Source organism: Gammaproteobacteria bacterium (genome assembly GCA_024235095.1).
In the GTDB taxonomy this organism is placed as follows: Bacteria; Pseudomonadota; Gammaproteobacteria; order Competibacterales; family Competibacteraceae; genus UBA2383.
On the sequence record JACKNC010000001.1, the window covers coordinates 967,501 to 1,023,805 of the forward strand.

Genomic DNA, 56,305 nt, shown 5'->3' on the forward strand with positions numbered 1-56,305 from the left:
GAAACTGGCGGAGTTTGTTGATTAGGACGGTATGGCCTAAATGCAGGTCAGGGGCGGTCGGGTCGAAACCCGCCTTGATCCTGAGCGGTCGGCTGGCTTTCAGCCGTTCGACCAACTCCTCCTCAAGCAATAGATCCACCGCGCCACGTTTGATCAGCGCTAGTGATTCTTCAACCGAATGCATGGGTGATCCTTGGAGAATTTATAAATAATGCCCCTCTCCCACAGAGATGAGGGGTTGGGGCAAAGACGAAACAGGATTAGTGGACGAGGGGAGTAGACATCATTATCAGGCGGAAAAAGACGAACCGCAGCCACAGGTCGTAACGGCATTGGGGTTGCGGATAACAAACTGGGCGCCTTCCAGCCCCTCGGTGTAGTCGATTTCAGCGCCGACCAGATACTGGAAACTCATTGGGTCAATCAACAGTTTAACGCCTTGATTCTCCACGACAGTATCGCCATCGGTGAGAGCCTCGTCGAAGGTGAAGCCGTACTGAAAGCCTGAGCAGCCGCCGCCAGAAATGAAGACGCGCAGCATCAAATTGGGATTGGCCTCTTCCTCAAGCAAATTCTTAACCTTCAACGCCGCGGCATCGGTGAACAGCAGGGAGCTATCAGCAGGGGTAAAGTTTTCAACGGTTGCGCCCATGATGGAATCCTCTTTTGTGAATGTTAGGTGATAGTGTCTGATTGTTGACTGTCAAGGTCAAGATTTAGCTTCAGTGCTTTTATCTTGCCCTCATACCTAGAGGGTGAAAAACGGCGGGACGATAAAGGACGTTATTCCACACCAAACGGTCATGACTCTGTCATCATTCCGTTATCAATTTTTCCCATGCTATTCCGTCAGTTCCTATCTCCACTTTGGCTCAAGTCAGCATGGTCAAGCAACTCGGCGCACAATTTGGCAATCGTGCTCACGATTTCCTGTTCAAAACCATTCATCAACGTTACCTGATCTACAACATGTGCTGGGAAGATCCAAGGATCGACAGACACTTGCTGAATCTGAATCAGGACAGTCAGGTCGTGGTGCTCACCAGCGCCGGCTGCAATGCGCTGGACTATCTGCTGGACGCTCCGGCAGCGATTCACGCAGTTGATATCAATCCCCGGCAAAACGCCTTGCTTCAGCTCAAGCTGGCGCTGATCGAACGTGGCGATTTTGGCGATCTGGAGCAAATGTTTCGACAAGGCGCGCATCCCCGTTTTCAGGCGCTGTACCAGGCGGTGCGATCCCAACTCCCCCCCTATGCCGCAGCATTCTGGGACAAGAAAATCGCCTATTTCGATGCGGCTAACCGTAAGCGATCCTTCTACTATCACGGCACCTGTGGCGCGGTTGCCTGGCTGGTCAGTCGGCAGTTGCTCAAATCCGGACGCAAGCTGCGCGAATATTTATTCGATCTGCTCGATGCCCAGACGCTAGATCAACAGCGCGTTCTTTATGAACAGATCGAACCTGCCCTGTGGGGGCGGTTTAGCACCTGGCTGCTGCGCCAGCCCACGGCCCTGGCCATGCTCGGCGTGCCTCGCCCGCAAATCCGGCTAATTCAACAGCAGTATCCGGGCGGCGTCATCGGCTACATCAGTGACAAGCTGCGTCATGTGTTAACTGAGGTACTAATCCACGATAACTATTTCTGGCGGGCCTACCTGACCGGCGCTTATACCGGACAATGCTGTCCCAACTACCTCCGAGAAGAAAACTTCGCCCAGCTACGCGCCCGCCGCGATCGGGTGCATACGCACAACGCCACGATCAGTGAATTTCTTTGGAAAAATCCGAGCCAGTACAGCCATTTCGTCCTGCTCGATCATCAGGACTGGCTGGCCTGGCATCAGCCCCAGGCGCTTGAGGAAGAATGGCGGCTGATTCTGGCCAACAGCCGTCCGGGAAGCCGCATCCTGCTCCGTTCCGCCAGTCATCATCTTGATTTTCTACCGGATTGGACCCGTCGGGTACTGCGTTTCTTCCCGGAGCAGACCGAAATATTGCATCGTCAGGATCGAGTAGGCACTTATGGCAGCCTGCACTTTGCGGAGGTGTTATGAACACGAACGACGTCGTCCAGGTCAACGTTCCTGCTCATCACAATACCGCGGCTCTGACCCGCTACTACCGCTGGCACGCCCGGTTGTATGACGCCACCCGCTGGAGTTTCCTGTTCGGACGGACGGCTTTGATTCGCTCTATCGCGGAGCTTCCCAGGCCGCCGCGCAATATTCTGGATATCGGCTGTGGGACTGGCGATAACCTGCTCCGTCTGGCTCGTCAATTCCCCGAAGCCACCTTGACCGGACTGGATCTGTCAGCGGATATGTTGACGCGGGCGCGGCACAAGCTGGACCAGTGCCGCATTCCGGCCACCCTGCTGCATCAACGCTATGACTATCCGTTGCGCCTGAAACCGGTATTCGATCTGATCGTGTTTTCCTACTGTTTGTCAATGATCAATCCCGGTTGGCTCCAAGCGCTCGAATCGGCCCTGAGGGATTTGCAGCCAGGCGGTTGGCTGGCAGTCGTGGACTTTCACGGAACCCGGTTCCCCGCCTTTCAGCGCTGGATGGCGATCAATCATGTGCGGATGGATGGACATCTCCTGCCTTGGCTGCACACCCACTGCCAGCCTTTGCTTGAAACGCCGAGCGCCGCCTATGGCGGTCTGTGGCGTTATTTCCAGTTCATCGGTCAGAAACGCGGCGAATAGGTTTGCATCATGGCCTCCCTAAGTTACCGCTCCCTGTGGATTTCTGATGTTCATCTCGGCTTCAAGGAATGCAAGGCTGAATTTCTGATCAATTTTCTGAATCATTGCGAATGCGAATATCTGTACCTGACCGGCGACCTGATCGACTTCTGGAGTCTGCGAAGAGGGGGGTATTGGCCAGCGGCGCATAGCGAAGTCCTTAAGGCAATTCTCGCTAAAGCGCGCGCCGGCGTTCGGGTGTGGTATGTGCCCGGTAATCATGATGAAGTCGTCCGCGATTATCTGGGACTGTCAGTCGGCGGCATCGAAATTGTTCGGGAGATTATCCACCATACGGTGGATGGCCGGCGTTTGCTGGTCATCCATGGCGACGATTGTGATTCGGCAGTGCGCTGCGGCGGGCCGTTGCTGAACGGGCTGGGCGACTGGGCTTATGACCTGCTGTTGTTCGCCAACCGTTGGTACAACCACTGGCGACGGCGCTGGAATCATTCCTATTGGTCTTTGGCCAGCTTTCTCAAACAGCGGATTGGCCGAGCCACTGCCTATATCGCCCGCTTTGAAGCGGCGGCGGCGCACGAAGCAGCGCGGCGGGGTTTGGACGGGGTCATTTGCGGCCATATTCATCACGCGGCGCTGCGCGACATTCACGGCGTACTGTATGGCAATGACGGCGACTGGGTGGAGAGTTGCACAGCGCTAGCAGAGTGCGCGGATGGGTCGCTGGAAATCCTGCGCTGGAATGCGCAACAGGCAGTCATTATCGCCCGCGAGCCGCGTGGACTGCTGGAAACTGCACCTGCCCCCGGCTGGGCAACGGGCTAAATCAGTGTCAACCGCTCCTGCATGGCCTTCTTTCACAATCTTGTAACCCGCTCACCTTACTATCGCCCGCTTAATTACCTCTTACACCCAATCGCTGATGTGTGCTGATGCAATTCTGCAAATTGCCAATGGAGATCGTTTGATGTTCAACAAGCAACCATTGTTGGTTTCCATAACCGCCTTATCGCTTACCCTAGGGGCGCAAGCGGTCTACGCCCAATACGAAAATGACGTTCAAGAAGCTTACATCGCCTACTACGGACGCCCAGCAGACTATACGGGCCTAAGTTACTGGGACGAGCAACTCGCCAGTGCTAATGGCAATCTCTCGATGGTCATTGGCAGCTTCGGCGCTTCCGCCGAGTATGAAGCTCGCTACGGCGCGCTCGACAACAGCCAGTTGATTGACGCCGTCTATCGGCAGTTGTTTAACCGCGATCCTGAGCCAGCGGGTAAGGCATTCTGGGTAGCGGCGCTCGACAGCGGCCTGTTCAACCGGCAAAACGCTACCTTGGCCATCCTTTTGAATGCTCAGGGCGCCGATGGCGAGATCGTTGCCAACAAGGTCGCGGTCGCCAGCGCCTATACGGAGAATCTCTCTACACAGTGCGGCGCTTACGGCGACATTGATGAGGTCGTCGCCAGACTTGCGACAGTGGGCCTGAGCAGCGAGAGCATGGCTTCTGCGCAGGCTCAGCTGATCGCCTATAGCGACTCGGTCACCCCGGCGCTCAGCTTCTGTCCCACGCCGTTCCCTTATTCCGATGCGCAGAAGCGCGCGATTCTAGCTTCCCCTGCGGTGCGGGTTAATGGCGTTGTTTCGCCGATCGGTTATACCACTATCCTGCGCAGCGGCGACACCGCGGGTAGCGGCGTCTTCGGGCAACTGGTTGACATACATGGCCAAGTTATTCGAGAAGAAGACGGTTCTCCGCGCATCTCAAACAGCAACGACTTCTCTTCCTTCATTCCGGTTGGCGATAAGCTGTATATGGTTTCTCAGTTTGAAGACCGGCCAGGGGCAATGTATCTCTCCGAGCTTGATCAGGCGGATACCGGTCATATCAGCGCGCTCAGCACCCACTTCATCGACCAGTCCAGCATCCACGGCGGCTGGGTGCATTGCGCGGGTAGCGTGACGCCCTGGAATACCCATCTGGGTTCCGAAGAGTATGAGCCGGACGCTCGCCTGTTCAATTTCACTACAGGGACCAAGATCACCGGCTCTGGCCAGGAAGACACCTACTTTCATGCAATGGATGCCTATTTCGATGGTAATCGCCTGGCAATGGATCCCTACTTCTGGGGCTATCCGATCGAGGTCGATGTGCTAAATGATAGTGGCGAAACCTCGATTACTAAACACTACGGCATGGGCCGCATGGCGCTTGAGTTGGCTAAAGTCATGCCGGATCAACGCACCGCCTATATGTCCGACGATGGCACGAATGTCGGTATGTTCATGTTTGTTGCTGACACGGCAGGCGATCTGAGCGCTGGTACGCTGTATGGCGCCAAACTGACCCAGACCAGTCCGGACGACGATGCCAATGGCGGCGTTTTTACGATTGAGTGGATCAAGTTGGGGCAATCCTCCGACGCTGAGATTAGCGCTTTGGTAGACGCCAAAACCACATTTGATCAAATCTTCACCACTGCCGACCCGGTCGTGGACGCCGATGGCAAGGATACCGGCGCCTGCCCAACCGGCTTCACCTCAGTCAACCATGGGCATGAAGCGACCGAAGGCAACACTTATCATGAATGCCTGCAGCTCAAGTCCGGTATGGAAAAGGCAGCGACTTTCCTGGAGACGCGCCGTTATGCGGCGATGATGGGCGTCACTACCGAATTATCCAAGGAAGAGGGCATCGCTTTCGATCCAGCAAATAAAAAGCTCTATGTCTCTATCTCGGATATTCGCTATGGCATGGAGAACGACAAGAAGAAGGGTGTGGACAACACTACTTACGATATCGGCGGCCCCAATGACGTGCGGGTAGCCTGGAATCCCTGCGGCGGTGTCTATCAGTATTCGCTGGGTTCCGACACGACGATTGGTTCCGACTACGTTGTCAAGGATATGAGCGCTCTGGTGCTGGGTGATCCCAACAGTGGAACAGACGAAAACAACACCTGCAATATCGATGGCATCGCTAACCCGGACAATATTACTTACATTCCAGGTTATCGCACATTGATCATCGGCGAGGACACCGGATCGGGTCACCAGAACGACTCTATCTGGGCCTATAACCTGGATCATCGCAGCTTGACCCGGATCCAGACCACCCCCTACGGTTCGGAGACGACTTCGCCTTACTTCTACGCCAATGTTGGCGGTCATGGGTACATCATGAGCGTCGTCCAACATCCTTATGGCGAAAGCGACTCAGACAAGCAGGTCACTGCGGACGAAGGCCGTGCCTATACCGGGTATATCGGTCCCCTGCCGCGTCTGGATCAATGATCTGGGTTAACTGAGTCCTGTCAGGAAAAGTTTGGGAACCGTTCAGTTCCCCCTTAATAGTGAAGGGATAGGGGTGATTTTAGCCCCGTCACACTCATGCGAAATCCCACCTCCCTCCTTATTTCAAAAGGGGAGGTGGGTGCTTACAGTCAAATGTAATCAACAGAATAAGGCGTAGTCTCTACAGAAGAGGCTGCGCCTATATCGTTTTAGAAAGGAGCATCCATGAAATTCCGCTATCTAGTCACCTGTTTTGCAGCAAGTTCCGGACTGATCCTGACCAGCTTTGCCGAGGTTAACCTAAAAGATACACGCCTGGTGAACAAGGCGGCCTACATTCCTTCCCAGTGTTATACCGCAACCATTGACTCGCACGGCAGGGTTCATAATCCCTGCTATACCTGCCACACGCAGGCGGTGCGGCCCAACCAGATCAATGACAGCGATTTACAGCTTTCCTATAGTTTCCCAGCGTCTTCGACGCACAATTACTGGCAAAACCTGTTTGTCGACCACACTCTCCGCGTAGCAGCGATCAACGACCAGGATATCCTCAATTATATTCGTCAAGACAACTACTTGGGCGACGATGGCGAACCGATCCTCGCCCACCAGTTGAGCAACCTTCCCGAAGCATGGGACTACAATAGCGATGGCGTTTGGAGCGGCTTTATTCCTGACGCCTACTTCCACTTCGACAGTGAGGGTTTTGATCAAGCCCCGGATGGCCGCTACACTGGATGGCGCGCCTTTGCTTACTACCCTTTTCCCGGCACCTTCTGGCCGACCAATGGCTCGACTGACGATGTACTGATTCGGCTTGCCGAACCTTTTCGCGCCGATATTGCTGGGCAATTCGATCTGACCGTTTATAAGATTAACTTAGCAATCCTTGAAGCCCTGTTCACCGAGCAGGATGTCACCATCGATCCCGTGGATGAAAACCGTTTTGGCGTCGACCTTGACAAGAATGGCCAGTTGGCCACCGCTACCCGGATTACCTACGACTGGGCGCCTCTGGAAGGGCGTAACATGAGCTATGTGGGCCAAGCCGGTGTGTTCCAGCAACAAGGCCAGCTTCATCTTGCGGCGCGCCTTTTCCCTGAAGGGACCGAGTTTCTGCATAGCGTGCGCTATATCGATCTCGATGAGAACGGCAATATACGATTGGCGCCTCGTCTGAAAGAATTGCGCTATGGCCGTAAGGCGTTCTGGTTGACCTATGCCAGTTTGCGGGCGTTGGCTCTGAATGAAGAGAAGGAAAACCATGACTTCCCCGATCGCTTGCGCCAGATCATTGGCGACCCGGAACGGGGCATAGCAAATGGTCAGGGCTGGGTCTACCAGGGCTTCATCGAAGATGCGAGCGGTCAGTTGCGACCCCAGACCCACGAGGAAAATGTCTTCTGTATCGGTTGTCATAGCGGCATCGGTGTGACCAGCGACGGCATCTTCTCCTTTGCGCGAAAACTCGCTGCTGATCAAGCCTATGCTCGCGGCTGGTATCACTGGAGTCAGAAGAGTTTACAGGGACTGCCCGAGCCGAAGGTGAAGCTCGCCGATGGAACCACTCAGTATGAGTATTCCTTTTATTTACAGCAAAACCCCACCGGCAATGAGTTCCTGATCAACAACGAAGTGTTGCAGCGGTTCTTCAATGCGGATGGCTCGATTAAGCCGGATCAGCTCAGCGCGCTGCACGAGGACATCACGCTCTTGATTAACCCATCCCCTGAACGGGCGTTGGAGCTTAACAAGGCTTACAAGACCATCGTCGAAGATCAAAACTTCATCCAGGGTCGGGATCCGAATGTCGCGCCGGCAACGTCCAGCGTCTACGCAGATGTGGAGCAAGACCAATCGACGGGTATTGTATCGCCCATTTCAACCTTGGGCATCAACAACGACCCGGTGGCCATATTGATTACTCATTACTACGTTTCGATTCTCGAACGGGCGCCGGATGCCGCTGGTCTGGCTTACTGGCAGAACCAGATCGTCCAAAATCAGGAGCAGGGAATTGACGTTAAACCTGTTTTCCAGGAAATGGCCATCTCCTTTTTCAACAGCCCGGAATATCTCGGACGCAACACCACGAATGAGCAGTTCATTGCTGACGTGTACCTGACTTTCTTTCAGCGCGATCCCGACGAAGCAGGTTTAACATTCTGGCTGGAAGCGTTGACCCGTGGCGTCACCCGCAATGAAGTGATAATCAGCTTCCTTTTCTCCCCGGAGTTCACTGAGTTCATGCAAGCCTTGGGACTTTGAATTTTCCTTTGAGCTATCCCTCTATAATGGACTCCGAATTTTGGACAGGCAAATAAAGCGGTACTCTGCACAATAGAAGGCGCTGTTTGAACGCAGGCGGGGTCAGCGTAGTCCAGATGACCGTCGGGATCCAGATGACCGTCGGGATCCAGATGACCGTCGGGATCTAGATATGCTGTATAGCCAGATTGGCTGGTTGCAGGCCGAAATGCAGAGCTGTTAAGTTCTACTCGAAATTGATCCGGGATCGCTATACAGGGAAGGCGTAGCCCGGATGAAGCGCAGCGTAATCCAGGCTACCTGTTTTCATAGAATTTAACAGCCCTGGGTATGAGGCAGGGTGCCCCCTTTATTGCTAAAGGGGGCAATTCATCTTACAGACTGTAATACATATCAAATTCAACCGGATGAGTGGTCATCCGCAACCGGGTCACCTCCGCCTGTTTCAATGCGATATAAGCATCAATCAAGTCGCTGGTGAACACGCCGCCCTTGAGCAGAAATTCACGGTCAGCATCGAGTGCGCTCAGCGCCTCATCGAAATAGAAGCAAACCTTGGGAATCTGCTTTTCCTCTTCTGGCGGCAGGTCATAGAGATCCTTGTCCATCGCATCGCCAGGATGAATCTTGTTCTGGATGCCGTCCAGACCAGCCATCATCATCGCGGCAAACGCCAGATAGGGGTTGGCGGTCGAGTCGGGGAAGCGCACTTCGATACGCCGCGCCTTGGGACTCTGGACGTAGGGAATGCGGATGGACGCAGAGCGGTTGCGCGCCGAGTAAGCCAGCATCACCGGCGCCTCAAAACCCGGCACCAGGCGCTTGTAACTATTGGTCGAGGCGTTAGTGAACGCATTCAGCGCTTTGGCGTGTTTGATAATGCCGCCAATGTAGTACAACGCCATTTCAGACAGTCCGGCATACAAATCGCCAGCAAACAGGTTAACTCCATCCTTGGCGATGGACTGGTGGACATGCATACCATTGCCGTTGTCGCCAACCAAGGGTTTGGGCATGAAGGTGGCGGTCTTACCATAGCTGGCGGCCACGTTCTGAATTACGTACTTCAAACGCTGCACTTCATCGCCTTTGCGCACCAGTGTATTGAACTGTACGCCAATCTCGGCTTGACCAGCGGTCGCTACTTCATGGTGATGGACTTCGGGAACCAGGCCCATTTCTTCCATGGCCAAGCACATGGCGGAACGAATGTCCTGTTGCGAATCCACTGGCGGGACCGGGAAATAACCACCCTTGAGGCCGGGCCGATGGCCGAAGTTGCCGCCTTCATACACTCGCTCAGAGTTCCAACCGGCTTCGGAGGAATCAACTTTATAGAAGCAGCCGCTGATATCGGCGCCCCAGCGAATATCGTCGAAGATAAAGAATTCGTTTTCCGGTCCGAAGAACGCGGTATCGCCAATTCCCGTGGATTTGAGATACGCCTCGGCGCGGCGGGCCAGGGAACGCGGATCGCGCTCGTAACCCTGCATGGTGTTGGGTTCGATCACGTCACAGGTCAAAACCAGCGTCGGTTCCTCAAAGAACGGATCGATACAGGCGGTCACCGGATCGGGCATTAGAATCATGTCCGATTCCTGGATGCCTTTCCAACCCGCGATGGACGAGCCGTCGAACATCTTGCCGTCTTCGAAGATATCCTCGTCAAAGGCGCTGGAGGGTACGGTCACATGCTGTTCCTTACCTCGGGTGTCCGTGAACCGGTAGTCCACGAACTTGACGCCTTTTTCTTCCATTAGCTTCATCACATCAGCAGCATTCATTGTGGCAAGTTCCTCGGGGGGTATGTTGGAATCGATAGAATTGTGCATAGTTATGCCCGAAATTCAAATCAGCACGAACCATGCCATAGGATTTCTTTAGTCATAATCGCACAGTGCGTGTATCGGGAAAAGTGAGAACTCTGTGGATTGTGCTATTTTGGCGCGTTCAAATAATAAATCGACCTATTTTAGTGCATCAGAATGACTGGGGAAACGACATAACCATGCGAATTGAACTACGCGACCAACCCTTTGCGCCACTCAACGCGCTGGCGGATTATCAAGCCTGCTTGGATGAACGCCTGAGCGGTCAATACGGCGCAACGGCCATCTTTATCGGCACGATGCGTGATTTCAACGAAGGCGATGCCGTCCAGGAAATGACGCTGGAGCATTATCCCGGCATGACCGAGCGCCAGTTGCACCGCATTATTGAAGCCGCTTTCCAAAACTGGCTGCTGCTGGATGTCCTAGTGATCCACCGCGTTGGCGCATTACAACCCTCTGACCCCATTGTGCTGGTCGCGGTTTGGTCAGTTCACCGAGCGGCGGCATTTACAGCTTGCCGCTTCATTACGGAAGAATTGAAATCGAAAGCCCCGTTCTGGAAGCGCGAAAATACCACGACCGGCTCACACTGGGTCGAACACAATACGCCAGGTTGAGAACAGCGTAGGAGATCAACAGCGGTTCAGATGCGTTTCGGCGGCTAATCCGGTATGCTGCGCAAATGAATGAACCCGCTCCCAATCCACTCATCGCTCGCCGCTTTCGGGGATTTCTCCCGGTTATCATTGATGTCGAAACCGGCGGCATCAACGCGCAAACCGACGCCCTGCTGGAAATCGCTGCAGTGATCGTGCGCATGGACTGGCAAGGTTATCTACGCCCCGCCGGGACGCTCGCCCATCATGTGCAACCCTTCCCCGGCGCTCGCCTTGACCCGGCCTCGATGGCGGTGAACGGCATCGATCCCGACCACCCCTTCCGTTTCGCCGTGCCGGAAAGCGAGGCGCTGACCGCACTCTTCCAGGAAATACGCCGGGAAGTACGGGAAACTGGCTGCAACCGTGCCATTCTGGTCGGGCATAACGCTTTTTTCGATCTGGCTTTTCTGAATGCGGCTGTGGAACGGAATCGACTCAAGCGTAATCCCTTTCACCCCTTTAGCAACCTTGACACGGTCTCGCTGGCCGGCCTGGCCTATGGACAGACCGTGTTGGCGCGAGCGCTCAAGGCGGCGCGCATCCCGTGGAATGAAAGCGAGGCGCATTCCGCCATTTACGACGCCGAGCGCACCGCGGAATTATTTTGCCAGATCGTCAACCGCTGGAAGGACCTGGGCGGTTGGACGTTGGGGGATGATTAATATTAAATTGCCTGCAATGACGCAATGTTCGACTTTTCGAGGGAAGATAGGAGAGATAGGGCAGGCGGATGCGGCATAGCGATGCGAGTTAAGCTGAGAGGAACCAACCACCTCAACCTCACGGAGAGACCGCCATGCCGCTTGAAGACTTTACCATCACGGTGTTTTGCTGGGTAGAGCTTCATCAGCACCTGCTGATTGACCTGGGTGCAGCCACCGATCCCATTCGCCTAGTGGATGGCTACCCCCTACCCGTGTGCGTATTGACCCGTGCTCCCTAATGCCATGGGTTTTCCGAAGTGGCGGACATGGGCGATTGCGCAACAAAAAAGCTTTTCATGAACCGACATATCGGTCACTCAGATTTGCCGTTTGAGAGCCTGATCGCCTGAAAAGTCGAACATCGCGTTAAAATGCTTATCATGTATATCTATGAATGTAACTTGGTATAAGAAGTTGCACAAAAAGACAGCTATTTGTGGATCAAATATTCATCAATTTGATAAAGCCTTGCTAAAATCGAGAAGACGGCCCTGATTCATGTGCTTTAGCAGATCACCGCATATCTGTTGGGGACGATTCCCGAAACTGTCAAACTTTGATAGTCCTCTCGGCAGAGCCGGGGGGTTATCTGCTGTAATCAAATTATCCTACAAAAAAATCGAACATTGCGTTAATATCGTTAGAACGTAAGTTCCGAATAAGACCAGAAGAGGTAACCCCCGGCGCGGAACCTGCTAAGGTTCCGCAGTTACCCGACATCGCAGCATTGTAACGCCGTGGTTAGTGTCCTGGCCGTCTTTTTGGCCTACACCCATCAACCATGCAAGCTTTCGCTGAAACGGAACTCACGCTAAATAGTATTTCTTGTCCATAATCTAATTATAATGTTGGAGATCATAATTATGTCCGCGAAATCTTATGTTCTGACTTGTCTTAGCGTTATTTTTTTCTGCTTGTCGGCCGTAGTCCAAGCGACCGAAGAAACCCCGATGTCTATCCCCGGCGGTGTCTATATTTCGGTCGATCAGGCAAAAAAACAGTTCGATGAAGGGGTGTTGTTTGTTGACGCGCGCGTTGCGGCTGAATACGCCGAAGAGCATATTAAAGGCGCGGTCAATGTGGTTTATAAGGAGACCTATCCACGGGAAGCGAAGACTGATCCCGCAGATACTTTCGATGTTACTAAGCTCCCGCAGGATAAGGATAAAGCTCTGGTTTTCTATTGCAACGGCTCGCCCTGCTGGAAGGGATACAAAGGTGCCGAGGCTGCGATCAAATCAGGATACAAGCAAGTTTATTGGTTCCGCGACGGGTTACCAGCCTGGACAGCCAAAGGCTTCCCCGTCGAATAGCTCTCCCAGTGCGTGGCCGTTCGCCCCTCGCTGCGGCAGGGCCGTTAAGTTCTGCTGATTCTGATGGGTAGGGCGGGTTAGCGTAGCGTAACCCGCCACCGCCGAAGTCCAGCAAAATCGGCAGGTTACGAGCTGACGCTCTAACCCGCCCTACACAGAATTTAACAGACCTGCCCTCGCTGCGGGGCGCGTCCCGCGCTTCCTCCCCAAAGATACAATCCCTCGCTCGATCCCTATTTCCCTTAGCAAATAGCGAGAAACCGAATCGCCGCTTTCTAGTCGCTTATCCCAGGCGGGATGGTTTTCTCATTGGCTAGACCCTTAATTTCCAAGAGAGTCTCGATGCTCACGACTGATTTTTTCCACTGGACTATCAGAAAAAGCCTTTACGCCGCCGCCGCTTTCTTTCTATCGATCATTCTCGCGCTGGCCGGCATGGTGGCTTATCAAACACGCGCGAGCGAGCGCCGCATGACTGATGTTTACGAGAACCGGGTTGTGCCTTTGTCCGTGCTCCAAACCATGGAGGTCGACTTGCGGGAAGTTCGCTTTCGCATTGCAGGTGTCTTGCTGGGTCAAATGCCTATCGTAGGTTCCCAGAGGCACTTGGCCAATGTGAAACAACGCCTTACGGAAAATTGGACCTTATTCAGGGAAAAAACCCAAACCAATCAAGGAAACGATGAGGAAAGGAAACTGATTGCTGGTATCGAACAGAACCTTCCGTTGTTGCAGCAACTCTTCTCTAAGCTAAACGTGGCCTACGACAGCGGAGACAAGAAGACCATTTTGTCTCTATTGGAGAATGAGTGGCCTATTGCCTATGCTAAGTCGATTAAGCCTATGGAAAAACTTGAGGTGATCCAGAATGAAGCAACCCGAAACAGTTACAACGAAAGTATCGCTTCAAGCAAACGCATCACAAAAATGTCGATTTTGGTTTCCATCATCGCAATTATTGTGAGTATCCCGCTGGCATGGTTCTTGGCTCGTTTAATCACCCGCTTGCTGCGAGAAGTGACGGCGGTGTCGGATCGAATTGCTAGCGGCGATCTGACGGCGGACATTCGTGTAATTCCCAAAGACGAAACCGGGAAAATATTGACTTCCATGAGAGGTATGGCGACCCGACTCAGGGATATCGTCAGTAACGTCATCCACTCCACCGATCAGCTCACTGCCGTGGCGGCGGAAATTGCCCAAGGTAGCGCCGACTTGTCGCAACGCACCGAAGAACAAGCCTCTGCACTGGAAGAGACCGCCTCCAGCATGGAAGAGTTGACCAGCACAGTCAAGCACAGTGCCAACAATGCTGGGCAAGCCAATCAATTGGCCGATGCGGCCCGCAGTCAGGCCGAGCAGGGTGAGCGCATCGTCGATCAGGCTGTGGTAGCGATGAGTGCGATTAACGCTAGCAGCCGCAAGATTGCTGACATCATCGGTGTTATCGACGAAATTGCCTTCCAGACCAACCTCCTGGCCCTGAACGCTGCGGTCGAAGCGGCGCGTGCTGGTGAGCACGGCCAAGGGTTTGCGGTGGTGGCTGATGAGGTGCGCAAGCTCGCTCAACGCAGCGCTGACGCTGCTAAGGAAATCAAAACGCTGATTACCGACAGCGTCACTAAGGTCGAGGATGGCAGCCAGTTGGTCGAACGCTCCGGGCAAACGCTCCAGGAAATCGTCACGGCGATCAAGAAAGTCAGCGACATTGTCGCCGAGATTGCCACCGCCAGTCGGGAGCAGGCCAATGGCATCGAGCAGGTTAACAAAGCCGTCTTACAGATGGACCAGTTCACTCAGCAAAATGCTGCTCTTGTCGAACAAACCGCTGCCGCCAGCCAGACTATGGGTGTCCAGACCCGCGAACTGCAACAGTTGATGGGCTTCTTCACGCTGGACGAGTAGAGAATGGTGTCGAAAGCGCTTACCTCCTAGTTTAGTAAAGCAGCCTTTAGACAGTTTGAAATACTATGGACAGAGCGTCAAAAAGTAGTAGTAGGGTACGCATTGCGTACCCTACAGACTTGGAAGGAATAGGGGGCTGGACACTGGGGGATGATTAAAATCAGCGTTCCCCATTTGTCGCTGCAAAGCTGTATGGCAAGGCTTGTATTCGCAGCATCGGCCCGCTAGCATCGCCCAGGCGCAATACGCCCTGTTCCGCGCATTCGATCAACGCAACCGCCAGCACCGCGTAACCGCCATCGGGATGCTGCGCCGCATCGACAATCCGCCCGGCACCCTGACTGGCGTCGGCCTGCGGGGAGAACAACACATTGCCCGGACTGGGAGAATGCTCACACTCCACCCGCGCCAGAACCATCCGCCGTTTCAACTTGCCCAGGTAATGGGTACGCGCCACCACTTCCTGACCGGTATAGCAACCCTTCTGAAAGCTGATCCCTTCCAGGAAATCCAGATTAATCATCTGCGGCGTGAACGCTTCCACGGTTTCTGGGTAAATCGTGGGAATGCCAGCCAGAATGTCCAGCAGTCGCCAAGATTCTGCGCCCGTGAAAGCGACGTCGTTTTTCAGGCTCCTCCAAAGTCGTTGCATCTCCGGCAGCGGGCCATGCAGTTCAAAGCGCGGCAGACTCCCTGGTAACCGGATCACAGTGACGTCCGAGCCTTCGCCCGTGAAGTGAATGACGCCATTGACGGCTGCGGGCAGCGCCCCGAATCGCTCATTCAACAAGGTTTCCGCATGCGGCCCGGCTATCCCGCAGCGAATCAGCTGGTCGCTGGCGTCCTCCAGTGTGACCTGAGCGCGCAACACATATTTGCGCAACCGGGTCAATGTCGGTTCAACTAGCTCACGCGGCAACTCCAGATACAAGGCGTCTTCCCGCCGGAATATCCGGAAACTGGCCAACACCCGACCCTTGGGGGAACAGAACGCGCCTAAGAGACTGCGATCTGACGTCGCCTGACGGACATCACAGGTCAATTGCCCTTGCAGGAAGGGAACAGCGTCAGGGCCGTTAACGGCCATAAGGCCCCGATCACTCAAGTCGCTACATAGATCGCCCTCGTTCAGCCCCGTCCATAATTCAATGTTTGGGCGGCCAAAATGCGCTGCTCGCCCCGACTCCAGGCAAGCGCCGAATTCCTCTTCGAGAAAATCACCCCACTCTTTGTTCATTACCTTGAATCCTCGAAATTTATTGATGCTGCTCTGTTGATCAACTTCGTGGCCAATCCCCCAGCATAAACCGGGATTCATTGCGTTAGGTACCTGCGAGCGGCATAATAACCCAACAAAATGTAGAGACCGGAGCGGGCGCGCAGCGCCGATCCCCGGCAGTTCCGTCGACGGATGGAGCTAGGATGGCTAACACCGCCATTTTGTCACTTAGCAAGATAGAGTCGCCATGAATAAGAACGATCAATCCAAGCTACCTCCACAGCCTTCCGTTATCCCCGATTCTTCTCAGGATAACCCGCCACCGGAAAAACCCAGGGAATACGGTGGTCCCAAGGGACCTGAACCCACTCGCTACGGCGACTGGGAAAAAGCCGGACGTTGCATCGACTTTTGACCCCGCTGTCCCATCGGTGATCCGTACTCTGCGTTCTGCGTATCGCGCTGCCAGATTTCCCCAAAAATTCGCGCGGGATTTGGTATGCTGTGCAATGCACAAAACAGAAGATTTTTGTTCGCCACTGCATCATTGAGGAGAGATTTATGTCCGCCAGCAAACGGCCTCTGTCGCCGTTCATGATCGGTCCTTATTACAAACCCCAAATGACTTCCGTCCTGTCTATCACCCACCGCGCGACCGGCGCGGGCCTGGTGGTGGGTACGCTACTGCTGGTGTATTGGCTCGCCGCAGCAGCGTTGGGTCCCGAAGCCTACGAATATGCGCAGTCCGTATTGGGTTCCAAGCTCGGACAATTGCTCCTGTTCCTGTGGACCTGGGCGCTGTTCTATCACTTGGCCAACGGCATCCGTCACCTGTACTGGGACGCTGGTTATGGCTTCGAACTGGATGAAGCGACCCGCTCCGGCTGGTGGGTCATCTGGTCCTCCATCATCCTGACCTTCCTGTGCTGGCTGATCGCCGCGCCCTGAGGAGAAACATTATTATGAGTCTTCGCACCCCACTTGGCCATGTTCGCGGTCTCGGGACCGCCAAAGACGGCACACATCACTGGTGGTTGCAGCGCGTCACCTCCATCGCGCTCATTCCGTTAGTGCTGTGGTTTGTGATTTCCCTGCTGTCGGTCGCTCGTGCTGACTACGAGACCTTCCAATACTGGCTCAGCAACCCCCTCAATGCCGGCCCGATGATTGCGTTGATTATCGCCGCCTTCTATCACGCCAGTCTTGGCATGCAGGTTATTTATGAGGACTATGTCCGACCGGAAGGCGCCAAGTTTATCGCGCTGCTGGCCACGCAATTTATTTTATTCCTGCTGGGCGCTATCGCCGTTGTCTCCGTTCTTAAAGTCGCTCTGGCGACGGTCTGACGCCCATCACTGGAGGCTGAGGTTTCATGTCTAACGCATACAAACTGATTCATCATAATTATGACGTGGTCGTGGTCGGCGCTGGCGGCGCGGGCCTGCGCGCCACTTTCGGCATGGCGCAGAAAGGTCTGAAAACCGCCTGCCTGACGAAAGTATTTCCTACCCGCAGCCATACCGTAGCTGCCCAGGGCGGCATGTCCGCAGCCCTCGGCAACATGGGGCAGGACCTGTGGCAGTGGCATATGTACGACACCGTCAAGGGTTCCGACTGGCTCGGCGACCAGGACGCGATTGAATATATGTGCCGCGAGGCGGTCCCGGCAGTCATTGAACTGGAACATTACGGCGTTCCCTTCTCGCGCACCGAGGAAGGCAAAATTTACCAGCGCCCGTTCGGTGGCATGACCACCAACTACGGCGAGGGTACCGCCCAGCGCACTTGCGCTGCCGCCGACCGCACCGGTCACGCTATCCTGCATACCCTGTATCAACAGGCCCTCAAGCACGACGCCGAGTTCTTCATCGAATACTTCGCGCTCGATCTGATCATGGACGACGACGGCGTGTGCCGGGGCGTGGTGGCTTGGGATTTGGCCGATGGCTCGCTGCATGTGTTCCGCGCCCATGAAACGGTGCTGGCGACCGGCGGTTATGGCCGTTCCTACTTCTCGGCGACCTCCGCGCATACCTGCACTGGCGACGGCAACGGCATGGTGTTGCGTGCGGGTCTGCCTTTGCAGGATATGGAGTTCACCCAGTTCCATCCCACCGGCATCTACGGTTCCGGTTGTCTGATGACCGAAGGCTGTCGCGGCGAAGGCGGTTATCTGACCAACTCCAACGGCGAACGCTTCATGGAGCGTTACGCGCCGAATGCTAAAGACCTGGCTTCCCGCGATGTGGTCAGCCGCTCGATGACCATCGAAATCCGCGAGGGACGTGGGGTCGGCGAGCACAAAGATCACATCCATCTGCATCTGGAGCATCTGGGCGCGGACGTGATCAACAAGCGCTTGCCGGGCATCGCTGAAACCGCGCGCATCTTTGCCGGCGTCGACGTCACCAAGGAACCAGCCCCGGTGCTGCCGACCGTGCATTACAACATGGGCGGCATTCCCACCAACTATCATGGCGAAGTCGTCATCCTCAAGGACGGCAATCCCGATCATGTCATTCCCGGTCTCATGGCGATCGGCGAAGCGGCTTGCGTCTCGGTGCATGGCGCGAATCGCCTGGGTTCGAACTCGCTGCTGGACATTGTGGTGTTTGGCCGCGCCTCAGCGATTCGCTGCGCTGAACTGGTCAAACCAGGCAGTCCGCATGGCGCTTTGCCTCAGTCCGCAGTTGATAAAATCATTGTCCGCTTTGACCGCCTGCGTCACGCTAGCGGCGAAAATCCCACCGCCAGCCTGCGGATGCGGATGCAGCGCACCATGCAGAATCACGCCGCCGTGTTCCGCACTGGCGACTCGATGGCGGAAGGCATCAAGCTGCTGGAAGAAGTATTTGCCGGTTTCGAGCATGTTGGGGTTACCGACCGGGGTACGGTCTGGAATTCCGATCTGGTGGAAACGCTGGAGTTGGAAAACCTGTTGCAATGCGCGATGGTCTCGATCAAGTCAGCGATCAATCGCCCCGAGAGTCGCGGCGCGCACGCCCGCGAGGATTATCCGGATCGCGACGACGAGAATTGGATGAAACATACGCTAGCCTGGTTGGATGCAAGAGGCGGAGTCACGATCGACTACCGGCCGGTGCATACCTACACGCTCACCAGCGAGGTGGAATACATTCCACCCAAGAAGCGCACTTACTAAGGGGACGACGCCATGGCTCAATTCAAACTCCCAGCCAATTCGATTATCGGCAAGGGCAAGACCTATTATGCTGGCACCGGCGCTAAGAATGTCAGGAATTTCCATGTATACCGCTGGGATCCGGACAGTGGCGAAAATCCGCGCATGGATACCTACGAGGTCGATCTGGCCACTTGTGGTCCGATGGTGCTGGACGCCCTGCTCAAGATCAAGAACGAGATCGATCCCACTCTTACCCTCCGGCGGTCTTGCCGCGAAGGGGTCTGTGGTTCCTGTGCGATGAACATCGGCGGTATTAACACCTTGGCTTGCACCCAGGCGATTGATGATATCTCCGGCGAGATCAAAATTTACCCCCTGCCGCACATGCCGGTGATCAAGGATCTGGTGCCGGATCTGACGCATTTCTATGCCCAGTACACCTCGATCAAGCCCTGGCTGCAAACGGTCACGCTGCCGCCGGAGCGCGAGCGCCTGCAATCCGAGGAAGATCGCGCCAAGCTGGACGGGTTGTACGAGTGTATCCTGTGCGCCTGTTGCTCCACCAGTTGCCCGAGCTACTGGTGGAATGGCGAACGCTATCTGGGGCCTTCCATTCTCCTGCAAGCCTATCGCTGGATCGTGGACAGCCGTGACGAGTTCACTGGCGAGCGATTGGACGATCTGGAAGATCCCTTCCGGCTCTATCGTTGTCACACGATTATGAATTGTACCAAGACCTGCCCGAAGGGATTGAATCCCGCCAAGGCGATCGCGGAAATCAAAAAGATGATGATCGAGCGGCGGTAACTTTAGCGCCCCATGACAATGAGGAAACAGCAGTTGTGGATGAATTGATAGGCAAGCTGCGCTGGCGTTGCCGGCGTGGGATGAAGGAACTGGATTTGCTGACTTCGGGCTATCTGGAGCAGTTTTATCCCCATGCGCCTGCCGAAGAGCAACAGGCGTTCGCCGAATTGCTGGAGCTTCAGGATACGCAGTTAATGAGCTACATGCTCGGTCGGGCGATCCCCAGCAACGTAGCAACCGCTCGCGTCGTCAGCGTCATGCGCACCTTGCTTTCACCAGCCGCCGAGGCTGGCGCTGATTGAAATTGTCCTCAAGCCGCGTCCCTCGCGGCTTCTGCTGTTGGGCGGCGGCGTTGGCCATCTCTTGGCTGGCGTCGCCGTTATCGTTTCCAACATCCCGTGGTGGGTTCAAGTCGGTTTTTTCGCGGCAATTATCCTTTCCCTAGTTCAGTTTGGTTATGGTTATGGGTATCCGCACGGGCGCAGGTTTATTCGCCGGATTGAATGGCTGGATGAACGTTGGCAACTGGCAACCGGGGATGGTCGCCGATATTCGGGCCAACTGATCAGCGGCTATGCCTATCCTTACGTGGTTATCGTGAATTTTCGGCTGGAGAACGGCCAGCACCGGTCGCTGACCCTGTTGCCGGATTCCGCTGATGTCGATGAACTGCGACGAATGCGGGTCTGGTTGCGAACTCGGCTAGACTCATAGATTTGCGCGATTTCTTAATGAGTTCGCAAGACGTTGATTTATTTGGTGGCCAGGGACGGAATCGAACCATCGACACGCGGATTTTCAGTCCGCTGCTCTACCAACTGAGCTACCTGGCCAAAATTTGGCGGGATGCAAAATGGACGCTCATTTAAGCAGTTCCTGCCTCAAGCGTCAAGATGCTCACGCCGGTGGCGGCACATAACCCTCGGGCGGGGCTGCTCCCTCGCCAAAGAAGAACTGCATCATCTGCTCCTCCAGAAACTGGCGAGCCTTCGGCTCAAACGGCGTCAAACGGTACTCATTAATCAGCATGGTCTGCTGTCGCAGCCACTGCTGCCAGGCTGCCTTAGACACATTTTCGAAGATCCGCTTGCCTAGTTCGCCCGGATAAGGCGGCCGATCCAAACCCTCGGCTTCGACGCCAAGTTTGATGCATTTTACCATTCGAGACATTATAAGTTCCTATATTTATTTACAATTATTTAACGAGCATCGCCAGCAAGCGCTTTACCGGCGCAGCCATCCCATGACGGTCGAAATGATCGCCGTTATACCAGACAAACCGTGCGCCTTCCATGATAATCCCACTTTGTTCGGTTACCTGCACTGGCGACGGAGTAATCTCCAGATGGAAATGACTGAAGCTATGTCGCATAACTCCCCACGGCAGTTCAGGATTTACGATCAGCCCCAATTTCTCCCGACACCAGTCGGCGAGGTCAACCTCCAGCGGACATTCCGGAAAGCTCCACAATCCACCCCAAATACCGACGGGTGGCCGGCGCTCTAACAACACCTCGCCATTCCCTGTCCGCGCCAGCACCATCCGAATTGCGCGCACTGGCAACACCCGGCGGGGTTTCGGCGCCGGAAAATCCGCCTGGCGCCCTTGGGCATAGGCGACACAATCTTCGATCAGCGGACAAAATTTGCAACGCGGCTGACGAGGTATGCAAATCATCGCCCCAAGATCCATCATCGCCTGGGTATAATCCGCAACCCGTTCGACCGGAGTGTAACGCTCCGCCAATTCCCACAGCACCGCCTGGACCCGCGACTGACCTGGCCAGCCTTCCACGGCTGCGAATCGCGCCAACAAGCGCTTGACGTTACCATCAAGAATCGGTTGTCGCTGTCCCGCCGCCAGCGCCAGAATCGCTCCAGCTGTCGACCGGCCGATGCCAGGCAATTCCTGAAGAGTTGCGATATCCAGCGGCATCCGGCCCTCATGCCAGTCGCGCACGATCCGGGCGGTCTGGCGCAAATGGCGAGCGCGGGCGTAATAACCCAATCCCGCCCACAGCTGCAATACTTCATCCAGTTCGGCATCAGCCAGAGCGCGAATATCCGGAAACCGGGCCATGAACCGTTCATAATAGGGAATGACCGTCGCCACCTGGGTTTGCTGGAGCATGATTTCCGACACCCAAACCCGATACGGGGTAGGATAGTCTTTCCAGGGCAACTGCTTGCGCCCATGCATGTCGAACCAGTTCAACACCCGCTGGCTGAATTTCACTGGATTCATCTGACCTCGAATTTTCAATAGAGAAGAACTTGTCATGTCGCGTATTCTGATTGCTGGCTGCGGCGATTTGGGGACAACCCTCGGACAGGCTCTGCACACCGCAGGACATCAAGTCTGGGGCCTGAAGCGCCACCCGGCTGATATGCCGCCAGGCATTCAACCGATTGCCGCTGACTTGACCGACTCCGCGACTCTGACCAACCTCCCTCCCAGGCTGGATTGCGTGGTGTACAGCGCCGCCGCCGCCGGCTTCAGCGAAGCCCAATACCAAGCCGCTTACGTGACCGGAGTCAGTCATCTGCTGGAAGCGCTGCGCCAAGCCAGCCAGCACCCGAAACGACTGCTCTTTACTTCCAGCACCTCGGTGTACGCGCAGCACCAGGGAGAATGGGTGAATGAAGACTCACCGGCTGAGGCACAAGGTTTCAGCGGTCGCTGCATCCGCCAGGGCGAGCAGTTAATGTGGACCAGTGGTTGGCCAGCCATCGCAGTTCGTTTCGGCGGCATCTACGGCCCAGGCCGCACCCGGCTGGTTGACAGCGTCCGTGACGGTGCGGCGACTTGTCTGGAGGGTCCGCCGATTTATACCAACCGTATTCATCGCGACGACTGCGCCCGGGTGCTGGAGCACCTGCTGCAACTTCCCGAACCGGAGCAGCTTTATATCGCTGTTGACGACTGCCCCGCGCCGCTGGATGAAGTTCTGGACTGGCTGGCGAACCAACTGGGGACGCCGAAGCCGCGTCGAGTCGCTCAAACCCCTGTAAAGCCTGGCGCTGAAACCCGCCGTGACCCGACGACGCGCATACGCGCCAGCAAGCGTTGCTCGAATGCCCGACTCCGCGCGACTGGCTTTCAGTTTCGCTATCCCGGTTATCGTGATGGGTATGCGGCGATCTTGCAAAGACAATTTACTCAAAACCCTGCGCTGGTAAAATCGTAACTCATCTCGCGATAGGGATGTTGCAGGAAAAAGCCCTGAATCAGATCCACGCCCAGCGACCACAACACTGGCATGGCCTGTATGTCTTCGACGCCGCCAACAATGGTGGCGGCGCCCAACGACTCCAGATTATGCACCAACTCCTTGAGTTGGGCCTGCTTCTTGGTATCCTTAGCAAGGTTGTTGACGAAGTACATATCCAGTTTGACATAATCTGCGCCCAGATTTTTGAGCAAACTCAGTGAATCCGTCCCTCGGCCAAAACGGTCCAGGCAAAAGCCGCAACCAAGTAGCTTGATGCCGCTGAGGAAGGTAAACATGTCACGCAGGCTACGTTCTGCCGTCGATTCGGCGACCTCGAACACAATGCGCTGTGCCTCAACGCCAGCTTCCTCCAACTTTCCGCGCAACCAGACGCTGAGAGTCTTATCCTGTAAGGTGATCGGCAAGATTTTGATAAATAAAGTAGTTGTAGTCTGCCGTTGCCGGAGCATTTCCAAGGTTTGAGCAATGATCCAGCGATCCAGCGTCAACCCCAGCTCGTGATTATGTACTACGCCGAATATGTTGCCTGACACCAGTTCCTGGCCCTGGTTATCGCGCAAGCGCAACAATACTTCATAACGTTCATTTACATCGCCGCGCATACTGGCAATAGGCTGAAAAACCAGCCAAAGCCATTCATGTTCAACGATCTCGCGGACTTGATCCAGCACCCGCGCTCGCGAAGAGGTTTCATGATCGCGCTTCGCTTCAGGGGCATTCTGCTGGAAATAGATGCGTTCGCTCTTAGCTTCCTGCGCTAGTCCACAGGCTGAATCCGCCCGCTGGATCAGCATCAGATGATCCTGGCTACGGTCATTGGTAACGGCGACGCCAATACTGGTCCGCAACAGCAGTGCCTGATCACCCACTTTGTAGAAGCCGGTTTCCAGCACATCCCGAATGCGGCGGGCCAGATTAAGCGGCGCTTCACCGAACAGATTCGGCGCCAGTACCGCAAAAACGGTGTCACTGAACCGTGCGGACGGTTGCTCGGAAGTCAGCACCTGCCGCAACCGGCCTGCAGCTTGCCCTACAACCTCGTCGGCTGTCGCTACACCTGCCGAATCTCTAATAGAGCGCAAATTGTCCAGCATGATGAAAATCACCACCAAAGCTTGCAGACGTAGGCCCATCGCCTCCAGTTCCCGCTCCATAAGCACCATGAAGCGCCGACGATTGTAGAGACCGCTGACCACATCACTATCACTGAGCAGACTTAGCTTGACGCGTATGGCGCGCGCCCGGCGCAACCGTTGCTTGACCTCCCAGCACAAATAGCTAACAGGCACCGGTTTGGTCAGCAAACTAGCGCCTGGCACCTCCAGATTCATCAGGTAATGTGTAACATCTGCCGGGTAACACAGCAGAATTATCGGCAGAATATCGCAATCCCGATGTTGCGCAATAACCTTGGCCAGATCCAGTCCGGCGACTTCCTTAAGATCGAGATCAATTAACAACAGATCGGGCTGGAAGCGATGAATGTCCTGCAATACTTGCAGAGGTTGAATGAGTACGCGCGGCGTAACGCCCTGTTCCTCCAGCGCGCCGGCCATCTCCCAAGCTTCGGTAGGCCGATCGTTGACGATCAGCACCCGGTAATGTCCTTCCGAGGTTTGTGGCAACAGCAGTTCCCGCAACAGGCCAATCAATTCATCGTTATCGACGGGTTTGCTGAAGTAAGCAGTCCCGCCCGCGCGCACTGCTTCCAGTCGCGCCGCCATATCATTGCGCTCAGCCAGAAACAGCACTGGCGAGCGCAAACCAATCTGTGTTTGCAGATTAGCGACCATTTCCAATACCGTTTCCGCTCCTTCGGGAAAATCCATATCGATGATCACTGCGCCGGGTATCCGTTCGTGCAACCGTTCTTCAGCCTCAGCCAGCTTGGAAATATGCCGCACCCGGTAGTTAAAATCCTCCAGTTTAGTCATTAGCGAGGGCTTATCGCCCTCAGGGGCGACCAGAAAAATCTCAGGATGCGCTGTCAGCAGTGGACGGGTCCGCGGTTCATCGCTGAGGCTGCCGCCATTTTTAACCAGGATAAAACGTAACGCATCGATCAGCGCGATTAGCCGTTGTCGTTCCGATTCGGGCGGCATCGCATTGGCGGTTGCACAGCCTTTAACATGGTGTTCCAGTTGCGTCACCAGCTTGAGCAGACGCTCATCATCTCGGCCCTGAGCATTTTTCAACATGTCTTGCGCTAAACGGGCCAGCATCACGAACGACTTGGGATTCCACTTGACGTAATAAAGTTTTTGCCACAAATCCTCAATCAATTTCAGGTGATTAACGAGCCTAAGACGCTGGCTGTCCGGGTCTTTTGCCTGATTCATGGCTTATTCTCCTTATCGTCTCCCTGGCTTGCGGATGACTGCAAGGCTAAAGGTTAAGGGCTAAGGGCAAAAGTTCATCACGTTTCACCTTTTTACCTTTCCACCTGACTGACATCGCGCACCGCACCACGGGCAGCGCTGGTGGTCATAGCGGCGTAAGCGCGCAGCGCTGGTGAAACAGAGCGTTGCCGATTGACAGGTTTCCAGGCCACCGCGCCACGCGCCTGCATGGCCACCCGCCGTTGTTGTAATGTTTCATCACTGATCGCCAGATGAATACGACGGTTGGGAATATCAATCTCGATCCTGTCGCCTTCTTCCACGAGGGCGATGGTTCCGCCTTCAGCCGCTTCCGGCGAAACATGGCCAATGGACAAACCGGAGGTGCCGCCCGAGAAACGTCCGTCGGTGACCAAAGCGCAAACCTTGCCCAGTCCCCTGGATTTGAGATAGCTGGTGGGATACAACATTTCCTGCATTCCTGGTCCGCCGCGCGGCCCTTCATAGCGGATGAGCACGACATCACCCGGTTGGATGCGCCCACCGAGAATGGCTGACACCGCGTCTTCCTGGCTTTCCATGATCCGGGCAGGCCCCTGGAACCGCAGATTATCTTCGTCAACCCCAGCCGTCTTGACAATACAACCGTCCTCAGCCAGGTTGCCATACAGCACCGCCAGACCGCCGTCTTGCGAATAAGCATGCGGTTGGGCGCGAATACAGCCGCTTTCCCGATCCAGATCCAGACTGGGCCAGCGAGTGTCCTGGCTGAAGGCTTGCTGAGTGGGAATGCCGGCGGGACCCGCAGAGTAGCGAGTCCGGGCTTCATCCCAGGACGTTAGTCGGGCGATGTCCCAACGATCCAGCGCCTCGACCCAGGTCTCGCTGTGAACCGTGCGCGCCCCACGATGAAGCAGCCCAGCGCGGTCCAGCTCTCCCAAAATAGCGATCACGCCGCCAGCCCGATGAACGTCTTCCATGTGGTATTTCTGAGTCGCCGGCGCTACCTTGCATAAATTCGGCACTCGCCGTGATAATCGGTCAATGTCGCGCATGGTGAAAGGCACTTCGCCTTCCTGCGCCGCCGCCAGCAGATGCAGCACGGTGTTGGTCGAGCCGCCCATGGCGACATCGAGACTCATGGCGTTTTCAAAAGCTTCGAAAGTAGCGATGCTTCGCGGCGATATCGAGGCGTCATCTTGTTCGTAATAGCGCCGGGTCAGGTCGACAATGCGCCGTCCCGCTTCCAGGAACAGTTCTCGGCGGTCGGCATGGGTAGCCAGCAGTGAACCGTTGCCCGGCAGACTCAGGCCCAACGCTTCGGTCAGGCAATTCATGGAATTGGCGGTGAACATGCCGGAGCAGGAACCACAGGTCGGGCAAGCGGAACGCTCATACTCGGCTACGGTGGCGTCGTCGATATGATCGTCGGCCGCGGCGACCATGGCGTCGACCAGATCCAGCTTATGCATCGCCAGGCGAGTTTTACCAGCTTCCATTGGCCCGCCGGAGACGAAGATCGCTGGAATATTGAGGCGCATGGCGGCGATCAGCATGCCGGGGGTGATCTTGTCGCAATTGGAGATACACACCAAGGCGTCGGCGCAATGGGCGTTGACCATGTACTCGACGGCATCGGCGATTAATTCGCGCGAGGGCAGCGAGTACAGCATTCCACCGTGACCCATGGCAATGCCGTCATCCACGGCGATTGTGTTAAATTCTTTGGCGATGCCGCCAGCTTGTTCGATCTCGCGCGCGACCAGTTGTCCTAAATCCTTCAAGTGAACATGACCGGGAACGAACTGAGTGAATGAATTAGCGATCGCAATAATCGGCTTGCCGAAGTCATCATCCTTGACGCCGGTTGCGCGCCACAAAGCGCGGGCGCCGGCCATGTTGCGGCCATGGGTGGTCGTGCGAGAACGATAGTCGGGCATGATGAACTCCTCGAAAGTTGGAAGGGGGTCAACGACAATCAGAAAAGACCGCCTGATTGTAAAAAAATTTTACGGCAATTTTCAGCATTCAGTGTGGAATCCGGCTCATCTGGGCAAGTTAAGTCCCCCAAACTCACTAGAGGTCAGCCTTACTGCTTTTAGATCAATGGGTTGTCGAGACAATCTCTTTCCAGACCGCCTAGCTCCACAAGACCCCTCGAAGAACCTTAGAGAGACGGTCCAAAAACGTTTCTCGGATGGACTATTGGGGAAACTGTGTTATCACGCGAATTTTACATTTTTTGACGCTAGAAACTTCTAGGTCCATGCGGCTTCCTCCACAGTACTGTTGACCAAATGACGGTCCGTTCGCTGGCTATGGCGCGCGCCGGGTGATTTTATCGAAGCAGCCTCTGGCCTGGTCGCCACCTGTCTATTCAGCTTGAAGAAGCGCATCAACTGCTCAAGTTCGCGGACCTGATCGCTCAAGGCATGACTGGCGGCAGCCGTCTGTTCCACCAGGGCGGCGTTCTGCTGGGTCATTTGATCCATTTGCAGAATGGCCTGGTTAATTTGCTCGATGCCCGAAGCCTGCTCCTGACTGGCGGTGGCCATTTCAGCGACGATATCGCTGACTTTCTTGACCGATACAACGATCTCTTGCAAGGTCTGGCCGGATTGCGCGACTAACTGGCCACCGTCCTGCACCTTACTGGCACTATTGGTGATCAGTGATTTGATTTCCTTAGCGGCATCGGAACTACGCTGAGCGAGTTTACGCACCTCACCGGCCACGACAGCGAAGCCCCGCCCCTGCTCGCCGGCGCGGGCAGCTTCGACGGCGGCGTTGAGCGCCAGCAGATTAGTCTGGAAGGCGATTTCATCGATTACCCCGATGATATTGGCGATCTGGTTACTGCTCTGATGGATAGCGCTCATCGCCGCTACCGCTTGTTTGACCACTTCACCGCCCTGCTCAGCCTGGGTGCGAGCAGCGCGCGCCAGGTGGTTGGCCTGCTCGGCGTTCTGCGCACTATGTTTGACCGCGCTGGTGAGCTGTTCCATCGAAGAGGCGGTCTGTTCCAGCGCCGAGGCTTGTTCCTCGGTGCGCTGCGCCAGGTCGCCGCCGCCTTGGGCGATTTCCACGGCAGCTGAATTGACCTGAGCGGTCGCCTGGGTGATTTGGCTAACCATCTGCTGGAGTTGGGTCGCCATGTCGCGCATGGCGGCGTAGATACCGGTTTCCCGCCCGGTGTTCTCGAACTGCAAGGTCAAATCGCCTTGGGCGATCTGTTGAGTCAGCGCCGCGATCACGGCGGGTTCGCCGCCGATGGGCCGGCGGATTCCTCTCACCAGCAACCAGGTCAGCAGAACGCCCAGCACGGTGCTACCGGCCACGGCCACGATCGATAGGGTCCACAGCCAAGCCGCCGTCGCGTGACCCTCTGCGATCATCGCATTCGTGCGCGTAATATTGTTTTCGGTAATAGCTTCGAAGGTTTGCCCCATGACGTCCGAGATCGGCACCATGTGGCCGATTGCTTGGCGGTATTCGCTGTACAGCACCTGCTTCTGGTCAGGGTCGGTGGCAATGGCGAGACGTTCGATCAAACCGTCCAGTTCGATGTAAATCGTGCGCCAAGCTTTATATTGCTCATCAAGTTGTTGTTGCAGCGCCCGGCCCTGCTCGCTGGTTCGCGGGATTTTCAACAACGCCTGCCACCCATGGTCCACCCATTGCCAGCTCTCGCGGCGCTCTTGCTGAATGCTATGCAATGCCGCCGCGGCGTCAAGTTGCGTTTCATACGCGAAGACCGCCTGGGTTTGCGCACGAATCACCATCCGTTCGCGGTTGAGCTGGGCCAACGCCTGCAAGGCGGGAATGCGGTTCTCGCCGGTGTCTTCCATATCAGCGGACAGGGTGTAAATCCCGAACACCGCCAGGAGGCCGAGCAGCAGCGTGATGGTCGCCATCGCTCCGAAGCCGATAGTCAACTGCGTACTCATTTTCAGGTTGTTCATCTTCACGATCTTAATAACTCCTCAATTCAAGAGCATTCATGGTTTGTCGCCCACCCGGCAGCGGAGATCAGCGCTGTCATCGGTAAGCACAGTGCGCGGTTCGTCAAAACAGGCGTACTACCCCATGCTACGGGTGACGAAGAGCGCACCACGCAGTGGAGTGAAGCATTGAGAGGATCTGAAGCAGGAACGAGGCTTCGGCGAATAAATTCCAGCGGGGGCACAGCTGAAAGAGAGAGAACGATTTGCGGCAACCGGGAGCTTAGGCTGCAAATTCATTTTAGTAAGCTGACGGGCAGTCTCAAGTAACGTTAAAATTATTTTTGGTAGGGTGGCTACATGGTCGATTGCCGTTTCCGGGAAGGCGCCCCAGGCCCAGAATAAAAATGAATTAAATAATAGACTTGCTCCTTAATAATTTTTCTATCATTCTTAATAGCTTATAATCATATTTCCTGAGCGTTTTCTAAGATTATATTTTTCCGTCAATAGGTTAGGTATTGAATTTTTGGAAAGAGTCCCCATATCTAAAGTAAGGAAACTCAGGATGAAGGAGAGCCGTCATGCGAAACTTTCAATCAATTTGCGTGCGCAATGAACGACAATTTAGAGCGCTGACTGGGGTTTCTCAACAAGAATTTGATCAACTCGTTCCCGTGTTTTCGCATTGTTTGAACGAAGAGAATCGGCGGCGTTATCGCCGACAGCAAGCGCAACGTCGACGCCATCCGGGCGGGGGGCGCAAGGGGATTTTGTCGGCGCCTGAATTAAAACTTTTCTTTCTGCTTTTTTATCTGAAAAACTATCCTACCTTTGATGTATTGGGTTGTTTATTTAATATGAGTCCGTCAAAAGCCCAAGAGAACGTGATGAAGCTAATCCCGATTTTGAAGCAAGCTGAAAAAGAGCTTCATATCTTACCTCATCGCCACCTTAAAATCGTACTAATGGACAGTCAACAAGAACAAGTTGATGAAAAAAATAGAAAAATTATGATTGATGCGACGGAAAGACCCTGTCGCCGACCGAAAAACAAGCGTCGGCAAAAAAGTCATTATAGCGGAAAAAGAAAGGCCCATACCCTCAAAAACACAGTCATCGCGACCGTCAACGGTGGTATCGATGTAATCGGCCCGGCGACTCCGGGTCATCAGCATGACTATGCAATGTTAAAAGGAGAACTAGACCCTGAAAAACCGGAGCTTTCATCCGTAGAAGTTTCGGTTGATTTAGGCTATCAAGGGATCGAAAAAGACTATCCCAAGATCGGGACTATTCATATTCCCCATAAAAAACCACGCAAGTCAAAAACCCATCCAAATCCGAAGCTCACACCAAAACAGAAAAGAGAAAATCGCTTGATCAGTCAGGTTCGTGTGGGCATTGAACATTTCATCGGTCAATTAAAGAACTTTGGTGCGCTAACAATAAGGTTTAGAAACCGCCTTAATAAGATAGGCGATCAAATTATATTGGTCGTCGCTGGACTCTGCAACCTAAGAAATGGCTATGAGGTTCAATGAATTATGTTACCATATTTCGGAACAGGTCTAATATAAATTAAGGAGAAAGCAGAATGTCTCATCATATCCTGCTGGTCGATGACGACCGTTTGATTCTCAGTACGCTCGGCAATGGCTTGCGCCAGGCCGGCTATACGGTCACCGAGGCGGCTTGCAGCGAAGCAGCGCTCGCTTTGACCAAACGTCACTCTCCTGATTTAGCCATTCTCGACATCCGCTTGCCGGGCATGTCCGGTATCGAACTGGCGCGGCGGCTGCGGGATACCCACCACATCCCAGCCTTGTTCCTATCCGCCTACAGCGACAAGAAAATGGTGGAGGATGCGATTAACGAAGGAGGACTTGGTTACCTGGTCAAGCCGGTGGATATGCCGCAGTTGATTCCTGCTATCGAAGCGGCTCTGGCGCGATCCCAGGATTTGAAAGCTCTCAATAAGGTCAAAAGCCAGTTGGAAGAAGCGCTGAAGGGAGGGCGCGACACCACAACAGCTGTTGGCATTCTGATGGAACGGCAAGGCTTGCGGCAACAGGAGGCGTTCGAGTTGTTGCGCATCCACGCGCGCGCGCAGCGCCGCCGGTTGCAATCACTGGCCCGCGATATCATCAACGCGGCGGAGACGCTGAATGCGCTGAGGATAGGAACTAATACCAATTCCCGTTAAGTTTAACTCGAAAAACGGATGCACCGCCAAGACTCGAGGCCACTAATGGGCTGACACAGAAGTTTTGACAGGTAGCGGTGGGTGCCCTATGGTTGAGATCAACAGGAGGAATCACCATGGCCCACAAGTATCTGGTTGATCTAACTGAAGAGGAGCGGGAAGACCTGCTGAAGGTCATTCATAAAGGCAAGGCAGCGGCGCGCAAGGTTGCCCGTGCCCATGTGTTGCTGCAGGCTGCGGAAGGGGCGACGGATGAGGCCATTGCCCAAAGCCTTCACTTGGGGATTTCGACCGTTCATCGTACCCGTCAACGGTTTGTCGACGAAGGGTTGCTGGCGGCGTTAAGCGAGCGGCCACGAGTCGGTTTGCCCCCGGCCTTGACCGGCAAACAGGCCGCCTTTCTGGTCGCCTTGGCCTGTAGTACCCCGCCCGCTGGCCGTTGTCAGTGGACTCTCCAATTGTTAGCGGACCGCTTCATGGAACTCCGGCCCATCGAAGCCATTTCCCGTGAGAGTGTGCGGCGCATCCTTAAAAAAACGACCTCAAACCCTGGCAACGTCAAGAATGGTGTATTCCCAGTGTCAGTCCCGATTATGTTTGGCATATGGAGGATGTGTTGGACCTGTACGCCGAACCCGATGATCCTCAATACCCCCAAGTGTGCTTCGATGAAAGTCCGGTGCAATTGACCAGCGAAACCCGCTGTCCTCAACCCGCCCGCCCGGGTCAACCGGCGCGCTATGACTGTGAATACAAACGCGAAGGCACCGCCAATTTATTTCTATTCGTACAACCCTTGCGCGGGTGGCGTCATGTTAATGTCACGAAACAGCGCACCAAACGCGATTTTGCCCAGCAAATGCAGCAACTCGTTGATGTGTACTTTCCGAAGGCGGAGCGAATCCGGTTGGTCGTGGATAACCTCAATACCCACACTCCTGCGGCCTTGTATAGTGTCTTTTCTCCAGAGGAAGCCCGCCGGATCACCCGCAAGCTCGAATTTCATTACACCCCCAAGCATGGCAGTTGGCTCAATATGGCGGAATGTGAGTTCGCTGTTCTCGCCGGCCAGTGTTTGAATCGCCGCATTGCGAACCTCGAAACTTTGCGGAAGGAAATCGCCGCTTGGCAAGGCCCACGCAACCTACGTCAGACCAAAATCCACTGGCAGTTCGGCACCGACTTGGCCCGGGTCAAACTCAAGCGCCTCTATCCTCCCTTGAAATCTTCTGAAACCCCGGTGGACCTAGAAACCTCTGAACCTGTCAAAACTTCTGTGTCAGCCCACTAAGGGGAATAAAAATTTAAGGCTCAATATGGATTCCAGTCAGTTGGCGTTGTTAGGCGACCAGCAGTTCCAAGAGAGGTCTGAGCAAGCCTTTGCCCCGAATGCGGACGTTATGCACGAACTGAAAGAAGCCCAGGTAGAGCGGCAGCTTTTCTTGCGAAATTCCTCGATGGGGTCGCAACCAGGAACGCAACAGGGACCAGAAACCCTCAGCGGTATTAACATGAATCTCATGGAAGCCATCGCCATCGTCGTCGCGGGCGTATTCACCCCGGCTGTGACACACCGTATGATGATCAAAGCCCCAATCCTTCAATGGGTTATAGATTGCATATTCATCGGTATACACCCGGGTTCCCGGGGCGATGAAAGTCTGAAGGAGCGGTTGGATGGTCGCTTGCTGGACATTATCCAGCATCCGGACGACCACCGCGCCGCCGCGCTCAATCATGCCGAGAATCGGCGGCTTTTCCTGCTCCAGGGTGCCTCGACCCCGTGCCCCCTTCAGCCGGCGACGCCGCCCGCGGCGGCCTTTTTTTTCACCGCGTCCGGATGCCCTTTATGCCCGGCCACCATATAGACCTCGTCGCATTCCACTTCCCCCGCCAAGGTGGGTTCGGGTTGGCGGGCGACGATACCTTGGCGCAGTTGCTCGGTCATCCGCTGCACGTCGTCCGGATTCAACGCCAACTCTTGGGCAATCTGGGCATTAGACAAGTTCAAACCCATAAAATATAAACATAATATCCAAATTCGTAACGGCGGGTGGTGGCCGGCCAACACCGTCCCGGTTAGATCGTCAAAAGAGCGATGGCACCCGGCACACCGATATTTCTGTCGCGCCGGTTGGGTCGTGTCGTGACCCTGCTTCGTCACGTTCGCCGCCCCACAATGGGGGCAGTGAACCCCATCGGGCCAGCGCAGTTGGCGGACCGTTTCGTAACACCGGACATCGTCCAGTAGATTCTGAAGGTTGATCATCGACGGGAAACCTGGAGCGCGGCGGTTCAAAACCTCTTCAGTGTAGCTCCTGTCCCTTGGCAGGGCGAGCCATCTTCAACAGCCTGGAATCCATATTGAGCCAAATTTAAAATCTATCGGTAAATGGTATAAGGACGCGATGTTCGACTTTTTCGAGAGGAGAGAATGGAGGTCGATGCGGCATGGCGATGTGAGCTAAGTTGAGAGGAACCAACCACCTCAACCGCACAGAGCTTACCACCTATCAGTTCTGAGTTAGACTAGGATTATGAGTTTAACGAACATCATGAGGGGATCATGGGAACGATTCGGCAGTTGGCAACAGAAATCGAAGCGGGGTTGAGAGCTGCCCACCCGACGCTACGCAAGACGGTACGCGCCAAGCTAGCTTTAGCGGTGGGCGCCATCCTGGAAGCCCAGACCCCGAATACGGTGGAACTCGCCAATCTCCTACCCTTGGAGACCGAACGGCAAGATATGCGCGAGCAGTGGCTGCGGCGGTTGTTGAAGAATCCGTTGCTGTCGAGTACGGAAGTGCTGGAACCGTGGGCGCGCCAAACCTTGGCGGCGACGGGCCAGCAGGGACAAACGATTATTTTGAGTCTGGATCAAACCGATTTGGGGGATCGTTTTGCGATTTTGATGGTGAGCCTTGGGATCGGCGATCGGGCCTTACCCCTTGCTTGGCGGGTGGAAGCCGGCCCGGCCAATCTGGGTTTTGCGGCCCAGAAAGCGGTATTAGAACAAGTTCGAGCGTGGCTCCCGGCGGGAGCCGAGGTGCTGCTTTCGGCGGATCGCTTTTATCCCTCGGTGGATTTATTCGCGTGGCTTCACGCGCAGTCCGGTTGGCATTATCGGTTACGATTGAAAGGCAATCTCAATGTGGATCCAGGGTTTGGAGACATGACCACGACCGGGGTGCTTGCCACAGGGCAAACCGAGCGCTATCTGCCCAATGTGCGGTTATTCAATCAAGGGGTCGCGACGAATCTGGCGATTTGGCATGAGGGGGCCCACCCGGAACCCTGGATCATCGCCATGAATGACCCGCCGAATCGGGCGACCGTGCGGGATTACGCAAGTCGCTGGGGCATTGAGCCGATGTTCTCCGATTTCAAAAGTCGCGGTTTTCAATTAGAAGACACGCAGTTACAGGCCGCTGATCGGCTCGATCGGTTGCTGCTGATCATGGCCTTGGCCATGTACTGGTGCGTGCGCGTCGGTCAAGAGGAGGCCCACGATCACCCCACGCCCCTGGAAAAAAGACGCAAGAACAGACCGATCCTCACCATTGGACCTTTCGAAAACTCGCCCGTAGCGCCGTTTCCTGGTTCACCCGGGGTCTGCGCGCAATCCACCGGAAGCTACAAATGCAACAACCTTTACCTTCCTTCTATCGAGTTTGCCCCGTGATGAGAAACTGATAGGTGGTAAGCCGCACAGAGAAACCGCCATGCCGCTCGAAGACTTTATCATCACGGTGTTTTGCTGGGTAGATCAGCACCTGAATGCCCTGTTCGGGGATCGTCGTTTACGCCAGCGTGGCTTTGCCCCGAAACTGACGGATAGTGAAGTGATCACGATGGAAGTCGTCGGCGAGTTTTTGGGATTGGATACCGATGTGGGCATCTAGAAGTACTTTGGTCGTCATTGGCCGTCGTGGTTCCCGGAACTCGGATCGCGTACCACGTTCGCTCAGCAGGCGGCGAATCTTTGGGTGGTCAAGCAGGGGCTTCATCAGCAACTCCTGAGCGAGTTGGCGGCAGCGATGGACCCGATTCACTTGGTGGATGGCTTCCCCCTGCCCGTGTGTGTGTTGACCCGCGCGCCCCAATGCCGGTTATTTCCTGAGGTGGCGGACTTGGGCTATTGTGCGGCAAAAAAGCAGTATTATTATGGGCTTCACGGTCATCTGATGATCACGATCCATGGCGTCATCACGGCGTGTACCGTGACCCCTGCGACCGGTGATGAACGTGAGGCGTTGTGGGATTTGACCGAAGGGGTTCAGGGTTTAGTGATTGGCGACAAAGGTTACCTGAACGCCTTTCTCCAAGCCGAATTGGCCGCGACCGGAATCAACCTGCAAACGCCACTGCGCGCTAATATGACTGATCCCCGTCCCCCCTGCGTGGTCCAGCAGCTTACGAGAACCCGCCGCCTCGTGGAAACGGTCATTGGTCAGCTGACCGAACAGTTTCATTGTGAAAAAATCCGAGCGCGGGATGTTTGGCACTTGACCAGTCGGATCGCCAGAAAAGTCTTAGCGCATACCTTGGGTATTTTTATGAACCGGCAAATCGGTCGGTCAGACCTCCAGTTTGAGGGCCTGATCGCCTGAAAAGTCGAACATCGCGTTATAAGGAGTAAGCGATGCAGCGCCTATAGCTGCGCGCCGCCTCGCACGTGCTTCTAACAGGAAACTCTCCCGTGACAGATTATTCCCGGCTTTCGCGCCGTGATCTGCTGGCGAAACTGCGCGCCGCCGAGGCGGAGCTGAAGCGCATCCAAACCACCGGAGAAACCGAGAATCGGCAAGCGGATTCGGGCAGCTGCTTGTTCGCCGCCACCGAATTGCGCCGTCGCGCGGAAACACAATGGCAAGCGCAATACACACAAGCACGTCTACCGCTTGCTGAAGCTGAAAGCCAACAGTTAATTCACGAGTTGCAAGTCCACCAGATCGAATTGGAATTGCAGAATGAAGAACTGCGGGAGGTTAGCGCCCGGCTTCAACAGAGCCTGAAGCATTATACCGACGTCTATGACTTTGCTCCAACAAGCTATTTTATTCTCACTGACGATGGCGTTATCCAAGAAGTCAATTTGGCCGGCGCAGCCCTACTCGGCCAACAGCGATCTGATTTGATCGGCCAGTGCTTGGAGTTCTTTGTATCCGAGGATAGCTGGCCCACCTTCAACGCTTTTCTCGACCAGTTGACGAAGGGAATTTCCCCGGAAACTTGTGAAGTGGCTCTCGATCTGGAAAACGCGCTGCCTCGCCCGGTGCGCTTTGAAGGCGTGCCTATCGACTTCGGCATGGACCGGCGTTGTCACCTTATCGCTGTAGACATCACCCGATACAAGCAAATGGAAAAGAAATGGCGTGCGCGCGAACAGCAACTCTCCGCTTTTTTTCGCGCCGTGCCGGCAGGCATGGGCGTGACGGTGCAGCGCCGCTTTCAACAGGTGAACGACTATTTCTATCAGACGCTAGGTTACCGACCCGATGAAATCATCGGTCAGTCCACACGGATCGTATATCCCAGCGACGAAGTGTTCGAATGGATTGGCCAGGAAATACAGAATCAGATCAAACAGAATGGCTTGGCTGTCATAGAGACTCAAACGCGATGCAAGGATAGCCGACTGATCGATATTCTTCTTCAAGTAATCCCATTGACGTCGAACCAGCCGGAATCAGGGTGGGTCTTCGTCGCCGTGGGCATTACCGAACGCAAGCAGATGACGGAAATGCTGCGACAGGCCAAGGAGCGTCTGGAGTTGGTGATTGAAGGCGCCGATGTGGGACTATATGACGTTAACCTACGGACGGGCGAAGTAGTGGTAAACGAACGCTATCTCCAGATACTGGATTATGCGCCGGGCGAAATGGCGATGACCGTACAGGGTTGGCGGGATCTGATTCACCCCGAGGATTTGCCACGGGTCGATCACGCCTGTGAGGAAGCTAAAAGAACAGGCTCAATATGGATTCCAGGCTGTTGAAGATGGCTCGCCCTGCCAAGGGACAGGAGCTACACTGAAGAGGTTTTGAACCGCCGCGCTCCAGGTTTCCCGTCGATGATCAACCTTCAGAATCTACTGGACGATGTCCGGTGTTACGAAACGGTCCGCCAACTGCGCTGGCCCGATGGGGTTCACTGCCCCCATTGTGGGGCGGCGAACGTGACGAAGCAGGGTCACGACACGACCCAACCGGCGCGACAGAAATATCGGTGTGCTGGGTGCCATCGCTCTTTTGACGATCTAACCGGGACGGTGTTGGCCGGCCACCACCCGCCGTTACGAATTTGGATATTATGTTTATATTTTATGGGTTTGAACTTGTCTAATGCCCAGATTGCCCAAGAGTTGGCGTTGAATCCGGAGACGTGCAGCGGATGACCGAGCAACTGCGCCAAGGTATCGTCGCCCGCCAACCCGAACCCACCTTGGCGGGGGAAGTGGAATGCGACGAGGTCTATATGGTGGCCGGGCATAAAGGGCATCCGGACGCGGTGAAAAAAAAGGCCGCCGCGGGCGGCGTCGCCGGCTGAAGGGGGCACGGGGTCGAGGCACCCTGGAGCAGGAAAAGCCGCCGATTCTCGGCATGATTGAGCGCGGCGGCGCGGTGGTCGTCCGGATGCTGGATAATGTCCAGCAAGCGACCATCCAACCGCTCCTTCAGACTTTCATCGCCCCGGGAACCCGGATTTATACCGATGAATATGCAATCTATAACCCATTGAAGGATTGGGGCTTTGATCATCATACGGTGTGTCACAGCCGGGGTGAATACGCCCGCGACGACGATGGCGATGGCTTCCATGAGATTCATGTTAATACCGCTGAGGGTTTCTGGTCCCTGTTGCGTTCCTGGTTGCGACCCCATCGAGGAATTTCGCAAGAAAAGCTGCCGCTCTACCTGGGCTTCTTTCAGTTCGTGCATAACGTCCGCATTCGGGGCAAAGGCTTGCTCAGACCTCTCTTGGAACTGCTGGTCGCCTAACAACGCCAACTGACTGGAATCCATATTGAGCCAAAGAACAATGTATTTTAATGAAGAATATCGCATGCGTCACAAATCCGGGAACTGGATCTGGGTGCTGGATCGAGGCAAAGGGTTTGGTTGGGATGAGCATGGCGGCCCGTGGCGCCTCGCAGGAACTCATTTGGATATCAATGCTCGCAAACAGGCTGAACAGGCGTTAAGCACCAGAGAAACTCTGCTGCGCGCCATCATGGAAAACAGTCCCGACCCAATTTTCATGATGGATCGCGCTTGTCGCCTGCGCTACGCCAATCCAGCAGCTCTAACGGCTCTCAATACATTCGGCGACCAGCCACGTTGGACTCAGGAAACCTTGATTGGCAAGACCTCTCTGGAATTCTTCGACGATCCGGTAGTGGGGCAAGCTGTGCTGGAAGCTAATCAGCGGGTGATAGAGTCCGAACAGACGATACAGACCGAGGAGCGAATCACCACAGGAGATGCAACGCGGATCTACCTGAGTATCCGCTCACCGATCCGGGATGGCGCCGGACAGATCGTTGGGCTGGTCGGGATCGCTCGCGACATCACCGAACAGAAACGAAATGAGGAACAACGTCTTGCGCAATTAACGAACCAGCGCGATACCCTGGTGCGGGAAGTTCATCATCGCATCAAGAATCATTTACAGGGGGTTAGTGGATTGTTACGTAACCGTATCGCTCGGCGTCCAGAATTGGCCGAAGACATGGAGGAGGTCATCGCGCAGATTTGCGCCATCGCTCACGTTTACGGTTTGCAGAGCCAACGCCCGGAGGGCCGGGTGCGGCTCGATGAGTTGCTCAAAACTCTGACCCATGGAGCCACTGGAGTGGCGCCGATCCACTGCGCTTTGCCGGTGCTGAAATCCGGCGCAGCGGTGCTTCTGGCGCGGGAGGAAGCCGTTCCGCTAGCCCTGGTACTCAACGAACTGTTGGCCAACGCCCTCAAGCACAACGATGCCGCCAGACCAACCCGTCCGATTCAAGTAGCGGTGGAAATCAGCACGACCGAGCAACGAGTCGTGATCCGCAACGGTCCTGCTCTCTTAACGACCACTTTCGATTTTGCCGCAGGTCGAGGCTTGGGCACCGGCCTGGAATTGCTTCGAGCACTGCTTCCACCTCAGGGAGCTGCGCTAACGTTCCGCCAGCAAGCGGATGAAGTAGTAACCGAACTCCGCTTGACGCCTCCGGTTGTCGATGTTGAGTGCATTGAGGCTGGTAGGTCGTCATGACAACATCTCAAAGCGTGGAAAAACGGAGAATGGAAAACAACGCTACCACGGGGCCTTTTTGAAATATCCATACCAGAAGACAAAAAAGGTTAGACCTTTCGACCTAACCCCTTGTTTTATTTGGCGCGCCCGGAGAGATTCGAACTCCCGACCCCCTGGTTCATAGCCAGGTACTAATAAGCCACACACTTTAACCTCAACATCTTACAGCGTCCGGTCGCGCCGTAAAAGACAAAAAAGGACTCCCGCAAGCGGGTCATGGTCTGCGCATCGACCGCCGCCGGCAACGCAGCGATGATCTAGCGCAAGTCATCAGTGGTATGATTCAGTGTCACACTTACCTACTCACTTTGCGCACTTCCAAATTTTGTCCTCCTGTAAATTTTCCTGTGATGCTCTATGCGTTTGAAACTAACCGCAAGTTTGACGGATCATTCGCGGCTTCTTGAGGAAACCAGACAGAATCCCATTCATTATTGAGTTCGATCACCTTTAAAATGCCTAAACTTCGACTTCCTGCAGGACGCCAACTCATCCCTTTTTTCTTCTGACGACGTCCGATAACTTGATCACAGCCTTTCTCGATAGAACCACTTCCGATGGGTTTGCCTGCAATCTGACGACTTCGATAATCGATAATTTCATGCTGATGTTTTTCAAGATAATTGATCAGTTCAAGATGCTTTTCTGCATTTTTGGGTTGCACCTGCTCGACTAAGTAATTCAAAACCGTGACAACATCACCACGCCAGAGGTGATAGAACATAAACTTTAGATGCTGATTCTTCTCATCCTTATTCAAGGCAATCATACTCATTAAATCACGAATTTTTTTACCAAGATGGTACCAATCCAGGATAATCAGCACGGTGATACCAAATACCGCCCAAAGATGCTCACGAATGATTTTTGCGCCATCTGTAATCGCGATAATCGGCAATGGCTTTTCTTCTTTCCCATAATCTTCAATCACCCGGCTTTTCAGAATATCAGCAACCGGAATGATCGCTTTCCCCTGTCGATCAATCGGTGCGGTCAGGTATTCAAGATCGCCGTCTTTATTTTCAAAGAGAATGACGTCACTCGATACGGCAGACGTCTTCTTCGGTGCGGATTTCTCTGGCACTTCTTCCTTTATAACTGATTGTTTTCTTATACGATTTTCTTTCTGACCACGGACTTGAATGGCATCTTCGAAAATCAGAATTTCCCGACTTTCTGGGTCGTAAATATCAACATCAGGGTCAATGTTGATGACAGAACCACTCGTCTTCGATAAGGTTTCTTCCACTTGCGCGACGCACGCTTGACTGAGCGCTTGCGCCTTTTCAACCACCACATGGTGGATTTTTTGGTCACTGAGTTGTCGGAACCCGGTGACCCTCTCTATTAAATCGGATACATCGATATAGCTTAAGCGATTGCTATAATAAGCGGAGAATTCTTTTAACCGATCACTCACATAATCTTCCTGAAATTGATCCGTCAAATCAAAGTAGGTTCGATGAGGCAAACTAGGGTATTCTCGATCAATAAATCGCTGAAGTCTAAATTCAAAAGGTCCATGAAGCGTCTTAATCTTGATGGGTGTTGTCCCATTGCAAATCAAGTCTTTTTTTTATCCTGAATAAAGATGTTTTGAGCCGCTTCTAACAAATCAGCCTGAAGATCCGGTAGTGCATTTTTCTTAAATTCTTCAACTGCACCTTCAATACAATGCAAGCTTTGATTTCTCCAATCCAAAGAATATGTTCGTGTGGATCGATGATCAATAATACGACCTTCATCATCACGAAGAATCAATTCAACGGTCGGCATGGCGCTTCTCCAGATCAAAGAGGAGGCGTGGTTTTTTACAGAATTTCTGGACGCATCCTCAGCCGCCGCCCGATCGGCAGCCTTCCATGGATTTCGCCCTTTTTCAAAATCAATCAATGCCCTAATAGGCCGGCTCCAAAAGAGTTCTTGAAAAAGCAAAAAGTTAGATATCAGTATACCCTATGGTTTGTCTATCACAGGAAAATTTACAGGACCAATTTTTTTGGGGCATGATAAAGACTCCGCATTAAAGCTAAACCGTCGTCAGGGCAGGTTGACCTTAAACCGTTTCTTCACCATCACGGTGAGTAGCGCGGTCCACACGCGATGATAAAACAGCGCTAGCAAAGCAATACGCGACAACCGCTGATCCCCCTTCATCACTCCATCATCGACTGATTCATAGCAAACCATGCGCAGGAAAGACCTCTGGATTTTTATCGGTGTTCTGATACTCATCATCCCACTGGTTGCTCAGGAGCGTATCGCCATGACTTTCACTCTGCAATCCCCGGCCTTTGCCGAGGGCCAGCCGATTCCCGTTCAGTATACCTGCCAAGGCCAGGACATTTCTCCGCCCCTGACCTGGACCGGCGTTCCCGACAACACTCGCAGTTTGGTCTTGATCGTCGATGATCCGGATGCACCCGATCCCCAGGCTCCGAGAATGACCTGGGTGCATTGGGTCTTGTACAATATTCCCCCCGAGGCACCCGGACTGGCCGAAGGCATTGCGACTGCACACCTGCCACCAGGAACGGAAGAAGGTCTCAACGACTGGCGACGCACCGGTTACGGTGGCCCCTGCCCGCCCATCGGTCGCCATCGCTATTTCCACAAACTCTATGCTCTGGATACGCGCCTAGCGGGTTTGACTAAGCCCACCAAAGCCCAAGTCGAAGCCGCCATGCAGGGGCATCTGCTCGCGCAAGCCGTACTCATCGGCACCTATCAGAAATAAGCGACACGTTTTTGCCGATGACGCCATGACCCGCCGCGTTCGCCTGTCGCTGGTCGTAAACCGCAGTGCTATCCTTCGCCGGCGAACACGTCCACAAACTGCCGAATTGCTTGCTTCAACGCCGTGATGGCTTCCTCCAGGGTGGCGCATTCTGGCGTATCCAACAACTGGGCGTCGCCGACGTTGGCGCTGCTCCAGCAGCAGGCCGGTTTGCCCACCGTGAAGTCATCACGCCAAGCCCCTTGGACCTGGGTGACGGTCACAAAATAGCAAGGCCCCGTGAGCGCGTCAGGATCGGGCGCATAGGCTCCCCACACCGTCAAACCCCTGTAGTCCGGGTCCGCCTGCTCATGGTAATCCCAATCGCTCAGGCGCGGAAAATGCGCTTTCATGACGTTCAATACGTCTTGTATGACGGGTGACATGGACTCCTCCACCAATAGATTCATCAACAACACGCAAGTTACGATCCCGGTTGACCGGCCTACAGCCTTTACCGGGCCTGCCGAAACGTCAAATTCAGCCGCTGATCCCCCAACAGAGGATGGCCAGCCCGATCGCTGACCCAACCGAGCGCACCGCAATTCGTCATCGCCACCGACATCCGGTGACCGCTGGGCGTGATCATGTGGCGCAACGGCGCTTGCGCCAGGATGGGCTGTAACGCCCTCCATAACGCCGGGACATCCCTTGTGGCGAAGCCCCGCAGCAGTCGGGCGCCCGGCCCCAACGTCGCTGACTCCAACCCAGGCATCGTTTCCAATAACACACCATTCATTAGTAAGGATAAATGCGAATTAAGCGCTACGAAAAATTTCAGGAAAAACAAGCATAAAAATGGCAGCAGCCAGTCGCCCAAAGACATGGACTAATCATCCGGATGAGGAGCGGACTTTACTCGCTTTTTGAATACCGGTTTTTTCATTAATCCAATTGAAAAATGATTCAATGGGCTGACGGACTTGACTGATGGCACGAGATAACCATTGATCAGCAACATCTAAATATTCCTGACCTTTTTGTCTCTTAATCGGTGTTAACAACTCGATTCCTTGTAGGGCCGCGATCGGTTTCAAATACGCATATGATTTATCACCATACGCTCTATTTTCGGGTAAGTAAGGTAATAGACTCTCCAAAACTTTCCCATCATCTTCATTAGCAGGAGTGATGCCGATATAATCAGGAAAAGGTAAGCTGCCGATCTGCTGCTGGCCTAAAACATGCAATTTTACGCCATAATAATACAGCTTCTTCGATGCACAGTAGCCCCGACTGGCATACTCTGGAGCAACGCGTGCATTGAAGCTATGCCCTTGCTGAGCAAGAATAATCGGTTGAGAATCCAGCAACCAATCACCCAAAATAGGGCCACGGGCCGACAGAATTTCGACGAGCGGCGCGAAAACATCACAGACTTTATTCACCCGTTGCACAAATCCAGGATACGAGGGCAAATTCGGAAACCAATCACCCAGATGACGTTGAGCTTCGTCATAGATCGTTTTAATTTGACTGTGTTTACTTATAATCCCAAATAAGAAAATAGTAATCACCTCTTCATCCGTAAATGATAGATCGCAGTAAGGACTAAATCTTTGGCAATAAACCCAAAGCTCTTCTTGATAGTGTTTGCAAACCATATCATAAAGGGTAATTAACTGAATTTGCCAGTCCATCGTAGCCGCTCCAATAGGTGTGGTGAGAAGCACCTATTATACAATGGACTGGCAATCTAATTTATCCAATACCGTTAGCTCTTAATTCGCATATAATCCGTTCAGCATCGATCGTTTCTTGGCCCGCACCTCTTACCCTACCGGACCTGACCCAAAATCAAGCGCGTCGTACCCTGTCGATCCGCCTTGACGAGCACAGCGACAGGGTCTGCGATAAGAGTACATTCATACTCTCACAGACCGCCATGCCCCGAACCCCGGACGATACCGCCTATCTGGCGAAGGCGCTCACTGCTCACCTGACAACGCCCACAAATAGAACGACGCCACCGTTCCATAGGGCCGATAGCGTTCCCGATAGTGCATAAACTGTGTTCGATTCAGCGTCTCCAGGCCATACAACCGCCGCATCCCGCGCTGAATCGCCTGGTCGCCGCGACTGACCACATCGGGTCGGCCCAAAGCGAAGATCAGCAGCATTTCCGCTGTCCACACGCCAATCCCCGGCAACGCCGACAGCGTTTGCACTACAGCCGCATCCGGCAACGCCGACAGGGCCAACAAATCGAGATCGCCCTGCATGGCCTGACGACTCAGGTGCTGAATCCAGTCCGCTTTGCGTCGGGGTAATCCACAGGCGTGTAGATCCATGAAGGCTACGTTTGCCAACCGCTCCGGCGTCCATTCCCCCAATAAAGCGCCTAACCGCCGCCAGACCGTCGCCGCCGCTGTGTTGGAAATCTGTTGAGAAACGATGCTATGCACCAACCCGGTGAAGATATCCGGCTGCACTTCCCGTTCAATTCGCCCGATCCGGTCGATCACCGCGCCGAGCAACGAATCACGGTCTTTCAGGTGAGCGATTTCCAGCGGGCCATAGGGAAAATACGGCATGACAACGGTTTGTCCCGGTGCCGAATGCGGTTCAGTTATCCCACTGCCTGTCGCTCAATACACTCCAGGGCTTCATCCAGCGAATCGGCATGGAATTCATGTTGTGCGTCCGGCCCCTGCCAGATGGCGACATGCGCCATCGGTTCAAACCACAGCCATTCCGTGCGGTTGGCCCACAGTTGGGCGTATGGAGTTAAGGCGATCAAGGGCAAACCCAGGATTTTGGCCGTCTGTTCGTTGAGGGGCCAGGGTTCAAAGGGAGAATGGGACATGTGCAGCGCCTCCAGCAAGTTGAACATTCCAAAGTTTAGCTCCGATGCGCGCCCAATGCACCGTAGAGGTGCTGTTCCAACCCAACCGCCCGAATGGTTGCGCCATCGGTCACTGGGTAAGAACGTCTCCCTCGCGGGTACGGTGGCGTGGCCCCGTGCGCCAGAGGGAAACTTGCCCTCCGCGTTCAAAGCGTTCGCTGTTTTCCTTTCGGCGCGTACAACGTCAAATAATAGGTTTCCATCAGATCGCGCTTGGCGCGATTTCCCCAGTTCCACAGCAGCGGGCCAAACTCCGTCCAATCCAGAGGCGTTCGCAGCTGCACTAACAGGCTGCGGAGCTTGAGCAAGTCGTGGGGGGCGTCCCGCTGAACAATCGGCAGAAACCGGGTTTCACTGATTTCGCGCCGGGCGCATTGCAGCGGAATTGACGCGGTTGGCGCACGGGCCGGCGCTGGCGCCCGTTGCACATCCCGGCCCGGAACCACTGAATACGCTGTTCCGGGCGTGGTTGCCGGATGCCGCCGATCCGGATGCCTCATGATCGACCGTTTCCTGCCCGACTACGGTCTTTGTCTGCTCCGCAAGGGCCTGCGCCCGGAAGCTCGTTTGGTGTTCTTCGCGTTGCCAGTGGATCACCTCACTCGCCCGGCCTTGCGCATGGTCAACCTCACCCTGAGCACCGAGGAATAGGGCCAAGCGCATGCCATTTCCTTCGATTTCACCGGCCCGCGCATCGACGATTTATTGGCCGCCTTCCCGGAACTGGCCCGTGAACGCTTATGGCGCTGGCTGGAAGACCCGACCACCGTGGGCGATCATGTGCAATGATCACCATCCACAACCCTGCACACGGTTGAAGCGACCTTGGGCCACGTCCAGCAGGGCCGCTATGAACGCTTTGCGCCGCTGATCGTGCAGCGGGTAACGCATCGATCTTGAACACTGTTCAACTCCGGTTCAGAAACCGTGGGATAAGGTGCAGCTCCATGAGCTATCGACTCTGGAGACAGACCTCATGGAAACCGTACTGATTCTCATCGCCAGCGTGGCGATGATTTGGGGGCCGACCCTGTTAGCGCCGGATGACCCGGACGCCCACGAGCTACCCCATGCTTCTCCTTGGGAGAAACACCGCCATTTAGACTTGTACTCGCATTGATCCCCTGGAAGAGGGATATGCGGTTCCGGGTTTCACTCTGGCAAGGGCGGGTTCAGGGTTCCATCGCACCCTGATAAAACCACCGGCCCGCCTCCCGCACGAACTGGCTGACTTCGTGCAGCCGGTGCGCGCGGCCCCCGACCTTGTAACGCGCAACAAATTCCACGATCCCCGCCGCATCGTCGGGGCCGCCGGCCTCGACCCGGCGTACCTGCAACCCGAGCCAACGTACCGGTTCACCCTCCACATCAAGGGTGACCGGTCGAGTGGCAGGATGCCAAGTCTGCAACAGATAGTCCGTCTGACCCCGGACATAAGCCACATAGCGCGAGCGCATCAGCGCTTCAGCGGTTTCCGGGGATTGGCCGTCGTCAAGATAGCGCCCGCAACAAGCGGTGCAGGCGGCAGACGCGCCACACGGGCAGGGTTCAGACAAATTCATTCAGGGCTTGACCCACACCGTTCCTGTCGGGCCGACACCGGCCTCCTGATAAACGACGGCGCCGTCCCACGCTTCTAGAAAGTGTGGAACGCCCGCTGGCGCCACATAGACCGCGCCGGTCGGAATCGCCACCCCGGCCGATTCATCGAACGCCGTACCAAACCCAACGTACAGCGTCCCGGACAAGACGGTCGTGTAGCGCGCATCGGGATGGGTATGCGGGGGAATCCGGCCCCCCGCCGCCAGTTGGACGCGAATGAGGTAGGGTTCCAGACTGGATTCCGCCCCTAACACCCAAGCTGCCTGCAGAAGGAGACCGCCGGGTCGCTCGATCCAGCGCAGCGTCTCGGGCAAGATCGGTTGCGGCCGGACATTCTGCGCAAACGTGCTCGTAGCCAGGAGGCCGGTCATCCCGAGGAGCAGAACGATCCGGAGCGAGGCCGTTTGCCACCCCCAGATGTGGCGCATATCGAGTTTCATGACGTGCTTACGCCTTTTTCCCGATCAATTCGATCGGATAACCGTCCGGGTCTTCGATAAAGGCAATGATCGTCGTCCCGGCATTCATTGGCCCCGCTTCGCGCAGAATACGCCCACCCCGCGCCTTCACGTCGGCAGCGGCCTGGTACACATCGTCGACTTCCAGGGCAATGTGCCCATACCCGGTGCCCAATTCATAGTGATCCACGCCCCAGTTATAGGTCAGCTCGATGACCGCCTGTTCGGATTCGGCGCCATAGCCGACAAACGCCAGGGTAAATTCACCCGCCGGATAATCCTGGCGACGCAGTAGTTTCATGTCCAGGATTTCGGTGTAAAAACGGAGGGAACGCTCCAGATCGCCCACACGCAACATGGTATGCAGAATTCGCATGATAGCCTCGCTATAAAGATAATATTGGTAAACACGACTCTCTTGGCAAAAGATCGTCCCACTGAGCAAGTGCAAGGGTTGGATTTACTCAACCGCTCCAGCAAGCGTTGTCGGTATTGATCTTCCAGCAAGAGATTCATCGGTTGACGACGAGAAGCGGCCAAGCGCAGCTGCAACAGTTCCAGGCGGGCGCGGGCGCGATTCCGATCGCTTTCGGAGAGTTGCTGCAATAACTGTTCAGCCTCTTAGCGAACACGAATGATCACGTAAAGCGTAGTATCGATCCCGAATCCATGCCTGGACTGTAGACCGGCTACACTCAGTCAAGGGATTATCCTGGATGTACCGAGATCGCCCTGCTGGTTGGGCCGGACGGATGCACCGGTTTCGTTGTTCGACATCACCGACCTTCATGCCCGTTCTGTGGCGCAATGGGCGCTGGACGACCCTTCATGAAAAGAAGTTTGTGGTTCCTGGTCTTATGGCTGGCCGGTTGCACCGTCACCCCGCCGCCCGGTATCACGTCGGTCACCGGTTTTGACCTGAACCGCTATTTGGGCCAATCACCGTTTCGCTCCGATAGCGTGTTCTCCGCACGGCCCCCACGGCATACCGCACATCAAAGCCTTTCGACCAGCCAGGCGTTGACCATCGCCGCCAGTGAACCCAGGGCATTCCCATAGAAATGATCGACACCCTGCAAGACCTGTAGTCGCGCTTGAGGATGCCAACGCTGAGCCTGTTCCTGCACGTCGGCAGGCGGCGCGAATGCATCACGATCCCCCGTCACGATCAAGAGTTCGGCGGCCACGGGCGGAATGACGCCAAACGGTATGAAGGCCACCGGTGGCGAGACCAACACCTGCCGACGCACCGTGGCCAAGGGAGGATCGAGGGACAGGTTAATCCAGGCGCCGAACGAATAACCGGCCAAATCGGTCACGGTCTGGCCCAAGCCGGCCAAATAGTCCGCCGCCGCCCGCAGATCAGCACGCTCACCACGCCCCGCGTCATCCGTCTCGCCACGCGCGCCCACACTCCGGAAGTTAAAGCGCAGGGTGGTATAGCCGTGTTGCTGATAGAGTCCTGTCAACAGCGCAACCACCGGGTGATCCGAATCACCGCCGTACAAAGGATGTGGATGGGTGATCACCACGGCGTTCGCGCCGGTGGCCCGACGCAAGCGCCCGTCCAACCGGACGGTATCGCCCGATGTGAACGTGATGGCTTGCTCCTCAGTCGGGAAGAAAGACACGGTCGGTCTTCCTTTATTGGAGAGCCGTATAGCGGCGAATGTCCGGCGCCACGGCCAGCAACGCCGGCGCTTGCGCCAAGACCGCTTGCAGGTGCGGCGTCGCTGAATGCGCGTCCAGCGCAGCGGTGTCGGCCCATTCCTCCACAAACGTGAAATCGGTCGGATCGGCGGCGTTCTGCAACAATTCATAGCGCAGACAACCCACTTCCTGACGGGTCGGTTCAATCATGCTCAGCAGCAAGGTTTGCAATTCCGCCCCGGTTTCCGGACGGGCGGTCAGGCGGGCGACAACATGCACGGTCATTGGGTATTCTCCAGAGTCAGTGATGGCGTAAAGCGTAGCACTTGAGTCTTACCCTAACACGAACCGTTCATCCGCTACACTCAGACTGTGGAAGCGCAGGTGGTTCGACGCTAACAGGTTTCCCGTCCGCAAACACCCGATCCAAGGAGTACCACACCATGATCTTGAAAACGATCCTGATGGCCACTGGCCTGACCGTGCTGTTATCCAGCGCCGCCAGGGCGGCGGATGTCAAAGACATGGCGACTGAGGCCGCTAAAGATCAAGCGGGCAAAATGGCTCAGGAACAAGCTACTGATGCCGTCAAGGACAAAGCCGGGGCGATGATGCCCAAGCCGGATGCCGGGGCGGCCATGAAAGTCGCCCCCAGCAGCGCGACTGGCGCAATGGAAGGCGCCGCCGGAGCGGCCACGCTGTAAAAAGCTACGGGCGGCGATATGACGGACATGGCTAAGGATCAAGCGATGGAGATGGGCAAGGATCAGGCAACGGAGGCCGCTAAGAAGATGGTGAAATAGCCCGGACCCTTGGGCGCGGGCCATCCGCGCCCGGCTGGCGCATCCGGAATTTCCTGACGCGCAAACGACAGGAAACGCATGCTCATGAATCTGAACGACCTGACCCTCGAACAAACGTATGATTTACTCAATACGGCGCTGGCCGCCGACGAAATTCCCCCACCGGACGCCTACGCCGACGATGGCCGCCCCTTGTGGAGCTTGGCCGTGCTGGCTGCGTTCTTCGGCAAGACAGAACTACAGATCGAGGCCGACCTTGACGCAGCTTTCGACCGCTGGGCGGATGTGACCTGGTCTGGCCCCGCGCAGCGCATGCAGTAGCCGTCTGCCGCCATGAAATACCTGGCTATCGCCGTCCTGGTGGCCATCATCGCGGGTGCGTTGTTCCATTACGTGCGACATCGCGACGACGTGCCCCCTGCGGAATCCGCCGCCGGCTGGGAGCAACGCTAACGCCCGTCACGGCTTCGGCAACACCACCCGCCGCCGTTTTTTAACGATCACGGTTGGCATTTTCGGCGCTGGCGGCATCTTCACTGGTGGCGGTATCTTCACTTTTGGTGGGGGCGTCACCTTCGCCGCCCGCGCCGCCAAAATCCGGTCAACCCGCGCCTGCGCGTGCGCCTGACCTTCCGGCGTCACCGGCTCCACCGGTTCCCCGTGGAGATTCACCCGCATCCCGCCGTTCGCCACGACCTGCTGATAGGTCCGCCGGCTGCAATGCTGTTGCAGCGCGCCGAGCAGAATTTGGGCAGTTCGGGGTTCCACGGCCTGCGCCGCTAGCCAAATCCGCAAATCGTCGCGCGCCGTCCGGGTCAGCGGGCGAAGGTTCGCATCGTCCAGCGGGAACGCCTGGGGGAAGGCCGTATACAATTGCCGATACGCGGCTTGACGGCGGTTGAGCTGCAGGTTGTGTTTAGCCATGAATCACGGAGACCGGAATTTAACCGCATTGTAGAACCGGAACGGCGCAGGATCACCGGAAACCGGGGGCGCACTCGGGCCCAGACCAAGGGTATCATGAACGGCGCGCGCCGAGTGTGCCATAAACATGACGATCCAAGACTACGCGGACGTATTCGCTGAGCGCCCGCTGGTCGATTCGGGCCAGAATCGCCAGATCGTCATGAAGGGCTTCGGGGACATGCAGCTTGACTACGCGGTCACATTTGGCCGCGCGCGCCGAACGCTGGGGGAGGACAGAGGGCGTAAAGACTTCAGTCATGGGCAACGGACTCCAGCGGGGTTCGCCGCAATCACGTTGAGGGCGGCGTGGCCTCAACTAAATCACATAAAGGTGATCCTGGAGTTATTCGCGCTCGGGCGTGGCCGCGCCTTATCTCGCTCCTATCGACCACGCCCTTGGGGGCGTCATCGATCCGCGCTAAGAGGCGCGCCCGGTGATCGAGCGCACAAACGCAGACCACCGCTGTGCGGAGCGGCAGCCGCTTTATGTGATTTAGTGAGTTAAACCTATCCAAGTCGGGGCAAGCGTCAATCAAACCGGAACGCCCGCGCCGAGGCGGTGGTTGATAAACTGATCTATTGCCAGGCGTTCCGGCAACGACACTGTCTGATCCCCGCCGATGGGTTCTACGAATGGCGCAAAGAAGGTTCGCGCAAATAGCCGTATTGCATCGCCTCAGCGGACGGTGCGCCACTGGCTTTTACCGGGTTATGGGAGCGCTGGGAACGGGACGGGCAAGCAGTGGCGTCCTGCACGATTCTGGTCACTGCGGCCAATGCGCTGATCGCCTCGATTCATGACCGGATGCCGGTGATTCTCGCGCCCGAGGATCGGGTCGGAACTCATGGCGCCATTGAAAGCCGATTTGAACTTTTAAGCCGCCGGATTCGTCTGGATTGCCGTCTCATCGGTGGCCAATTCTGTCATGCCTTTGCGGCGCTGGGTCTAAAAGCGTGTTGCAAGGTTAGGCTACACAGCGCGCCGGAAAAGGGCGGCTTTTGTTATTCCATAATTACACATTATAAATCATAATGTTATCCGTTTATCTTTCCGTTCTCATCTGTCATAATCAACGGAAACCCGAGAACGGAAAATGCCGAATCAACCCATCTTCCCCAAGCGAGACGGGCCACTGGCCTTGCTCGCATCCAGCAACGATCCGATGGCGTTACTGTTCGGAGTCGTCTGATGCAGGCGCACGAGAACAACCTCCGCAAATTACTGGAATCCAACAGCCCGCAATATATCGTGCCCCTGTTCCAGCGCTTACCTGTCTGGAGAAAAGGTTGTTTGTAGCAAATGAGGAAGCTGTTATGGCGGATCTGATCGAAAACCCGGTCATCAACTCCCCGCTCGGCGAGCCGCAGCGCCATTTCCGATTTGACGAGAACGGCATCACCCACGAGATTTTGACCGGACGGCGGTTGAGTACCTATTTCATTCCCATCGCCAAGCCCAAGCTCAAAGGGGCGCAAAAGCAGGCGGCGCTGGATTTGAGCGTTCAACACCGGGCGGAAGAGAACAAGCTGATCAACGATCTCCGGGCGCGAGTTTCACACTGGCAGCAGGCCGGGCGACCGTAAACCACAGCGAGTATCGGGGTTTACTGGATTCTGGATGGCGGAGTCCAGAACTTATGAGGCCGATTTCTCATGGACAATTTTTCTCCTTCTGATCTGAAAACCATTCTGCATTCCAAGCGGGCTAATCTCTATTATCTCGAACATTGTCGCGTGCTGGTTAACGGTGGGCGCGTGGAATACGTGACCGATCAGGGAAAGAACTCGCTCTACTGGAATATCCCCATCGCCAATACTACGTCTCTGCTGCTCGGCACGGGTACCTCGATCACACAAGCCGCGATGCGCGAACTGGGGAAAGCTGGGGTGCTGGTCGGTTTTTGTGGGGGCGGCGGCACCCCGCTTTACAGCGCCAACGAGGTCGAGGTCGAAGTCGCCTGGTTCGCCCCGCAGAGCGAATACCGCCCGACGGAATACCTGCAACATTGGGTTCGCTTCTGGTTTGACGATGCCGACCAATATGACCGCGCGTGACGTGCTGCGGGCGGACGATGAAAACGATTGGCATACGGCGGAAGATATTCGCTTGCTGGCGCGCTTGGCGGCGCTGTTTCACGACTTCGGCAAGGCCAACCATGCGTTCCAAACCAAGCTGACCAGCAAGACGCCGAAAGCGGATGCCTACCGCCATGAGTGGGTATCGCTGCGGTTGTTCGAATCTTTTGTCAGGCAATGCGGCACTCATGATAAAGACTGGCTGACCCGCTTGACGGACTTGCCCGAAACAGCGCGAGAGAGCTGCATCGGTGGCTTGTCGCGCGATGGCCTGCAAAACGGGAGATTGGCCCCTCCGTTTAGGAATCTACCACCACTGGCGCAAATCGTGGGTTGGCTGATCGTCAGTCATCACCGCCTGCCGACGCCAATCGCCGATGCCCAACTCAACCAGCGCCTGCTTGAGAAGATACTTGATCAGATCGGAGCCGACTGGTGCGGCAGCCGACCTGACGAAACCAATGCCAAGGATTGTTGGCAATTCAAGAACGGCTTGCCGTTCGACAGCAATCACTGGCGTCAACACACTGCCAAAGTCGCGCAAGCCATCTTGCAACGCCCCCGCTTGAGCGACCAAGCCCAAGCAGCCCAATGGCTGGGCAGTCCTTACGTCCTGCACTTATCGCGCATGGCCTTGATGCTGGCCGACCATCATTACTCGGCACAACCCAGTCACACCATGTATGGCGACCCACCCGGCAAGAAAGGCACGGCGCTTTACGCCAACACGGGCCTCCAGAACGGGAAGCGGGAACTCAAGCAGCGGTTGGACGAGCATTTAATCGGCGTTGAAGTCAGCGCCAGCCACATCGTGCGGGCGCTGCCACGCTTGGCAGACACCTTGCCGCGCATCCCTCCCCGTCACCCGAAGTTTCGCGAACGCAGCAAGGAGCCGTTTCGCTGGCAGAACCAGGCGTTCGACCTAGCGGAAAGCGTGCGGGAGCGCGCCACTCGGCAAGGCTTTTTCGGTGTCAATATGGCCTCCACTGGTTGCGGCAAAACGCTGGCCAACGGGCGGATTCTCTACGCGCTCGCCGATCCGCAGCATGGTGCGCGGTTCACTGTGGCGTTGGGCTTGCGGACGCTCACGCTCCAAACCGGCGATGCTTACCGCGACCGATTGCATCTCGGCCCGGAGGATTTGGCGGTGTTGGTGGGTGGTGTCGCCACCCGCGACTTGCATGAATACCAACTCGGCGAAGATGAAAAAGCGCGCCGGAACAGTGGTTCGGAATCCAGCGCGCCGCTCTTGCCCGAATTCAATTATGTCCATTACGAGGGTAGTCTGGAAAATGGGCCGCTGAAGGAATGGTTGGGTAAAAACAGCGACGCCTTACGCCTGTTGGATGCGCCCGTGCTCGCCTGCACCATCGACCACCTGATGCCAGCGACCGAAGGCTTGCGCGGCGGCCATCAAATTGCGCCCATGCTGCGCCTGATGACTTCCGATTTGGTGCTGGACGAGCCGGATGACTTCGGTATCGAGGATTTACCCGCGCTCAGCCGCTTGGTGCATTGGGCAGGATTGCTAGGCAGTCGGGTTTTGTTGTCATCAGCCACGCTGCCGCCGGCTTTGGTGCAAGGTCTGTTCTTGGCCTATCTGGCGGGCCGAGCGGAGCACCAGCGCAACCGGGGTCGACTGGGCGAACCCTTGTCGGTGTGCTGCGCCTGGTGCGACGAATTCGACGCGCAAGCGAGCGAACACGACGATGGAGCGGGCTATCTTCATGCGCATCGACGTTTCGTCGATCAGCGCTTGGTCCGGTTGGCAAAGGTGGACGTGCGCCGCCGCGCGGCGATCAAGCCGTTGCCTATCGCCGCCGGACAATCACGCGACGCTATCTGTATCGAGTTGGCCGGGCAGATGCGCGAACACTTGCACGCGCTGCACCGCCAACATCACGGCACCGACCTGCAAACCGGCAAGCGGGTCAGCTTCGGCCTGATCCGTATGGCCAACATCGATCCGCTGTTCGACGTGGCGCGGGAACTGTTCCGGCTGGGAGCGGAGGCGAACTGCCGCATTCATCTGTGCGTTTACCATTCGCGCCATCCGATGCTGGTGCGGGCTGCCATCGAGCGGGAATTGGATACCGTGCTCAAACGTAGCGATCCCGAGGCCGTTTTCCAGCAGCCTAGCATCCGCCAGCGTCTCGACAACGTGCCCGAAACCGATCATATCTTCGTGGTGCTGGCTACGGCGGTCGCGGAAGTGGGGCGCGATCACGATCACGATTGGGCGATTGTCGAGCCGTCTTCCATGCGCTCGTTTATTCAGCTCGCCGGTCGCGTGCGCCGCCATCGCGCCTGGGTTTGCCCGGAAAACCAGCCCAATCTCTATTTGCTGGACACCAATATCCGCCATCTTGTCGGAAGCGCCAACGGCTTGGCTTTTCTGCGACCGGGTTTTGAGAGCGCCAACTTCAGATTGAACAGCCATCGCTTGACCGAGCTACTCGAACCGGAGCAATGGCAAGTCATCAACGCTGCTGCCCGCATCAAGGAACGTGAATCGCCGGCGCCCCACGATAATCTAGCCGATCTGGAACATGACCGACTGAGGGATTTGATGCTGGGCGCTGATGCGGGGCAGGTCCAACGCCAACGACTTGTCCATCGGTGGTGGACGACCGGCGCTCACCTGAGTGGTACGCTTCAGCGCCGTGACCCATTCCGCAACGATCCTCTGGGCCGATCACACTATGCCTTGCTACCGGACGAGGATGATCGGATCGACTTCTATCACCTGCCGGAGGGGAGCAATCCGGTTCCGGTTGGGAATCTATGGCTGGTAATGGCGGAAGGCGATCTGCCCAGAGGACCGGGAATCGAGGCATGGGCCGTGCCGCGCTATCTGGATGCGTTGCAGGAGCTGGCTGATGTCCAGGGGATGGAACTGCCGGATTGCGCGCTGAAGTACGGAACGTTGGAGTTACCCTTTAAAAGTGGATCATCGCGAAGGGAGCTGGAATGCTGGCGCTATCACTGGGCGCTGGGGTTTAGCCGGTATCGAGGGTAGGAAAGATGCCGGGACGAAGCATTCCGGTCACTGCCGCACAGGTAGCTTAGAAATGCAAGACCGTCTCCAGCCAAGCTGGACAACTTCACTGCCGCACAGGCAGCTTAGGATTAAAGATTTAGAGCTTCAGAAGCAATCAGGAGATACCTTGTATGGCCTCTTCAACTCATGTAACAGGCGATACCGAGCAAATTCGGCAAGCCATAATTGCATTCACGCAAGACCG

The 56,305-nt window shown here is 55.5% G+C and carries 57 protein-coding genes, 1 tRNA gene and 7 pseudogenes (2 of these 65 running past the window's edge); 39 read left to right on the forward strand and 26 right to left on the reverse strand.

The window, feature by feature from the left end; genetic code table 11:
• Both H6973_04150 and erpA read right to left on the reverse strand, forming a co-directional pair.
• Positions 1-184: the start of a tyrosine--tRNA ligase gene (locus H6973_04150; protein MCP5124843.1), read on the reverse strand. It extends 1,019 nt beyond the left edge of the window; the window shows 184 of its 1,203 coding nt (coding positions 1-184); it begins with the start codon at positions 182-184; its stop codon lies off the left edge, out of view.
• A 105-nt stretch (positions 185-289) separates the two neighbouring features.
• Positions 290-652, reverse strand: coding sequence for an iron-sulfur cluster insertion protein ErpA (erpA, locus tag H6973_04155; GenBank protein MCP5124844.1), 363 nt, complete (start codon positions 650-652; stop codon positions 290-292).
• A 230-nt stretch (positions 653-882) separates the two neighbouring features.
• Between erpA and H6973_04160 the strand changes: the two genes are divergently transcribed.
• The 5 genes from H6973_04160 (at position 883) to H6973_04180 (ending at position 8,280) form a co-directional block, all read left to right on the forward strand.
• Complete coding sequence (locus H6973_04160) at positions 883-2,058, forward strand: BtaA family protein (protein ID MCP5124845.1); 1,176 nt, start codon at positions 883-885, stop codon at positions 2,056-2,058.
• Positions 2,055-2,714, forward strand: a complete 660-nt coding sequence (locus H6973_04165) for a class I SAM-dependent methyltransferase (GenBank protein MCP5124846.1) — start codon at positions 2,055-2,057, stop codon at positions 2,712-2,714. The genes H6973_04160 and H6973_04165 overlap by 4 nt, the downstream gene beginning before the upstream one ends.
• A gap of 9 nt (positions 2,715-2,723) precedes the next feature.
• Entirely contained in the window at positions 2,724-3,539 is an 816-nt protein-coding gene (locus tag H6973_04170) for a UDP-2,3-diacylglucosamine diphosphatase (GenBank protein ID MCP5124847.1), read from the forward strand.
• Positions 3,540-3,681: 142 nt separating this feature from the next.
• A complete protein-coding gene (locus H6973_04175; protein MCP5124848.1) occupies positions 3,682-6,009 on the forward strand; it encodes a DUF839 domain-containing protein in 2,328 nt (775 codons plus the stop codon).
• Positions 6,010-6,234: 225 nt separating this feature from the next.
• Positions 6,235-8,280: a DUF4214 domain-containing protein gene (locus H6973_04180; protein ID MCP5124849.1), complete on the forward strand. Its 2,046-nt coding sequence runs from the start codon at positions 6,235-6,237 to the stop codon at positions 8,278-8,280.
• Between the two features lie 374 nt (positions 8,281-8,654).
• On the opposite strand, the gene glnA is transcribed toward H6973_04180, so the two are convergent.
• Positions 8,655-10,064, reverse strand: coding sequence for a glutamate--ammonia ligase (gene glnA / locus H6973_04185; GenBank protein ID MCP5124850.1), 1,410 nt, complete (start codon positions 10,062-10,064; stop codon positions 8,655-8,657).
• Between the two features lie 224 nt (positions 10,065-10,288).
• On the opposite strand from glnA, the gene H6973_04190 reads away from it, so the two are divergent.
• The 5 genes from H6973_04190 to H6973_04210 all read left to right on the forward strand — a co-directional run bounded on the left by H6973_04190 (position 10,289) and on the right by H6973_04210 (position 14,693).
• Positions 10,289-10,729 (forward strand): molybdenum cofactor biosynthesis protein MoaE, encoded by a 441-nt coding sequence (locus H6973_04190; GenBank protein MCP5124851.1) that lies wholly within the window; start codon positions 10,289-10,291, stop codon positions 10,727-10,729.
• A 65-nt stretch (positions 10,730-10,794) separates the two neighbouring features.
• Positions 10,795-11,433, forward strand: coding sequence for a ribonuclease T (gene rnt / locus H6973_04195; protein ID MCP5124852.1), 639 nt, complete (start codon positions 10,795-10,797; stop codon positions 11,431-11,433).
• A 134-nt stretch (positions 11,434-11,567) separates the two neighbouring features.
• Entirely contained in the window at positions 11,568-11,714 is a 147-nt protein-coding gene (locus H6973_04200) for a hypothetical protein (GenBank protein ID MCP5124853.1), read from the forward strand.
• A gap of 606 nt (positions 11,715-12,320) precedes the next feature.
• Positions 12,321-12,788 carry a rhodanese gene (locus H6973_04205; GenBank protein ID MCP5124854.1) on the forward strand — a complete coding sequence of 156 codons (468 nt, stop codon included), beginning with the start codon at positions 12,321-12,323 and terminating at the stop codon, positions 12,786-12,788.
• Positions 12,789-13,631: 843 nt separating this feature from the next.
• On the forward strand, positions 13,632-14,693 hold the full coding sequence (locus H6973_04210; GenBank protein MCP5124855.1) for a HAMP domain-containing protein: 1,062 nt from the start codon (positions 13,632-13,634) through the stop codon (positions 14,691-14,693).
• Between the two features lie 160 nt (positions 14,694-14,853).
• Here the strand turns inward: H6973_04210 and H6973_04215 are convergent, their stop codons facing one another.
• Positions 14,854-15,930, reverse strand: coding sequence for a folate-binding protein YgfZ (locus H6973_04215; protein ID MCP5124856.1), 1,077 nt, complete (start codon positions 15,928-15,930; stop codon positions 14,854-14,856).
• A gap of 229 nt (positions 15,931-16,159) precedes the next feature.
• On the opposite strand from H6973_04215, the gene H6973_04220 reads away from it, so the two are divergent.
• The 7 genes from H6973_04220 (at position 16,160) to H6973_04250 (ending at position 20,578) form a co-directional block, all read left to right on the forward strand.
• Positions 16,160-16,327, forward strand: a complete 168-nt coding sequence (locus H6973_04220; GenBank protein ID MCP5124857.1) for a DUF1674 domain-containing protein — start codon at positions 16,160-16,162, stop codon at positions 16,325-16,327.
• A gap of 146 nt (positions 16,328-16,473) precedes the next feature.
• Positions 16,474-16,860, forward strand: coding sequence for a succinate dehydrogenase, cytochrome b556 subunit (gene sdhC, locus H6973_04225; protein ID MCP5124858.1), 387 nt, complete (start codon positions 16,474-16,476; stop codon positions 16,858-16,860).
• Positions 16,861-16,874: 14 nt separating this feature from the next.
• Positions 16,875-17,258: a succinate dehydrogenase, hydrophobic membrane anchor protein gene (sdhD, locus tag H6973_04230; GenBank protein ID MCP5124859.1), complete on the forward strand. Its 384-nt coding sequence runs from the start codon at positions 16,875-16,877 to the stop codon at positions 17,256-17,258.
• A gap of 26 nt (positions 17,259-17,284) precedes the next feature.
• Complete coding sequence (locus H6973_04235) at positions 17,285-19,075, forward strand: succinate dehydrogenase flavoprotein subunit (protein MCP5124860.1); 1,791 nt, start codon at positions 17,285-17,287, stop codon at positions 19,073-19,075.
• A gap of 12 nt (positions 19,076-19,087) precedes the next feature.
• Positions 19,088-19,864, forward strand: coding sequence for a succinate dehydrogenase iron-sulfur subunit (locus tag H6973_04240; protein ID MCP5124861.1), 777 nt, complete (start codon positions 19,088-19,090; stop codon positions 19,862-19,864).
• Positions 19,865-19,899: 35 nt separating this feature from the next.
• Positions 19,900-20,166, forward strand: coding sequence for a succinate dehydrogenase assembly factor 2 (locus tag H6973_04245; protein ID MCP5124862.1), 267 nt, complete (start codon positions 19,900-19,902; stop codon positions 20,164-20,166).
• Positions 20,167-20,203: 37 nt separating this feature from the next.
• Positions 20,204-20,578: a hypothetical protein gene (locus H6973_04250; GenBank protein ID MCP5124863.1), complete on the forward strand. Its 375-nt coding sequence runs from the start codon at positions 20,204-20,206 to the stop codon at positions 20,576-20,578.
• A 43-nt stretch (positions 20,579-20,621) separates the two neighbouring features.
• Here the strand turns inward: H6973_04250 and H6973_04255 are convergent.
• The 3 genes from H6973_04255 to mutY all read right to left on the reverse strand — a co-directional run bounded on the left by H6973_04255 (position 20,622) and on the right by mutY (position 22,109).
• A tRNA-Phe gene (locus H6973_04255) sits at positions 20,622-20,697 on the reverse strand.
• A 64-nt stretch (positions 20,698-20,761) separates the two neighbouring features.
• Positions 20,762-21,034, reverse strand: coding sequence for an oxidative damage protection protein (locus tag H6973_04260; GenBank protein MCP5124864.1), 273 nt, complete (start codon positions 21,032-21,034; stop codon positions 20,762-20,764).
• A gap of 25 nt (positions 21,035-21,059) precedes the next feature.
• Positions 21,060-22,109, reverse strand: coding sequence for an A/G-specific adenine glycosylase (gene mutY / locus H6973_04265; GenBank protein ID MCP5124865.1), 1,050 nt, complete (start codon positions 22,107-22,109; stop codon positions 21,060-21,062).
• A gap of 34 nt (positions 22,110-22,143) precedes the next feature.
• Between mutY and H6973_04270 the strand changes: the two genes are divergently transcribed.
• Entirely contained in the window at positions 22,144-23,052 is a 909-nt protein-coding gene (locus tag H6973_04270) for an SDR family oxidoreductase (GenBank protein MCP5124866.1), read from the forward strand.
• Here H6973_04270 and H6973_04275 read toward each other — a convergent pair.
• The 3 genes from H6973_04275 to H6973_04285 form a co-directional block, all read right to left on the reverse strand.
• A complete protein-coding gene (locus H6973_04275) occupies positions 23,025-25,436 on the reverse strand; it encodes an EAL domain-containing protein (GenBank protein MCP5124867.1) in 2,412 nt (803 codons plus the stop codon). The genes H6973_04270 and H6973_04275 overlap by 28 nt on opposite strands.
• Positions 25,437-25,528: 92 nt before the next feature.
• Positions 25,529-27,376 (reverse strand): dihydroxy-acid dehydratase, encoded by a 1,848-nt coding sequence (gene ilvD / locus H6973_04280; GenBank protein MCP5124868.1) that lies wholly within the window; start codon positions 27,374-27,376, stop codon positions 25,529-25,531.
• Positions 27,377-27,694: 318 nt separating this feature from the next.
• Positions 27,695-29,398 carry an MCP four helix bundle domain-containing protein gene (locus H6973_04285; GenBank protein MCP5124869.1) on the reverse strand — a complete coding sequence of 568 codons (1,704 nt, stop codon included), beginning with the start codon at positions 29,396-29,398 and terminating at the stop codon, positions 27,695-27,697.
• 563 nt (positions 29,399-29,961) lie between these two features.
• Here H6973_04285 and H6973_04290 point away from each other — a divergent pair.
• From H6973_04290 to H6973_04300, 3 genes and pseudogenes are all read left to right on the forward strand, one after another.
• Positions 29,962-30,921, forward strand: coding sequence for a transposase family protein (locus tag H6973_04290; GenBank protein ID MCP5124870.1), 960 nt, complete (start codon positions 29,962-29,964; stop codon positions 30,919-30,921).
• A 53-nt stretch (positions 30,922-30,974) separates the two neighbouring features.
• On the forward strand, positions 30,975-31,583 hold the full coding sequence (locus H6973_04295; protein ID MCP5124871.1) for a response regulator: 609 nt from the start codon (positions 30,975-30,977) through the stop codon (positions 31,581-31,583).
• Positions 31,584-31,699: 116 nt separating this feature from the next.
• Positions 31,700-32,874: pseudogene (locus tag H6973_04300) on the forward strand (IS630 family transposase).
• A gap of 49 nt (positions 32,875-32,923) precedes the next feature.
• On the opposite strand, the pseudogene H6973_04305 reads toward H6973_04300, so the two are convergent.
• Positions 32,924-33,852, reverse strand: a pseudogene (locus tag H6973_04305) (IS1595 family transposase).
• A gap of 297 nt (positions 33,853-34,149) precedes the next feature.
• Here H6973_04305 and H6973_04310 point away from each other — a divergent pair.
• From H6973_04310 to H6973_04330, 5 genes and pseudogenes are all read left to right on the forward strand, one after another.
• A pseudogene (locus H6973_04310) lies at positions 34,150-35,187 on the forward strand (IS4 family transposase).
• 118 nt (positions 35,188-35,305) lie between these two features.
• Positions 35,306-36,193, forward strand: a pseudogene (locus H6973_04315) (IS982 family transposase).
• Between the two features lie 89 nt (positions 36,194-36,282).
• Entirely contained in the window at positions 36,283-37,581 is a 1,299-nt protein-coding gene (locus H6973_04320) for a PAS domain S-box protein (protein ID MCP5124872.1), read from the forward strand.
• 75 nt (positions 37,582-37,656) lie between these two features.
• A pseudogene (locus H6973_04325) lies at positions 37,657-38,584 on the forward strand (IS1595 family transposase).
• Positions 38,585-38,648: 64 nt separating this feature from the next.
• Complete coding sequence (locus tag H6973_04330; GenBank protein ID MCP5124873.1) at positions 38,649-39,842, forward strand: PAS domain S-box protein; 1,194 nt, start codon at positions 38,649-38,651, stop codon at positions 39,840-39,842.
• Between the two features lie 397 nt (positions 39,843-40,239).
• Here the strand turns inward: H6973_04330 and H6973_04335 are convergent, their stop codons facing one another.
• Together H6973_04335 and H6973_04340 are read right to left on the reverse strand one after the other, a co-directional pair.
• On the reverse strand, positions 40,240-41,355 hold the full coding sequence (locus H6973_04335; GenBank protein ID MCP5124874.1) for a hypothetical protein: 1,116 nt from the start codon (positions 41,353-41,355) through the stop codon (positions 40,240-40,242).
• A gap of 92 nt (positions 41,356-41,447) precedes the next feature.
• Complete coding sequence (locus H6973_04340; GenBank protein ID MCP5124875.1) at positions 41,448-41,777, reverse strand: hypothetical protein; 330 nt, start codon at positions 41,775-41,777, stop codon at positions 41,448-41,450.
• A 373-nt stretch (positions 41,778-42,150) separates the two neighbouring features.
• Between H6973_04340 and H6973_04345 the strand changes: the two genes are divergently transcribed.
• Positions 42,151-42,621, forward strand: coding sequence for a YbhB/YbcL family Raf kinase inhibitor-like protein (locus tag H6973_04345; GenBank protein MCP5124876.1), 471 nt, complete (start codon positions 42,151-42,153; stop codon positions 42,619-42,621).
• A gap of 68 nt (positions 42,622-42,689) precedes the next feature.
• On the opposite strand, the gene H6973_04350 is transcribed toward H6973_04345, so the two are convergent.
• The 6 genes from H6973_04350 to H6973_04375 form a co-directional block, all read right to left on the reverse strand.
• The gene (locus H6973_04350) at positions 42,690-43,046 is read right to left on the reverse strand and encodes a hypothetical protein (GenBank protein MCP5124877.1); all 357 of its coding nucleotides are present in this window, start codon (positions 43,044-43,046) and stop codon (positions 42,690-42,692) included.
• A gap of 68 nt (positions 43,047-43,114) precedes the next feature.
• A complete protein-coding gene (locus H6973_04355; GenBank protein MCP5124878.1) occupies positions 43,115-43,486 on the reverse strand; it encodes a hypothetical protein in 372 nt (123 codons plus the stop codon).
• 7 nt (positions 43,487-43,493) lie between these two features.
• Entirely contained in the window at positions 43,494-44,300 is an 807-nt protein-coding gene (locus H6973_04360; GenBank protein MCP5124879.1) for a transposase, read from the reverse strand.
• Between the two features lie 288 nt (positions 44,301-44,588).
• On the reverse strand, positions 44,589-45,194 hold the full coding sequence (locus H6973_04365; protein MCP5124880.1) for a DNA-3-methyladenine glycosylase 2 family protein: 606 nt from the start codon (positions 45,192-45,194) through the stop codon (positions 44,589-44,591).
• A gap of 35 nt (positions 45,195-45,229) precedes the next feature.
• Positions 45,230-45,466, reverse strand: coding sequence for a hypothetical protein (locus tag H6973_04370; GenBank protein ID MCP5124881.1), 237 nt, complete (start codon positions 45,464-45,466; stop codon positions 45,230-45,232).
• Between the two features lie 185 nt (positions 45,467-45,651).
• Positions 45,652-46,005, reverse strand: a complete 354-nt coding sequence (locus H6973_04375; GenBank protein MCP5124882.1) for a hypothetical protein — start codon at positions 46,003-46,005, stop codon at positions 45,652-45,654.
• Between H6973_04375 and H6973_04380 the strand changes: the two genes are divergently transcribed.
• The 3 genes from H6973_04380 (at position 46,004) to H6973_04390 (ending at position 46,625) form a co-directional block, all read left to right on the forward strand.
• Positions 46,004-46,156 (forward strand): hypothetical protein, encoded by a 153-nt coding sequence (locus tag H6973_04380; GenBank protein MCP5124883.1) that lies wholly within the window; start codon positions 46,004-46,006, stop codon positions 46,154-46,156. The genes H6973_04375 and H6973_04380 overlap by 2 nt on opposite strands.
• A gap of 10 nt (positions 46,157-46,166) precedes the next feature.
• Positions 46,167-46,376: a hypothetical protein gene (locus tag H6973_04385; GenBank protein MCP5124884.1), complete on the forward strand. Its 210-nt coding sequence runs from the start codon at positions 46,167-46,169 to the stop codon at positions 46,374-46,376.
• Between the two features lie 105 nt (positions 46,377-46,481).
• Complete coding sequence (locus tag H6973_04390; GenBank protein ID MCP5124885.1) at positions 46,482-46,625, forward strand: hypothetical protein; 144 nt, start codon at positions 46,482-46,484, stop codon at positions 46,623-46,625.
• Positions 46,626-46,677: 52 nt separating this feature from the next.
• On the opposite strand, the gene H6973_04395 is transcribed toward H6973_04390, so the two are convergent.
• The 3 genes from H6973_04395 to gloA form a co-directional block, all read right to left on the reverse strand.
• The gene (locus H6973_04395) at positions 46,678-47,067 is read right to left on the reverse strand and encodes a hypothetical protein (protein ID MCP5124886.1); all 390 of its coding nucleotides are present in this window, start codon (positions 47,065-47,067) and stop codon (positions 46,678-46,680) included.
• Entirely contained in the window at positions 47,068-47,478 is a 411-nt protein-coding gene (locus tag H6973_04400) for a cupin domain-containing protein (protein MCP5124887.1), read from the reverse strand.
• 76 nt (positions 47,479-47,554) lie between these two features.
• A complete protein-coding gene (gloA, locus tag H6973_04405) occupies positions 47,555-47,941 on the reverse strand; it encodes a lactoylglutathione lyase (protein ID MCP5124888.1) in 387 nt (128 codons plus the stop codon).
• Positions 47,942-48,281: 340 nt separating this feature from the next.
• On the opposite strand from gloA, the gene H6973_04410 reads away from it, so the two are divergent.
• Complete coding sequence (locus tag H6973_04410) at positions 48,282-48,482, forward strand: hypothetical protein (GenBank protein MCP5124889.1); 201 nt, start codon at positions 48,282-48,284, stop codon at positions 48,480-48,482.
• 78 nt (positions 48,483-48,560) lie between these two features.
• On the opposite strand, the gene H6973_04415 is transcribed toward H6973_04410, so the two are convergent.
• Positions 48,561-49,196: an alpha/beta hydrolase gene (locus H6973_04415; protein MCP5124890.1), complete on the reverse strand. Its 636-nt coding sequence runs from the start codon at positions 49,194-49,196 to the stop codon at positions 48,561-48,563.
• A gap of 13 nt (positions 49,197-49,209) precedes the next feature.
• On the reverse strand, positions 49,210-49,500 hold the full coding sequence (locus H6973_04420; protein MCP5124891.1) for an antibiotic biosynthesis monooxygenase: 291 nt from the start codon (positions 49,498-49,500) through the stop codon (positions 49,210-49,212).
• Positions 49,501-49,658: 158 nt separating this feature from the next.
• Between H6973_04420 and H6973_04425 the strand changes: the two genes are divergently transcribed.
• The 3 genes from H6973_04425 to H6973_04435 all read left to right on the forward strand — a co-directional run bounded on the left by H6973_04425 (position 49,659) and on the right by H6973_04435 (position 50,471).
• Positions 49,659-49,919 (forward strand): hypothetical protein, encoded by a 261-nt coding sequence (locus H6973_04425; protein ID MCP5124892.1) that lies wholly within the window; start codon positions 49,659-49,661, stop codon positions 49,917-49,919.
• Positions 49,920-50,102: 183 nt separating this feature from the next.
• Entirely contained in the window at positions 50,103-50,339 is a 237-nt protein-coding gene (locus H6973_04430) for a hypothetical protein (protein ID MCP5124893.1), read from the forward strand.
• 12 nt (positions 50,340-50,351) lie between these two features.
• On the forward strand, positions 50,352-50,471 hold the full coding sequence (locus H6973_04435; GenBank protein ID MCP5124894.1) for a hypothetical protein: 120 nt from the start codon (positions 50,352-50,354) through the stop codon (positions 50,469-50,471).
• A 6-nt stretch (positions 50,472-50,477) separates the two neighbouring features.
• Here the strand turns inward: H6973_04435 and H6973_04440 are convergent, their stop codons facing one another.
• Both H6973_04440 and H6973_04445 read right to left on the reverse strand, forming a co-directional pair.
• Positions 50,478-50,942 carry a hypothetical protein gene (locus H6973_04440; protein MCP5124895.1) on the reverse strand — a complete coding sequence of 155 codons (465 nt, stop codon included), beginning with the start codon at positions 50,940-50,942 and terminating at the stop codon, positions 50,478-50,480.
• Between the two features lie 94 nt (positions 50,943-51,036).
• Positions 51,037-51,243, reverse strand: coding sequence for a hypothetical protein (locus H6973_04445; protein MCP5124896.1), 207 nt, complete (start codon positions 51,241-51,243; stop codon positions 51,037-51,039).
• A 300-nt stretch (positions 51,244-51,543) separates the two neighbouring features.
• Here H6973_04445 and H6973_04450 point away from each other — a divergent pair.
• The 5 genes and pseudogenes from H6973_04450 to csy1 form a co-directional block, all read left to right on the forward strand.
• Positions 51,544-52,017, forward strand: a pseudogene (locus H6973_04450) (SOS response-associated peptidase).
• A gap of 281 nt (positions 52,018-52,298) precedes the next feature.
• Complete coding sequence (locus tag H6973_04455; GenBank protein ID MCP5124897.1) at positions 52,299-52,568, forward strand: hypothetical protein; 270 nt, start codon at positions 52,299-52,301, stop codon at positions 52,566-52,568.
• A 69-nt stretch (positions 52,569-52,637) separates the two neighbouring features.
• Positions 52,638-53,015, forward strand: a pseudogene (cas1f, locus tag H6973_04460) (type I-F CRISPR-associated endonuclease Cas1).
• Positions 53,014-56,079, forward strand: a complete 3,066-nt coding sequence (gene cas3f / locus H6973_04465; GenBank protein ID MCP5124898.1) for a type I-F CRISPR-associated helicase Cas3 — start codon at positions 53,014-53,016, stop codon at positions 56,077-56,079. Before cas1f ends, cas3f begins: the two are co-directional and overlap by 2 nt.
• A 152-nt stretch (positions 56,080-56,231) precedes the next feature.
• Positions 56,232-56,305 carry the beginning of a type I-F CRISPR-associated protein Csy1 gene (gene csy1 / locus H6973_04470; protein MCP5124899.1) on the forward strand. It continues 1,243 nt past the right edge of the window, so 74 of the gene's 1,317 nt are visible here — the first part of the coding sequence; the start codon lies at positions 56,232-56,234; its stop codon lies off the right edge, out of view.

Coding starts and splice junctions, on each gene's coding strand:
- H6973_04400 (MCP5124887.1), bottom strand. CDS start 47,478: ATGACCGGCCTCCTGGCTACGAGCACGTTTGCGCAGAATGTCCGGCCG.
- H6973_04455 (MCP5124897.1), top strand. CDS start 52,299: ATGGCGGATCTGATCGAAAACCCGGTCATCAACTCCCCGCTCGGCGAG.
- H6973_04240 (MCP5124861.1), top strand. CDS start 19,088: ATGGCTCAATTCAAACTCCCAGCCAATTCGATTATCGGCAAGGGCAAG.
- H6973_04210 (MCP5124855.1), top strand. CDS start 13,632: ATGGAAAAACTTGAGGTGATCCAGAATGAAGCAACCCGAAACAGTTAC.
- H6973_04205 (MCP5124854.1), top strand. CDS start 12,321: ATGTTGGAGATCATAATTATGTCCGCGAAATCTTATGTTCTGACTTGT.
- H6973_04260 (MCP5124864.1), bottom strand. CDS start 21,034: ATGTCTCGAATGGTAAAATGCATCAAACTTGGCGTCGAAGCCGAGGGT.
- H6973_04295 (MCP5124871.1), top strand. CDS start 30,975: ATGTCTCATCATATCCTGCTGGTCGATGACGACCGTTTGATTCTCAGT.
- mutY (MCP5124865.1), bottom strand. CDS start 22,109: ATGAATCCAGTGAAATTCAGCCAGCGGGTGTTGAACTGGTTCGACATG.
- H6973_04270 (MCP5124866.1), top strand. CDS start 22,144: ATGTCGCGTATTCTGATTGCTGGCTGCGGCGATTTGGGGACAACCCTC.
- glnA (MCP5124850.1), bottom strand. CDS start 10,064: ATGAATGCTGCTGATGTGATGAAGCTAATGGAAGAAAAAGGCGTCAAG.
- H6973_04190 (MCP5124851.1), top strand. CDS start 10,289: ATGCGAATTGAACTACGCGACCAACCCTTTGCGCCACTCAACGCGCTG.
- H6973_04175 (MCP5124848.1), top strand. CDS start 3,682: ATGTTCAACAAGCAACCATTGTTGGTTTCCATAACCGCCTTATCGCTT.
- H6973_04390 (MCP5124885.1), top strand. CDS start 46,482: ATGGAAACCGTACTGATTCTCATCGCCAGCGTGGCGATGATTTGGGGG.
- H6973_04350 (MCP5124877.1), bottom strand. CDS start 43,046: ATGTCACCCGTCATACAAGACGTATTGAACGTCATGAAAGCGCATTTT.
- H6973_04370 (MCP5124881.1), bottom strand. CDS start 45,466: ATGTCCCATTCTCCCTTTGAACCCTGGCCCCTCAACGAACAGACGGCC.
- H6973_04220 (MCP5124857.1), top strand. CDS start 16,160: ATGAATAAGAACGATCAATCCAAGCTACCTCCACAGCCTTCCGTTATC.
- H6973_04275 (MCP5124867.1), bottom strand. CDS start 25,436: ATGAATCAGGCAAAAGACCCGGACAGCCAGCGTCTTAGGCTCGTTAAT.
- H6973_04165 (MCP5124846.1), top strand. CDS start 2,055: ATGAACACGAACGACGTCGTCCAGGTCAACGTTCCTGCTCATCACAAT.
- H6973_04440 (MCP5124895.1), bottom strand. CDS start 50,942: ATGGCTAAACACAACCTGCAGCTCAACCGCCGTCAAGCCGCGTATCGG.
- erpA (MCP5124844.1), bottom strand. CDS start 652: ATGGGCGCAACCGTTGAAAACTTTACCCCTGCTGATAGCTCCCTGCTG.
- H6973_04180 (MCP5124849.1), top strand. CDS start 6,235: ATGAAATTCCGCTATCTAGTCACCTGTTTTGCAGCAAGTTCCGGACTG.
- H6973_04445 (MCP5124896.1), bottom strand. CDS start 51,243: ATGACTGAAGTCTTTACGCCCTCTGTCCTCCCCCAGCGTTCGGCGCGC.
- H6973_04375 (MCP5124882.1), bottom strand. CDS start 46,005: ATGAGGCATCCGGATCGGCGGCATCCGGCAACCACGCCCGGAACAGCG.
- sdhD (MCP5124859.1), top strand. CDS start 16,875: ATGAGTCTTCGCACCCCACTTGGCCATGTTCGCGGTCTCGGGACCGCC.
- H6973_04385 (MCP5124884.1), top strand. CDS start 46,167: ATGCCATTTCCTTCGATTTCACCGGCCCGCGCATCGACGATTTATTGG.
- H6973_04235 (MCP5124860.1), top strand. CDS start 17,285: ATGTCTAACGCATACAAACTGATTCATCATAATTATGACGTGGTCGTG.
- sdhC (MCP5124858.1), top strand. CDS start 16,474: ATGTCCGCCAGCAAACGGCCTCTGTCGCCGTTCATGATCGGTCCTTAT.
- H6973_04365 (MCP5124880.1), bottom strand. CDS start 45,194: ATGCCGTATTTTCCCTATGGCCCGCTGGAAATCGCTCACCTGAAAGAC.
- cas3f (MCP5124898.1), top strand. CDS start 53,014: ATGCCGACCAATATGACCGCGCGTGACGTGCTGCGGGCGGACGATGAA.
- ilvD (MCP5124868.1), bottom strand. CDS start 27,376: ATGCCCGACTATCGTTCTCGCACGACCACCCATGGCCGCAACATGGCC.
- H6973_04215 (MCP5124856.1), bottom strand. CDS start 15,930: ATGAACAAAGAGTGGGGTGATTTTCTCGAAGAGGAATTCGGCGCTTGC.
- H6973_04355 (MCP5124878.1), bottom strand. CDS start 43,486: ATGTCTTTGGGCGACTGGCTGCTGCCATTTTTATGCTTGTTTTTCCTG.
- H6973_04425 (MCP5124892.1), top strand. CDS start 49,659: ATGATCTTGAAAACGATCCTGATGGCCACTGGCCTGACCGTGCTGTTA.
- H6973_04330 (MCP5124873.1), top strand. CDS start 38,649: ATGCGTCACAAATCCGGGAACTGGATCTGGGTGCTGGATCGAGGCAAA.
- H6973_04395 (MCP5124886.1), bottom strand. CDS start 47,067: ATGAATTTGTCTGAACCCTGCCCGTGTGGCGCGTCTGCCGCCTGCACC.
- H6973_04345 (MCP5124876.1), top strand. CDS start 42,151: ATGACTTTCACTCTGCAATCCCCGGCCTTTGCCGAGGGCCAGCCGATT.
- H6973_04200 (MCP5124853.1), top strand. CDS start 11,568: ATGCCGCTTGAAGACTTTACCATCACGGTGTTTTGCTGGGTAGAGCTT.
- H6973_04285 (MCP5124869.1), bottom strand. CDS start 29,398: ATGAACAACCTGAAAATGAGTACGCAGTTGACTATCGGCTTCGGAGCG.
- H6973_04380 (MCP5124883.1), top strand. CDS start 46,004: ATGATCGACCGTTTCCTGCCCGACTACGGTCTTTGTCTGCTCCGCAAG.
- H6973_04430 (MCP5124893.1), top strand. CDS start 50,103: ATGAATCTGAACGACCTGACCCTCGAACAAACGTATGATTTACTCAAT.
- H6973_04360 (MCP5124879.1), bottom strand. CDS start 44,300: ATGGACTGGCAAATTCAGTTAATTACCCTTTATGATATGGTTTGCAAA.
- gloA (MCP5124888.1), bottom strand. CDS start 47,941: ATGCGAATTCTGCATACCATGTTGCGTGTGGGCGATCTGGAGCGTTCC.
- H6973_04410 (MCP5124889.1), top strand. CDS start 48,282: ATGTACCGAGATCGCCCTGCTGGTTGGGCCGGACGGATGCACCGGTTT.
- H6973_04435 (MCP5124894.1), top strand. CDS start 50,352: ATGAAATACCTGGCTATCGCCGTCCTGGTGGCCATCATCGCGGGTGCG.
- H6973_04290 (MCP5124870.1), top strand. CDS start 29,962: ATGCGAAACTTTCAATCAATTTGCGTGCGCAATGAACGACAATTTAGA.
- H6973_04160 (MCP5124845.1), top strand. CDS start 883: ATGGTCAAGCAACTCGGCGCACAATTTGGCAATCGTGCTCACGATTTC.
- rnt (MCP5124852.1), top strand. CDS start 10,795: ATGAATGAACCCGCTCCCAATCCACTCATCGCTCGCCGCTTTCGGGGA.
- H6973_04170 (MCP5124847.1), top strand. CDS start 2,724: ATGGCCTCCCTAAGTTACCGCTCCCTGTGGATTTCTGATGTTCATCTC.
- H6973_04420 (MCP5124891.1), bottom strand. CDS start 49,500: ATGACCGTGCATGTTGTCGCCCGCCTGACCGCCCGTCCGGAAACCGGG.